The sequence below is a fragment of the Arthrobacter sp. LAPM80 genome (assembly GCF_046736435.1).
Taxonomy (GTDB): domain Bacteria; phylum Actinomycetota; class Actinomycetes; order Actinomycetales; family Micrococcaceae; genus Specibacter.
Genome location: NZ_JBCHVD010000011.1, coordinates 1 through 57671 on the forward strand (window position 1 = coordinate 1; position 57671 = coordinate 57671).

47 protein-coding genes and 1 pseudogene (1 of these 48 running past the window's edge) are annotated in these 57671 nt (G+C 63.0%); 16 read left to right on the top strand and 32 right to left on the bottom strand.

Going from position 1 to position 57671, the window contains the following annotated elements; genetic code table 11:
• Positions 1 to 140 precede the first annotated feature (140 nt).
• From AAGW05_RS12235 to AAGW05_RS12245, 3 genes are all read right to left on the bottom strand, one after another.
• Positions 141 to 698, bottom strand: a complete 558-nt coding sequence (locus AAGW05_RS12235; protein ID WP_411804810.1) for a hypothetical protein — start codon at positions 696 to 698, stop codon at positions 141 to 143.
• Positions 699 to 764: 66 nt separating this feature from the next.
• Complete coding sequence (locus AAGW05_RS12240) at positions 765 to 980, bottom strand: hypothetical protein (RefSeq protein WP_411804811.1); 216 nt, start codon at positions 978 to 980, stop codon at positions 765 to 767.
• Positions 981 to 1166: 186 nt separating this feature from the next.
• Positions 1167 to 4355: a type I restriction endonuclease subunit R gene (locus tag AAGW05_RS12245; RefSeq protein WP_411804812.1), complete on the bottom strand. Its 3189-nt coding sequence runs from the start codon at positions 4353 to 4355 to the stop codon at positions 1167 to 1169.
• Positions 4356 to 4567: 212 nt separating this feature from the next.
• Here AAGW05_RS12245 and AAGW05_RS12250 point away from each other — a divergent pair, with 212 nt between their 5' ends.
• The gene (locus AAGW05_RS12250) at positions 4568 to 6403 is read left to right on the top strand and encodes a plasmid pRiA4b ORF-3 family protein (protein WP_411804814.1); all 1836 of its coding nucleotides are present in this window, start codon (positions 4568 to 4570) and stop codon (positions 6401 to 6403) included.
• 74 nt (positions 6404 to 6477) lie between these two features.
• Here AAGW05_RS12250 and AAGW05_RS12255 read toward each other — a convergent pair whose 3' ends face one another.
• Positions 6478 to 7011, bottom strand: a complete 534-nt coding sequence (locus AAGW05_RS12255) for a hypothetical protein (protein WP_411804815.1) — start codon at positions 7009 to 7011, stop codon at positions 6478 to 6480.
• A gap of 238 nt (positions 7012 to 7249) precedes the next feature.
• Here AAGW05_RS12255 and AAGW05_RS12260 point away from each other — a divergent pair, with 238 nt between their 5' ends.
• Positions 7250 to 9298: a PhoX family protein gene (locus AAGW05_RS12260; protein WP_411804816.1), complete on the top strand. Its 2049-nt coding sequence runs from the start codon at positions 7250 to 7252 to the stop codon at positions 9296 to 9298.
• A gap of 63 nt (positions 9299 to 9361) precedes the next feature.
• On the opposite strand, the gene AAGW05_RS12265 is transcribed toward AAGW05_RS12260, so the two are convergent.
• From AAGW05_RS12265 to AAGW05_RS12290, 6 genes are all read right to left on the bottom strand, one after another.
• Entirely contained in the window at positions 9362 to 10651 is a 1290-nt protein-coding gene (locus AAGW05_RS12265) for a HipA domain-containing protein (protein ID WP_411804817.1), read from the bottom strand.
• Positions 10644 to 10943, bottom strand: a complete 300-nt coding sequence (locus AAGW05_RS12270; protein ID WP_411804818.1) for a helix-turn-helix transcriptional regulator — start codon at positions 10941 to 10943, stop codon at positions 10644 to 10646. The genes AAGW05_RS12265 and AAGW05_RS12270 overlap by 8 nt, the downstream gene beginning before the upstream one ends.
• 289 nt (positions 10944 to 11232) lie before the next feature.
• On the bottom strand, positions 11233 to 11505 hold the full coding sequence (locus tag AAGW05_RS12275) for a DUF4230 domain-containing protein (protein ID WP_411804819.1): 273 nt from the start codon (positions 11503 to 11505) through the stop codon (positions 11233 to 11235).
• A gap of 255 nt (positions 11506 to 11760) precedes the next feature.
• Positions 11761 to 12960: a restriction endonuclease subunit S gene (locus AAGW05_RS12280; protein ID WP_411804820.1), complete on the bottom strand. Its 1200-nt coding sequence runs from the start codon at positions 12958 to 12960 to the stop codon at positions 11761 to 11763.
• Positions 12957 to 14573: a type I restriction-modification system subunit M gene (locus tag AAGW05_RS12285; RefSeq protein WP_411804821.1), complete on the bottom strand. Its 1617-nt coding sequence runs from the start codon at positions 14571 to 14573 to the stop codon at positions 12957 to 12959. The genes AAGW05_RS12280 and AAGW05_RS12285 overlap by 4 nt, the downstream gene beginning before the upstream one ends.
• A 13-nt stretch (positions 14574 to 14586) precedes the next feature.
• On the bottom strand, positions 14587 to 16629 hold the full coding sequence (locus AAGW05_RS12290; protein WP_411804822.1) for a helix-turn-helix transcriptional regulator: 2043 nt from the start codon (positions 16627 to 16629) through the stop codon (positions 14587 to 14589).
• A 370-nt stretch (positions 16630 to 16999) separates the two neighbouring features.
• On the opposite strand from AAGW05_RS12290, the gene AAGW05_RS12295 reads away from it, so the two are divergent.
• Both AAGW05_RS12295 and AAGW05_RS12300 read left to right on the top strand, forming a co-directional pair.
• On the top strand, positions 17000 to 17722 hold the full coding sequence (locus tag AAGW05_RS12295; protein ID WP_411804823.1) for a hypothetical protein: 723 nt from the start codon (positions 17000 to 17002) through the stop codon (positions 17720 to 17722).
• 79 nt (positions 17723 to 17801) lie between these two features.
• Positions 17802 to 18674 carry a TM2 domain-containing protein gene (locus AAGW05_RS12300; RefSeq protein ID WP_411804824.1) on the top strand — a complete coding sequence of 291 codons (873 nt, stop codon included), beginning with the start codon at positions 17802 to 17804 and terminating at the stop codon, positions 18672 to 18674.
• 124 nt (positions 18675 to 18798) lie between these two features.
• Here the strand turns inward: AAGW05_RS12300 and AAGW05_RS12305 are convergent, their stop codons facing one another.
• The gene (locus AAGW05_RS12305) at positions 18799 to 19263 is read right to left on the bottom strand and encodes a LuxR C-terminal-related transcriptional regulator (RefSeq protein WP_411804825.1); all 465 of its coding nucleotides are present in this window, start codon (positions 19261 to 19263) and stop codon (positions 18799 to 18801) included.
• Positions 19254 to 19691 carry a sensor histidine kinase gene (locus tag AAGW05_RS12310; RefSeq protein ID WP_411804826.1) on the bottom strand — a complete coding sequence of 146 codons (438 nt, stop codon included), beginning with the start codon at positions 19689 to 19691 and terminating at the stop codon, positions 19254 to 19256. Before AAGW05_RS12310 ends, AAGW05_RS12305 begins: the two co-directional genes overlap by 10 nt.
• 574 nt (positions 19692 to 20265) lie before the next feature.
• Between AAGW05_RS12310 and AAGW05_RS12315 the strand changes: the two genes are divergently transcribed.
• Positions 20266 to 20550, top strand: coding sequence for a hypothetical protein (locus AAGW05_RS12315; RefSeq protein ID WP_411804828.1), 285 nt, complete (start codon positions 20266 to 20268; stop codon positions 20548 to 20550).
• A 74-nt stretch (positions 20551 to 20624) separates the two neighbouring features.
• Here the strand turns inward: AAGW05_RS12315 and AAGW05_RS12320 are convergent, their stop codons facing one another.
• Complete coding sequence (locus AAGW05_RS12320; protein WP_411804829.1) at positions 20625 to 21005, bottom strand: RNA-binding S4 domain-containing protein; 381 nt, start codon at positions 21003 to 21005, stop codon at positions 20625 to 20627.
• Between the two features lie 404 nt (positions 21006 to 21409).
• On the opposite strand from AAGW05_RS12320, the pseudogene AAGW05_RS12325 reads away from it, so the two are divergent.
• A pseudogene (locus AAGW05_RS12325) lies at positions 21410 to 21832 on the top strand (extracellular solute-binding protein); the annotation flags it as partial.
• Between the two features lie 105 nt (positions 21833 to 21937).
• On the opposite strand, the gene AAGW05_RS12330 reads toward AAGW05_RS12325, so the two are convergent.
• The 3 genes from AAGW05_RS12330 to aceA all read right to left on the bottom strand — a co-directional run bounded on the left by AAGW05_RS12330 (position 21938) and on the right by aceA (position 25765).
• Positions 21938 to 22645 (bottom strand): DsbA family protein, encoded by a 708-nt coding sequence (locus tag AAGW05_RS12330; protein ID WP_411804831.1) that lies wholly within the window; start codon positions 22643 to 22645, stop codon positions 21938 to 21940.
• Between the two features lie 125 nt (positions 22646 to 22770).
• Positions 22771 to 24408 (bottom strand): malate synthase A, encoded by a 1638-nt coding sequence (gene aceB, locus AAGW05_RS12335; RefSeq protein ID WP_411804832.1) that lies wholly within the window; start codon positions 24406 to 24408, stop codon positions 22771 to 22773.
• Between the two features lie 34 nt (positions 24409 to 24442).
• Positions 24443 to 25765, bottom strand: coding sequence for an isocitrate lyase (gene aceA, locus AAGW05_RS12340; protein WP_411804833.1), 1323 nt, complete (start codon positions 25763 to 25765; stop codon positions 24443 to 24445).
• Positions 25766 to 25896: 131 nt separating this feature from the next.
• Between aceA and AAGW05_RS12345 the strand changes: the two genes are divergently transcribed.
• From AAGW05_RS12345 to AAGW05_RS12375, 7 genes are all read left to right on the top strand, one after another.
• The gene (locus AAGW05_RS12345) at positions 25897 to 27420 is read left to right on the top strand and encodes a helix-turn-helix domain-containing protein (RefSeq protein ID WP_411804908.1); all 1524 of its coding nucleotides are present in this window, start codon (positions 25897 to 25899) and stop codon (positions 27418 to 27420) included.
• Between the two features lie 153 nt (positions 27421 to 27573).
• On the top strand, positions 27574 to 28401 hold the full coding sequence (locus AAGW05_RS12350) for a hypothetical protein (RefSeq protein ID WP_411804834.1): 828 nt from the start codon (positions 27574 to 27576) through the stop codon (positions 28399 to 28401).
• Between the two features lie 92 nt (positions 28402 to 28493).
• Complete coding sequence (locus AAGW05_RS12355) at positions 28494 to 29027, top strand: GIY-YIG nuclease family protein (protein ID WP_411804835.1); 534 nt, start codon at positions 28494 to 28496, stop codon at positions 29025 to 29027.
• Between the two features lie 111 nt (positions 29028 to 29138).
• Positions 29139 to 29933 (top strand): SDR family oxidoreductase, encoded by a 795-nt coding sequence (locus AAGW05_RS12360; RefSeq protein WP_411804836.1) that lies wholly within the window; start codon positions 29139 to 29141, stop codon positions 29931 to 29933.
• 2 nt (positions 29934 to 29935) lie between these two features.
• A complete protein-coding gene (locus AAGW05_RS12365) occupies positions 29936 to 31204 on the top strand; it encodes an acyl-CoA dehydrogenase family protein (protein ID WP_411804837.1) in 1269 nt (422 codons plus the stop codon).
• Entirely contained in the window at positions 31204 to 32283 is a 1080-nt protein-coding gene (locus tag AAGW05_RS12370; RefSeq protein WP_411804838.1) for a phosphotransferase family protein, read from the top strand. The genes AAGW05_RS12365 and AAGW05_RS12370 overlap by 1 nt, the downstream gene beginning before the upstream one ends.
• Before the next feature lie 172 nt (positions 32284 to 32455).
• On the top strand, positions 32456 to 34345 hold the full coding sequence (locus tag AAGW05_RS12375; protein ID WP_411804839.1) for an FAD-binding monooxygenase: 1890 nt from the start codon (positions 32456 to 32458) through the stop codon (positions 34343 to 34345).
• A 28-nt stretch (positions 34346 to 34373) separates the two neighbouring features.
• Here AAGW05_RS12375 and AAGW05_RS12380 read toward each other — a convergent pair whose 3' ends face one another.
• Genes AAGW05_RS12380 through AAGW05_RS12405 form a run of 6 tightly spaced genes read right to left on the bottom strand, consistent with a single transcriptional unit; the run spans position 34374 to position 42800 of the window.
• Positions 34374 to 37142, bottom strand: coding sequence for an AAA domain-containing protein (locus tag AAGW05_RS12380; protein ID WP_411804840.1), 2769 nt, complete (start codon positions 37140 to 37142; stop codon positions 34374 to 34376).
• Positions 37143 to 37184: 42 nt separating this feature from the next.
• The gene (locus AAGW05_RS12385; RefSeq protein ID WP_411804841.1) at positions 37185 to 37964 is read right to left on the bottom strand and encodes an HpcH/HpaI aldolase family protein; all 780 of its coding nucleotides are present in this window, start codon (positions 37962 to 37964) and stop codon (positions 37185 to 37187) included.
• Positions 37949 to 38734, bottom strand: a complete 786-nt coding sequence (gene hpaH / locus AAGW05_RS12390) for a 2-oxo-hept-4-ene-1,7-dioate hydratase (protein WP_411804842.1) — start codon at positions 38732 to 38734, stop codon at positions 37949 to 37951. Before hpaH ends, AAGW05_RS12385 begins: the two co-directional genes overlap by 16 nt.
• A 12-nt stretch (positions 38735 to 38746) precedes the next feature.
• Positions 38747 to 39817 (bottom strand): 3,4-dihydroxyphenylacetate 2,3-dioxygenase, encoded by a 1071-nt coding sequence (gene hpaD, locus AAGW05_RS12395; protein WP_411804909.1) that lies wholly within the window; start codon positions 39815 to 39817, stop codon positions 38747 to 38749.
• An 8-nt stretch (positions 39818 to 39825) separates the two neighbouring features.
• The gene (hpaE, locus tag AAGW05_RS12400) at positions 39826 to 41325 is read right to left on the bottom strand and encodes a 5-carboxymethyl-2-hydroxymuconate semialdehyde dehydrogenase (protein WP_411804843.1); all 1500 of its coding nucleotides are present in this window, start codon (positions 41323 to 41325) and stop codon (positions 39826 to 39828) included.
• Positions 41322 to 42800 carry a fumarylacetoacetate hydrolase family protein gene (locus AAGW05_RS12405; protein WP_411804844.1) on the bottom strand — a complete coding sequence of 493 codons (1479 nt, stop codon included), beginning with the start codon at positions 42798 to 42800 and terminating at the stop codon, positions 41322 to 41324. The genes hpaE and AAGW05_RS12405 overlap by 4 nt, the downstream gene beginning before the upstream one ends.
• Positions 42801 to 43119: 319 nt before the next feature.
• Here AAGW05_RS12405 and AAGW05_RS12410 point away from each other — a divergent pair, with 319 nt between their 5' ends.
• Positions 43120 to 43617, top strand: coding sequence for a DUF2127 domain-containing protein (locus AAGW05_RS12410; protein ID WP_411804845.1), 498 nt, complete (start codon positions 43120 to 43122; stop codon positions 43615 to 43617).
• Between the two features lie 179 nt (positions 43618 to 43796).
• Here AAGW05_RS12410 and AAGW05_RS12415 read toward each other — a convergent pair whose 3' ends face one another.
• The 7 genes from AAGW05_RS12415 to AAGW05_RS12445 all read right to left on the bottom strand — a co-directional run bounded on the left by AAGW05_RS12415 (position 43797) and on the right by AAGW05_RS12445 (position 53256).
• Positions 43797 to 44990 (bottom strand): hypothetical protein, encoded by a 1194-nt coding sequence (locus tag AAGW05_RS12415; protein WP_411804846.1) that lies wholly within the window; start codon positions 44988 to 44990, stop codon positions 43797 to 43799.
• Between the two features lie 167 nt (positions 44991 to 45157).
• Entirely contained in the window at positions 45158 to 46084 is a 927-nt protein-coding gene (locus AAGW05_RS12420) for an NADP-dependent oxidoreductase (RefSeq protein WP_411804910.1), read from the bottom strand.
• A gap of 87 nt (positions 46085 to 46171) precedes the next feature.
• Positions 46172 to 47335: a Wadjet anti-phage system protein JetD domain-containing protein gene (locus AAGW05_RS12425; RefSeq protein WP_411804847.1), complete on the bottom strand. Its 1164-nt coding sequence runs from the start codon at positions 47333 to 47335 to the stop codon at positions 46172 to 46174.
• Positions 47332 to 50751, bottom strand: coding sequence for an ATP-binding protein (locus AAGW05_RS12430; RefSeq protein ID WP_411804848.1), 3420 nt, complete (start codon positions 50749 to 50751; stop codon positions 47332 to 47334). The genes AAGW05_RS12425 and AAGW05_RS12430 overlap by 4 nt, the downstream gene beginning before the upstream one ends.
• The gene (locus AAGW05_RS12435) at positions 50748 to 51458 is read right to left on the bottom strand and encodes a DUF4194 domain-containing protein (protein ID WP_411804849.1); all 711 of its coding nucleotides are present in this window, start codon (positions 51456 to 51458) and stop codon (positions 50748 to 50750) included. The genes AAGW05_RS12430 and AAGW05_RS12435 overlap by 4 nt, the downstream gene beginning before the upstream one ends.
• On the bottom strand, positions 51455 to 52909 hold the full coding sequence (locus AAGW05_RS12440) for a DUF3375 domain-containing protein (RefSeq protein WP_411804850.1): 1455 nt from the start codon (positions 52907 to 52909) through the stop codon (positions 51455 to 51457). The genes AAGW05_RS12435 and AAGW05_RS12440 overlap by 4 nt, the downstream gene beginning before the upstream one ends.
• On the bottom strand, positions 52906 to 53256 hold the full coding sequence (locus AAGW05_RS12445; RefSeq protein WP_411804851.1) for a hypothetical protein: 351 nt from the start codon (positions 53254 to 53256) through the stop codon (positions 52906 to 52908). Before AAGW05_RS12445 ends, AAGW05_RS12440 begins: the two co-directional genes overlap by 4 nt.
• A 229-nt stretch (positions 53257 to 53485) precedes the next feature.
• Here AAGW05_RS12445 and AAGW05_RS12450 point away from each other — a divergent pair, with 229 nt between their 5' ends.
• Positions 53486 to 54088: a hypothetical protein gene (locus AAGW05_RS12450; RefSeq protein ID WP_411804852.1), complete on the top strand. Its 603-nt coding sequence runs from the start codon at positions 53486 to 53488 to the stop codon at positions 54086 to 54088.
• 319 nt (positions 54089 to 54407) lie between these two features.
• Positions 54408 to 55139, top strand: a complete 732-nt coding sequence (locus AAGW05_RS12455) for a queuosine precursor transporter (RefSeq protein WP_411804853.1) — start codon at positions 54408 to 54410, stop codon at positions 55137 to 55139.
• 92 nt (positions 55140 to 55231) lie between these two features.
• Here the strand turns inward: AAGW05_RS12455 and tgt are convergent, their stop codons facing one another.
• The 3 genes in view from tgt to AAGW05_RS12470 are tightly spaced (at most 45 nt apart) and all read right to left on the bottom strand, a layout consistent with a single transcriptional unit that may run on beyond the window.
• The gene (tgt, locus tag AAGW05_RS12460) at positions 55232 to 56605 is read right to left on the bottom strand and encodes a tRNA guanosine(34) transglycosylase Tgt (RefSeq protein WP_411804854.1); all 1374 of its coding nucleotides are present in this window, start codon (positions 56603 to 56605) and stop codon (positions 55232 to 55234) included.
• A 45-nt stretch (positions 56606 to 56650) separates the two neighbouring features.
• Positions 56651 to 57367: an SRPBCC family protein gene (locus AAGW05_RS12465; RefSeq protein WP_411804855.1), complete on the bottom strand. Its 717-nt coding sequence runs from the start codon at positions 57365 to 57367 to the stop codon at positions 56651 to 56653.
• Between the two features lie 33 nt (positions 57368 to 57400).
• Positions 57401 to 57671 carry the 3' portion of an NUDIX hydrolase family protein gene (locus tag AAGW05_RS12470; RefSeq protein WP_411804856.1) on the bottom strand. The gene runs 269 nt beyond the window's last position, so 271 of the gene's 540 nt are visible here — the last part of the coding sequence; its start codon lies beyond the right edge, outside the window; it ends in the stop codon at positions 57401 to 57403.

Below are 57671 nucleotides of genomic sequence, written 5' to 3' on the forward strand. Positions count from 1 at the left end.
GGATTTCTCTGTCGCCGAGCAAGCGGTTCAGGTCCTGGCTACTGATGTCACCAATATCCCTTTCGATGGATCGTTCCGAGATGGCTCGAGCCACAAGAACCTTAGATGGGACCAATGCCTGTCCGTGCTTTACCGCTTGTTTAACTTCCGGTGTCCTGGTTTTGTCGGCTGGAAGCCGTTTGGCATTGACTGCCGGAGTCGGGGGATCTGGGAAGAGCGGGCAAAGACGTCGGCATCTCGTGGGATGGAAAGCGAGAATCCTCGACCCATTCGCGGACAAGATCCTGCTCAAATCCATCCAGCCAAAGATCTTCTTTGGCGATGCGAGCGGAGAATCCAACCTGAACACAAACTTCCAGCAGGTCATCCAACTCGACCCCTAGTTGAAGTGACAATTCTGTCACCGGCTCAAATGCATCCCGCCGGAATTTTGCAAGTTGAGGATCCTGCAGCTCGTGGTACTTACGCAGCACTCCGCCAGCGGCGCCGGCATCGAGGGGTGTCAGCAGGGAAAGATCGTCAATTTTGCGTTGACCACTCGCCTGAAAAGCGGTGACCATATTATGAACCGAAACGCTGTTCGTCGCGGCAACTTCCGCTATCGGGATTGTGCCGGCCATGTAGTTGGGGTCTTGCTGGGCGAGCGCAGTTTCACGTAGTTGTTGCAACTCCGCGAAGTTGTCAATCTCTAGCGGCACGTTTGTTCGTCGACTTTCTCATGGCGGGACCTTCGGTATGGAGGAGTTGTTTTAAACAGTGAGCACTCAAAGTCTGAGGTTGGCGTACGGCAACTGGCCAAGTTCTTTCTTGAACGCCAAAAGAAGGCACTTCTCCACGTGTTCAGGATCGGCGTCCTCGATGATCTTCCAGCCGATTCGAAGCCGTGAAGGGTCTTGGATTTGCCAAATGAGGCGGCCGCCCCAGTGACCCGCCGGTTTTCCCTGCCCGAAGTCGAGATATTCCGCGATTCGTTTGCGCAAGCACCCTTGTTCCTCTGGCGCCGCCGGAAGCCTTTCCCAGATACAGGAGCTGGACACCGGGCACCAGCCGAGCCGTCGCCTCAGAACGCACAACGCTGGGGTCCTTGCCCTTGAACCATCCGCCGATGCTGGCCTCGGCAACCGGTGGGAGTCCGTAAAGGCGGGCCATTGCCTGGGCAATCGCGGTCATCCGCGGGCCTCCGCGAACCGCGGTGCCATGGACTCCATCTGTTCCATGACCAGTTTAATGGCCTCGGGCTGAGTGTCCGGCGGATATCCGTTGCGGACCAGGAGCCGTTTGATGGACGAACGCAGTTTAGCCCTAACATCATCGCGGACGGTCCAATCGGTGCGGATATCCCGGCGCATCACCTCCACCAGCTGGCGGGCGATTTCCGCCAGGACACCCGTGCCCATGACGTCCACGGCAGATTTGTTCTCTGAGATGGCATCGTAATACGCCAGCTCATCGGAGGTCAGTGCCGGGGTGAAGGCTTGCCCGCGGTTGCCCTCGGCGGCAATCTCCTTGGCCATCTCCACGAGTTCTGCAATGACTTCCGCGCTGGTGAGCTGCTGGTTGGTGTACTTTTTCATCAGCTCCGTGATCCGCTCGGAAAAGGCACGCTGGCGAACAATATTGTTGCGTGTGGTCGCCACGGACTCCTCGGCCACCAGCTTCCGCAGGGCCTCAATGGCCAATTGCGGGTTCCTGGCCGCCTTGGTCCTGGCGATGAACTCCGGGGTGAGGTCATCCAGTGAGGGTTTGGGCATGCCAGCGGCCGCATAAATATCCAGCACCTCCCCGGATGCCGTGGCACCGGCGATCAGCTCACCCAGCAGACGCTGGATCTCCTCCGGGATGGGCTCCCCGGACGCCTGCCGGTCGGCGGCGTCGAACTTGGCCATCCAAACCCGGATTTCCTCATACATCTGCACCTCGGGCCGCAGCTCCACCAGCGTTACGGCACCGGAACACAAGGCCCACGCCCGGGACAGCTGGCCACTGTAGCGCCGGTACTTGGAGGCGAGAGTTTCCGGATCCGACGGCGCGTTCCCCGGTGTTGTTGGATCTCGCAGGTAGGAAACGGCGCCGGTGGTGGCATTGATCCACGCCTTGGGCCCACCCTTGTTCAGCACGGCCCTCCAGTTGAAACCGGCCAACAGCTGGCGAAGGGTCCCCAGCACGGACACGGTCATGGCCACAGCCTCATCCACGTCCTTGCCCACGGGCTTGTTGGCCTGGTCGGACTTCGTATACTCGCCCAGGGCCTTGGCCAGATTCTCCGCCAGCGGGGCATACGCCACCAGCAGACCGTCCTCCTTGCCCTTGAACGTGCGGTTCACCCGGGCCAGAGTCTGCATGAGCAGGGCTCCCTTCAGGGGCCGGTCCAGGTAGAGGGTGTGCAGCGGCGGGGCGTCAAAGCCGGTGAGCATCATGTCCTTGACGATCACCAGCTCCAGTTCGTCGTCGGCGTCCTTGAGGCGGGCCTTAACCACGGCATTCTGGGAGTCGCGGCGCACGTGGTCGGAGACGGGCGGAGCGTCGGTGGCATCCCCTGAATAGACCACCTTGATCTTGCCCTTGTCCAACTCGTCGGAGTGCCAGCCCGGTCGCAGCTCCACGATGGCTGCGTACAACTTGGCGCAGATTTCCCGCGTGCCACCCACAATCAAGGCCTTGCCCGGCCCCTCAATGAACTTGTGCATGGCGGCCCGGCGGCCCTCCCAATGCTCCACCAGGTCCGCGGCCAGCGCGGCAATGCGCTCCGGAGCACCATAAACTGCATTGACGACGGCGACGCTCGCCTCGATGCGCGCCCGCTCTGTGACGTCTAGGCCCACCGTGGCATCATCGGCAGCCGTGTCCAGCTGTTCCTCGGTTACGGAGCCGGCCAGGCCCACCTTGATCAGCCGCGGCTCGAAGTAGACGGGAACTGTAGCGCCGTCCTCCACCGCACGCGTGAGGTCATAGATGTCGATGTAGTCGCCAAAGACGTCGCGGGTATTGCGGTCCGCAAAAGAAATGGGTGTGCCGGTGAACGCGATTAAAGTGGCGTGGGGGAGGGCGTCACGCAGGTGGCGGGCGTAGCCGTCAAGATCGTCGTAGTGGCTGCGGTGCGCCTCATCCACCACCACAATTATGTTGCGCCGGTTGCTGAGCAGCGGATGGTCCGTGCCGGCTTCCTTCTCGGCCTGGCTACGGCCAAACTTTTGCAAGGTGGTGAAATAGATGCCGCCGGTGGTGCGGTTGCCCAGCTCGTCGCGCAGCTCGGCCCGGCGCCGGATCTGGCGGGGGGTCTCGGGAAGCAGCTGGCTTTGGCGGAAAGTCTCGAACAGTTGGCCGTCGAGTTCGTTGCGGTCGGTGATGACCACCACCGTGGGGTTTTTCAGCCGCGGGTGGCGGATCACGCGGTTGGTGTAAAGCTCCATTTCCATGGACTTGCCCGAACCCTGCGTGTGCCAGACAACGCCAGCCTTGCCGTTGGATTCCACCGCCTGGACGGTGCTGCCCACAGCCTTGGTGACGGCAAAGTACTGGTGTGGCTTGGCAATGCGTTTGCTGAGCCCGTCAGCATTTTCGTCAAAGGCGGTGAAATCGGTCAGTAGCTGCAGGAACCGTTCCTGGTTGTACAGGCCCATCAGGGCCGTTTCCATCTCGGTGACGGCCTCCCCGTCCACGGTGAAGCCAGGCGGGACAGGCACGCCGTCGTCGTCCACATTCCACGGGGAAAAGTGGTTGAACGGCGTGAAGGGTGTTCCGTATTTAGCCTGGATGCCGTCGCTGGCCAAGGTGAACACGCAAAAGCGGAAGGCCATGGGGAATTCGCGCAGGTACGTTCGCAGCTGGGCGTGCGCGCCGGTGAGGTTGGCGTGTGCGCTGCCGGCTTTCTTCAGCTCAATGACGCTCACCGGCATGCCGTTGCAATAAAGGACGACGTCGAAGCGGCGTTTGTAGTCGCCAGCCACCAAAGTGACTTGGTTGACGGCCAGCCAGTCGTTCCGGTCCGGGTCCGCGCTGAGCAGGTGGATGGTGGCGTTGACGTCCGTGCCGTCGGTGTCGATGTAACCCAGCTTGTAGCCGTTGACCAGATAGCCGTGGATGCGCTGATTTTCGGTGATGGCGTCGTTGGATGTGGGGGACGTGATTTCCGCCAAGGCCTGCTTCACATACTGCAGTGGGACCGTGGGGTTGAGCTTTTGGAGCGCAGCCAGCATGCGCGGACGAATCAGCAGTTCGGCCCACGACTCGCGCTCTCCCTTACCTGGAGCGATCTCTTCGCCGTGGGTGGGGCGCCAGCCCAGTGGCTCGGCAAGCTGTTCAAGGGCCAAGCCCTCCCAGTCGGCCTCGGAAAAGCCTGTTACCGCCAGTGTCATGATCAATCTCCCCAACGTGCATTCGGATTCACTGTTGACCGTACCAGTCGGTGGCGTTTGTGGGGTGTTGTGAACTGGTACCAGGGGTTATCAGCGAGTTCGTGCCTCCTGCGCAGACCTCCAGGGTTTGTCATCCTTCAGGTCCGGCCGGTAGGAATCGCTAGGATTGAAAGTCGAGACGAGTGACAAGCCCGCAAGCTGGAGGAAACCCCATGGCCAAGAAAACCAAACGCCCCAAAGAGGTACGCCGCAACGTGACCTCCGTCAGCGAGCTGCGGGCAACCCGCGCAGTAGAGGCCATCACCCCGGGGTTCATGGCCTGGTGCGGGCGCGAGCGCGGCATTGAAGCGGCTCTGGCACTGGAAATACTGGGCCCTGTCATAGCCCTTGTTACCACTTATTTCCAGGAGTCGCCGGCCTCGGTGGCCACGAATTTTGAACCGGTGGCGTTTGCCACCGCCCTCGGCCAGCTGCTGGGTCCAGAGGATGCGGAAAATCAGCACGAAACGGTTTTCGTCATCGACGCGATCAACCTCTACCTTGAATTCCTGCTGGACACGGACTCCTGGACCGGCACCAAGGAAGCATTCAACACCATCGGCGAGCTGTTCCAGGAGGACGGCGGGGGCCTGCCGGAATTCATCGTCCCGAATCTGGACCCGGCCAAGGAACTGGCAACCCTGGAAGGCACCGAGTTGGCAGGCAAGGCTGCGGCATTGCTGCGCTGGTTGGATGTGGGAAAGGAGGTGACTGCCACGGGTGCATTGCGGCTGAAGGATATTGAGCCCGCCGCGGCCGCCATCGGGCTTGCCGTCCGTGGGTCCACACCGGCCAAGGCGCATCAGGATTCCCTATTCGGTGATCCTGGTACGGACGCAGTTCCGGTCAGGACTGTCAAAACCATGTTTGACGAGCCCCGCCTGGCGCTGCTGTGGATTGTTCTGGAGCAGACCGGACTCCTGCAGATCGGTCAGGGCAGGGCCAGGCCAACCGTGGATGCGCAGAATTTCCTCACCCCGGGGTCCTTGGGCCGTTTGAACCTGCTGCGGGACTTCACCACCATGTACATCCGCCTCTCCGTGCTGGGGCCCGAAACGAACCCGTGGCTGTCCCAAATATCCATTGCACAAACGGCAGTCCTGCTGGCAGCCACCACAGCGAACCCTCCTGAAACTATTCACCTTCGCCAGCTCGCGGAGAACGGTCTGGAAACCGGACTGATCATTGACCCCATCACCGCCGCATTTCTCGTGGAGAGGCTCGAAGCCATGGTGGAGCTGGGTCTGCTCACCATGGACCAGCACGTGGTGTTGCCTGAAGGCCTCATCGGCTGTTTTGCTGGCGCGCTGGCCGATTCCCTCAAGTTCCAGGACGAGGGCTTGGAAATTGAGCTCCCGGACTTCCCACCACCGGCGTCCTTCCAGCACACTCGCCAGCACACTCGCCCGGCGCAGCGAAAGCCGAAGAAAAATGCCAAGGTACAGATCCTGCAGCTTAAAATCATGCTGAAGGGCTCCAAACCGCCCATTTGGCGCCGACTGCTGGTTCGCTCCGACCTGACGCTGGCTTCGCTGCACCGCATTATCCAGATGTCCTTCGGATGGATGGATGGCCATCTCCATGAATTCCGTGTGGGTGGCTACAACGGAACCGTATACGGACCGGCCGGGAACGACTTCGGCTTCGGCGATCCGCCCATCGATGAGGCAGGGGTGGCCATCGGAGAGTTGCTGGCCGCGGAAAAGGACTCCGTTGCCTACGTCTATGACTTCGGTGACGATTGGGACCATGCCGTTACTGTGGAGAAGGTTCTCCCGTTCGACGACGGCGCCCCCGCCGTGCGCTGCACCGGCGGCCGGGGTGCCGGGCCGGCCGAGGACAGCGGCGGGGTGTGGGGCTGGGCTTCGATGGTGGAAGCCGTCAACGATCCCTCCCACCCCGAACACGACGAATACCGCGACTGGTTGGGGCTGGTGCCCGGGGAGACGCTGGATCCGAAGTACTTCGACAAGGACGAGCTGAACGAGGAACTCATCGACATGTACTGAGCCGAGCCGGGCTGTGAACCGTTCAAAGAACCACGACGGAGTTGGAAAGTGCGACGGGAGATGGCCAACAACACCTACAGCTCGAAGAGCGCCTCCTGAAGAGGTGTTGAGGCGGCCGAGACTGGCATGATGTCCGTCAGGATCCATTCCTGCCACGGAGTGATGAATGCGGTGACCACGCGCCAGCGCCGGCTGATGGTGGCACTGGCCATCAGATCCGGATCGGGCAGGTACAACAGCGTGAGGTGGAGGTCATCGCCGTCGGCCGCTGCATTGGCAATCAACCACTCGTCCAACTCCCGGCCCCAAATCGGCAGTTCCGCCGGGAAAAACAGCTTCAGCGCCTCCGGTTTCCAGCCCTCACGATTGCCCGATGCCGGGATCGTCACGACTTCGTTGCTCAGAGTCCAGCCAGCCTGGGGACTGTGCGACCAAGTACACGTTTCGTCCTGAAAACGCCACTCATCCGTCTCATAATTTACTGCTGCCGAACCTATTACCCACTGCCCGAATTTGTCAAGGGTTTCAACAGTGGCACTCAAGGCCGGGGTGGGGCTGTCCATCCCTACGGTTTGGACCACATAGTCCCACGTCAGTTTCGTCGTCACTCTGGCAGACTAACACCGGCCGCGGCTCAAGGGCTTTTGATGCGGTCACCGCCCACCAAGAAGGCACCTCGCAATCTCCAGGTCTCATCCAGTGAGATCCCTAGGGAGCTGAACCCTCCACGGCACTCCTCGACGGATAGTTCGCATCTCCTTAACCTGCCGTTCAGCTGATCTCCGCCAACGCGCTTCCCTGCCTTGCCACAGTGGCTGCATTGCATCCACGTTAGGAAGGTTCGCCATGAACGATCTAAAGAAGCTTTTGCCCATGCTCGGCCATACCCGCGGCAAGCGCAGCGCCGTCACCTGCATGCTCAAGTGTGACAACGCCTGTTCCAAGGCCGTCTGCAACACCTCCACCAACAGCTATTTCCGCGACATTGTCTCCACGGAGTTCTCACGCCGCTCGGCGATGGGCATTGGTCTGGCCGGCATCCTCAGTGCTGCCGTCATGGTCCAGGGCAGCGGTCACGGCGGCAAGTTCGACGGCGGCAACAACGGTCACGGCGGCAAGCTTGCGTTCGCGCCGATCAAGCCCGTGGACGCGGCCGTGGACGCCTTCAACGTCCCCGCCGGATACAACTGGCAGCCCATCATTCGCTGGGGCGATCCGCTCTTCGCGAACTCGCCGGACTTCGACTTCGCGAACCAGAGCCCCGCGGCGCAGGCCGGCCAGTTTGGCTACAATAACGACTACTTGGAGATCCTGCGCCAGCCCAACGGCAAGAAGGGCCTGCTGGTTTGCAATCACGAGTACGTCAACGCCAAGATCATGTTCCCCGCCGCCCCGGCCAACGAGGCGGAGCAAGCACAGCGGCGCAACATATTCCGCAACGCCGTGGGCATGAGCGTGGTGGAACTGGAGCGTGAAAAGAAGGGGCGGCCCTGGAGTTATGTCCGTGGCGGCACGCTGAACCGCCGCATCACCGTGGACACCACCTTTGAGTTGACGGGCCCACTGGCTGGTTCCGACTTCGTCAAAACTGCTGCGGACCGCGAGGGCCGTTTCGTCCTGGGCACCCTGGGTAACTGCTCGGGTGGCTCCACCCCCTGGGGCACCATCCTCTCTGGCGAGGAGAACTTCAACGCCTTCTTCCGCACCAACGGCACCAGCGCCGAGGACCGCCGCTACGGTCTGGGCAACGCAGCCACGGGCATGGGCTGGGAGATGGATGATCCCCGTTTTGACGCCCGCGGCGAGGACTACCGCAACGAGCCCAACCGCTTTGGCTACATTGTGGAGATAGATCCGGAGAACCCCCACTCCAACCCGAAAAAGCACACTAGCCTGGGCCGCTTCAAGCATGAGGGCGCCAACGTCATCATCGCGGACAACGGCAAGGTGGTGGCGTATTCGGGCGATGATGAGCGCTTCGACTACCTGTACAAGTTTGTTTCGAAGAACAAGTACAAGAAGAATGACAAGGCGCACAATATGACACTGCTCAGTGAGGGTGATCTGTACGTAGCCCAATTCGCGGGCAACTCCGCAGCGGAAATTGACGGCTCCGGCACGGTGCCGGCAGATGGCAGCTTTGATGGTTCCGGCGCGTGGCTTCCGTTGGTGGTCGACGGCAAGAGCGCCATCTCCGGTATGAGTGTCCAGGAAGTCCTGGTTTACACGCGGCTGGCCGCCGACAAGGCCGGCGCCACCAAGATGGACCGGTGCGAGGACGTGCAGCCGAGCCTGACTACGGGCAAGGTGTATGTGGCCTGCACCAACAACAGCAAGCGCGGCGTGGGCAGTAGTGCAGTTGCCGACGAGGTGAATCCGCGCACCGAAAACCGCGACGGTCACGTGGTGGAAATTACCGAGCGCCGCGGAGATGCCACCGCCACAACGTTCAACTGGAACCTGCTGATGCTCTGCGGTGACCCGGCGAAGAACACGGAAACCTACTTCAGCGGCTTCCCTGCATCGCAGGTCAGCCCCATTTCCTGCCCGGACAACGTGGCGTTCGACACCGAAGGCAACCTGTGGATCTCGACGGACGGGGCGCCGTCCACCATTGGCTACAACGACGGCCTGTTCAAGGTGGGACTGGAGGGCCGCAACAGGGGCAACGTGGAGCAGTTCGCCTCCATGCCGCGAGATGCCGAGACGTGTGGACCCATCATCCACGACGACGAATCCATGGTCTTCGTGGCAGTGCAGCACCCGGGTGAGGACGGGACGTACGGGGCGCACACCTCATTCTTCCCCGACTACGTTGCCCAGGGTGCCACGCCGAAGCGTGGCCAGGTGCGCGCGCCCCGCCCGTCGGTGGTGCAGATCTTCCCGAAAGACTGATTTCACAGCTTCCATGCTGGTGGACCCAAATGTTTCGGAGATGCTGGGACTCTCCGAAGATTTCTAGGTTGTTCGCAGGGTATTGATGCGGGCGCTGCTTTCCGTTACCACGGAGTCCAAGAGGGGGTGGTCCCAGCCTTCTTCAATTGCTTGTTGCCGGACGGAAGGCAGCGCTTTTTCCAGAGCCACGAGCGTGCGACTAATGACTCTGTTCGCCGAGGGGCGCCTCATCCCCCAAGAAATTGCCTCGATAAGTAGATGCTGACCTCGGAGGTCGTTGAGGAACGCCTCGCCGCCGACGCGCAGGGACAGCTCACGTTCATGGTCCGGCCAGACGGACGTGGGTACAACATCATAGGCGGGCGTTAGACCGATCTCCCCGCCGTTGAGAAGTAGGGCCAAGTTTCTGGCATGCATATCGCAGTTTCCAAGGACTGCGTTGAGAACCACCATTTCCAATAGTTGTATGAGTGCTTTGGCGGGTGCTGTTGCGTGAAGGCTCAGGAGATTGGCCATGTCCAGCAGACGAGGAGGGGTCAACCCGTCTTGTTGGTACTTTTCCTTGATTCCGAGGGCCTGGGCAAAATCCTCCTGATGGATACGATGAACCGTGCCTAATTCGTCTTGTTCACGATCAAACCGTGTGGCCAATAGGCCAGGGCGTCCGGAGATATCTATGACGCGGGCATCGGAAGCGCTCACCGACACTCCAAATTTAGTGGTCTCCTTGATGAGTCGAAGACCCATGGCCTCCAGTTGGGCTATGCCGGGCCAGCGCTCCGAACCCTTCTCAGTAAGGCGGGCTGGCTTGAGGATGTGGGTTGAAGGGTGTCCGTTCAGAGGGATTCCTATCTGGTCACCGTCTACGACAACTACAAGTTTTCCTTGAAGTCCACCCAGACTGGAACGAACACCAGGTCCGACTGAGACGCCCAGGGGTGCTGATGTAAGATCTGAAACCACTTCTGCGAGTTCATCATTGCTGAGCCAATGAACGCCTGGTAAGCGGGCAGCCGCGGGCGAATCCGGGTCGACCACTTGAATAGCTCCGGCACAGTCGAGGCCGTATGCGCGCAACAGCCCGAAAGTGTCGTCGTTGGCTACCCGTGCGCGATCAGCCAGGAGAGCTCGGACCTGATCTTCAGGCAAGAGACCGTCAATAAATGTTCGTGTTTGCGTGGCCGGATACATGGTCGGCCTGACCGGGAGGCGAACAGAAAGTAGTGGGAACCCTAGGCCGAAAGTTTCCAATGCCAGTGGAGTATAGGTCAGGGAGGCGCCGCCGCCGGGGCCGTCAGAAGTCAACACCCCAACGCGAGTATCTTTGAATAGCACGTCGAGAGTGTCACCCATCGGCTGAGCGCCTAACTCTGATGCCTTTGGTGGCGGCTTGCAGATTCTCCTGCTCGAGTCGAATCTCTCGAGCTATCCGATTTTCTCGAGGGAGCATGAAGACATCGAGACCTATGGCTTCGGCGACCTCAAGTAACAGTTTCGTGCTGCCGAACCGTCCGTTTTCCATTGCGCTGATCTTTGGTCGAGAAATCCCCAGTTGCTCGGATAGTTCCTCCTGGGTCATTCCAAGGGAGATGCGGCGCCTGCGAATGGAGTTGCCTAGGCGCTTGGTAACCAGTGTTGCTGTCATCTGTATCCCTCGTTATAAGGGCCGACTTATGTATCCATTTTTGGGTACGTAGCCACTCTATCACGCTAATGTACCCAAAATCGGGAACATTGACCAATTTTTGGTCTAATGATCGGTCTTTGGGGACATTAGGGCAATGGGGAGCCGAGGATAGTGGTATGGGCTCAAAAAAGTTCCCGGCCGACAAATGCGGGTACTAGTGGCGGAAGGTAGCCTGGATTTCCATCGAGCTGAACATGCCGGTCAGCATGGCCTTGGTGTTCTCAGTTGCCTGCTTCTTCAGCTGCGCCTACGGCAGTCGGATCTTCACTGACTTTCCGCCAGCAGATAGTGACAGGTCATCCTCGGCGAGGCCGGATATATCCACATATGCGTTGACTGTGCCTGCTCCGCCAAATATCGTTCGACGCCCGGAGATGATGTTGGGCAATATGAGGTTGTCATCCTTGTCATCGACCACAACTTCAAAGTCGCCGACCGCGGCGACGTACTTGCTGGTGTCTTGGATGGAATTCAGCAGAGCTGTTTCACTCTTGCCGGACTGGAACGGGTTGAACCCCAAGAGACTTGCACCATAGAGCCCGGACAGCACGGCGACTAAAAAACAGCTACCCGGAGAGCGACAGAATTGCCTGGGCGCATGGCTGCCATCGGATTCCTTTAAGAGTTGAAAAATGCGGGGGTTGTTCCCACCGGTTGGCCTGTGCGGCGGGCATGGCCGATGCAGCCCATGCAATATTACTTGGAGGCCAAACGATCGCGAACTTGTGCCAGCGTGTGACGGTCTTGGCGGTGTCGCGACACCGCCAAGACCGCGTTAGACCGCCGCCGAGACGAGTGCTTCGGCGTCCTTGACGCACAGCTTCCCTGACATTAGCTGGGGGAGCAGTGCATCGCGGGTTGCGGCGAGCGTAGAGTTCTCCTTGAGCGCGTTTTGGGCGACAGAATGGAGAGGGATTGCCTTGGCTTCGAAGGACTGCATAGTCTCTGAACCAGCTAGGCGCACTTTGAATTTCTTGAAGTTGCCTCGGCTCAGCTCCAAGAACGTTGCGCCATTGGCCAGGGAGATGAACTCGTCTACTCGACTGAGCATTTCATGGAACAACCAATAGCGCATGCTCGGTTCGTTTGGCTCCACCACAATGAATCCTTGGTTCACCGCAGTTGGAACCTGTGCGATGGCAAACGCACCGATTGTGGCTCGAGAAGTCATGAGAATCGCGCCCGACTGGAACAAGTCCGACGAACATGCTGCCAGGCCTTCGGTCGTAATGGGTCGCGAAGTAGCCTCCAGATACGGGCCACGCAGCGCGGTCACGTCTGTTGGCGTTGCCCAGTTGGTGTCACCACCCCAGTATTCGGGCACCTTGGTGCTTGGCGTTCCACCACCGCTGACCTTAGCTACGTCCGCGAATGACTTGTCTGAAAACTCGACATCGAGGATGGATTTATGGAACAGGGTCTTCGTAAGCTCAAGCGAGGTTTCAGCGAGTTTGGTGTTGGCGGCGATCTTGTCGTCGAGGGCGCCCAGGACTTCGGCGATGGCTCGCTGCTCCTGGATCGGGGGCAAAGGAATATCGATGTTTAAAATCAGTGAGGGACTGATGTTTGGTTGTGCAGATCCGTATGCAGAAGACGTGAAGTAATCGACTGTGTCCGGCAACTGGAGAAATTGGTAGAGGTAGTTACTGTCCAAGTGAGTTGGAAACGTCACACGGAAGGCGCCAACTCGCTGGTTGACGAGGGCTCGCTGGTCAAAACGCACCCTGCCAATTTCTCCAACAGTGGCGCCAGACATTGAAATGAGGGAATCACCAAATTGCGCCTCGAATGCAACAGCGCTGGCCGCCACATCCTCACTAACAAATCCACAATTCTCCAAGACCACGTTCCCCGGCGTGACATTTCTAATCTTGATAACCGGGACACCGGCTGCCCTCCAATCGGCGCTCTTAAACGCGAACCCGGATCGGACTGTCGCTACCTGTGAAAGTTTGACACTTGGAAATCGGCTCATGAAACCCTCCGCAACTGCTCGCGCACTACGGCTGCCAAGCGCTCGGACTCGTCAAACTGGGCAAACAGTTCAGCGGAGAGTCGGGCGATCTTTTCTTCGATCGGCTCGCCGTCGTCCTTAACTTCGGCGGCGCCAACGTAGCGGCCCGGGGTGAGGGCGTAGTCGGCGGCCTTGATCTCCGCGAGGGTGACGGACTTGCAGAAGCCGGGTTCGTCGTCGTACGCCAAGCCGGAAGCAACAGCGGAAGTAGAGCCGCGCCAGGCGTGGAACGTCCCGGCGATCTTGGCAATGTCCTCATCAGAAAGAGCGCGCTCCGCCCTATCCACCATGTGCCCCAGGTTTCGGGCGTCGATGAACAAGACCTGCCCGGTCCTATCAACAGACCCGCCAGCTCCCAAGGTCTTGTCCTTGGCGAAGAACCACGTGCACACGGGAATGCCGGTGGAGCGGAACAGCTGGGTGGGCAGCGCCACCATGCAGGAGACCAGGTCCGCCTCAACCAGCTGAGCACGGATCTCGCCCTCACCTCCTGAGTTGGAGGACATGGAGCCATTGGCCATGACCACGCCCGCGGAACCGCCCGGTGCCAGCTTGGAAATGATGTGCTGAATCCACGCATAGTTCGCATTGCCCGCCGGCGGGACGCCGTACTTCCAGCGCGGATCGGACTCCGAACGGGCCCAGTCCTTAATATTGAACGGGGGATTGGCCATGATGAAATCGGCCTGCATGTCCGGGTGCTGGTCGCGGGCAAAGGTATCACCCCAGCGCGAGGCCAAATTGCCGTTGAGCCCGTGGATGGCCAGGTTCATCTTCGCCATACGCCAGGTGCGCTCATTAAGCTCCTGCCCATAGACCGAAATCTCCGAGCCCTCCTTGTTGTGCGACTCCAGGAACTTCTCGGCCTGCACAAACATGCCACCGGACCCGCAGGCGGGGTCGTACACGCGGCCGTGCGTGGGCTCCAAAACCTCCACCAGCACGCGCACCACCCCGGCCGGGGTGTAGAACTCGCCGCCGCGCTTGCCCTCGGCGCGGGCAAACTTCTCCAGGAAGTACTCGTACACCTCACCAAGCAAGTCGCGGGCCTTGGTGGCCCCCTCACCGGTGAACTTGGCCGAGTTGAACAAGTCCAGCAGCTCGCCCAGGCGGCGCTGATCAATGTTGTCGCGGTTGAAAATCATGGGCAGCGTGGCGGCCAGTGACGGGTTGGCGCCCATCACGTACGCCATGGCGTCATCAATGAGCTCGCCAATGCTCTTGGCATGCTCGTCCATCGACGCAACTGTGCCCTTGGCGTTCTGCGCCAAGTACGTCCAGCGGGCGCGGGCCGGAACCCAGAACACGCCGCGGCCGGTGTACTCGTCCACATCGTCAATGAGCTGGGCAATTTGGTCCTCATTTAGCCCGTCCGCCACCAGCTCCGTGCGGATCTGTTCGCGGCGCTCATCGAAGGCATCGGAAACGTACTTCAAAAATACGAGCCCCAGGATCACGTCCTTGTACTGTGAGGCGTCCATGGAGCCGCGCAGCTTGTCGGCAGCCTTCCACAGGGTGTCCTTTAATTCCTTCATGGTGGACGGGGCGGCGTCCACTTGCTTCTTCGGGGGCATGATCCAGCTTTCTTTACGTTAAATCGATCGTAGCGTCCACAACGAGCCCGCCGGCGCTGACGCCGTCGCGGATGATCGTGGTGAGTTCGGTGAGCCGTTCCAACCGGAGCCGGGCTGCAGCTTCTTCACGTTCCAGCTGGGCCAGAACGGGGCGCAATTGTTGGGCCGTGGCATGCGGCACCAGGCGCAACGCCCAGTTCCGCCAATCCTTGGTGGCCGCGGAATTGATGTCAGCGGCCAGCATTTCCGGCATAAGCCCGCCGGGATCCTTCTCACTAATCCGCAACACCCGTGCCGGATATTCGATGACGGACCCGCCCTCCGCATCCACCATCGCCGAGGGAGTGGGAACAGTGGCAAAAACGACGTCGCCGGGCTCGCTCAGGCGGGCCTGTGGATGGTTGGCGGCCAGTACCAGCCGGTTGATGCGACGCTCCGCAGAGTCGCCGCGTCCGGGAGTCCCCCCAAGTCCAAGTTCCGTCAGTCCCAAAACTCGGGCTCCGCCGTCGTCCGCTAGGGGAAGGCCCGCAATCAGGCGCACACCCCTTACATAGCGCAGGTGCTCTTGGGACAGCAGTTCATCCACCGTGGCGGTGGCTGAGGACCCATGGCCCAGCGACAGTGCAAAGGGAAGCGGGCCGGGTGCGGCGGCGGGGGAGTTGAGCTGGGCCAGGAGCCGGTCAGCCCGGACGGCTTGCTCGGAAGCGTCCGCGTCCGGGCCAAGGCCGGAGACCTGCCGGACCAGCGCACCTCTACGAGCTAAAAGCCGGGATGTGGGTACGATGCGGGCAAACCGCATGGCGTGGGCGCGGATGGTGGATGCCGATCCCATCGAGACAGCAAGATCGCCCACCAGGTCCTGGACGGTGTCGTGGCTCAAGGCTGTGTCAGAGAGGTCGGCGACCATGGTCCAGCGCTCGGCAATAGGCACCGACGCGTGGGCCGGGCCCAGCACCCACAGTGCCAAGGCCTGCCGGGTCTTCGCCGGAACGAGCCCCGCAGGAAGCCGGATGATGGCGCGCACCCTGCCCGACCGCAACAGAGCCGCACGCACAGCACCGGACCCCGGCTCCTCGAGCGCATCCGTCAACGCCACGGCCGGGGCCACGATCACCCCGCGCTGCGAATCGTCCATCTGCAGCACAGTGTTTTCAATGTCCGCAAGAATCCTCATGGCCCGCATCTCCGGGGCCCCGGGCGGCGGGTAGGAGGCCACATGCACGGCCGGTTCCGCCACAGAGAACTCGCCCGAATTGGTGAAGTGCAGGCGCTCTCGATGAACGCCGTGGACCAGCAGGCGGCGCAGCGCCGTGCGAGACGCCGCGTCCCGGCCGCTGCGAGTGAGCAGCCGCGGATCGGCGTCCTCGGGCAGCCTGTGGAGCACGGCTACGAGCAGATCGCTGCCGCCGCTTGTGGGGTCCACAAACACCGGTTCCCTAGTGTTGGAGTGGTTGGAAAGTTCGACGGCGGTCATCGCGGCAAGGTCGATGGCCGGGCCCGCCAATGCCGTGTCCGCGTGGTCCCGCAGGCCCGACCGGAAGCGCTCACGCATGAGCGTTTCGAAGGCGGCTTCGGGTGAATAGGCGGCCTCAATGAGCAGGTCTGCGCGGGCGGCGAAGTCCATGGCGTCCCCGCCCAAGGCCTCGATCTCCGAGTAAAGGAAGTCGTTGTCCGGGTCGATGTCGTCGGCGGCGTCGAGCAGGTCATCCGCGGCCATGCCGGCAAGGGGCTCGCCCACCAGCCGGCGCAGCGTGATAAGTGCCGTCAGAGCGACGAATGCCGCTTTAGGATCTGTCCGTGAGGAGTCGTGGCGGGCGAAGGCAGCCATGTCGTCGGGTGCTTGCGGGTTGTTGCCGTGCTGGGTTGTGACAAGCCACTCCCGCACCTGACCGGCGTCGAACAAATACTGACCGCGGTTCAGCTTGATTGGCTCCGGGAACGGCGTTGCCGTGCCCTGGCTGCGGCGCCGCCACATGGACACAACTGGGCGCTTCACCCGGGTCAGGGTAGCGATTTCAGCCAGGGAGATGCACAGAGTGGTCGACTGCCCGTTCATGTGCCCCCCGATTAATTGGTGTCAGAACAGCTTATGCGGTTATGCACACCATGTGCACAAAATGTTGATAAGTCCCCTTATCAATGAATTTCTTATCAAACATCGGCGCAAGCCATAGCGTGTTCCTGACAGCAACGGACACCATTCATCATTTGGGGGAAGCACATCATGGGCGGGAACAACGCAGCTACAGGTACGCCCGGACGGCGGTTGATTTACAGCAGCACGGGCGACGTCCTGGGACTGGCGTTTGGGCGGTTGTTTGGCTGCCCACCGTTGCCGGGCGGCCTCCGCCGACCACCGGAGGCCGGCACTGCCCCTGATGTGCCTGATGAACAAGGAACGCCGACACGGAACGAGGAAGAGGGCCATGACGGCTGAGGAGCACAAAGACGAAGAAGTGCCGCTACGATCTGGCGCGGCGGCAAAGCTGGCACGTGAGCTTGGCGGAAGCACTGCAGGAGCGGTGCCGGCGCCCAAGACTCCACCTGCCGCAAAGTCCGGTGCCGCCGCGAAACGGACATGGAAGTCCAAGGCGCTGGTGGGCGCGTTGGCCGCCGTCGTACTTCTTGGCGCGGGTACATTCTTTGGCACCACGTTGCCTGACCCGAGCAAGAGCGACGCCTATGCACAGTTGGCGGCAGAGAAGTCTTCCGTCGAGAAGGACCTTGAAAATTCCAGGACCTCGTTCCGGACGTTGGATGAAAAGCTCGCGGCACTGAGCGGAACCATCAAAGGCCGCGAAGACAAGGTGACTGATCGTGAAAGCGCGCTGGCGGCGGCTGAACGAAAGGTTGCCGAGCAGGAGACCGCGGTCAAGAAGCGAGAGGAAGCTGTGACCGGTGCTGAAGCGCAGAAGACCAAGAACACCTTTGGCGACGGCACCCGGACCGTGGGTCGAGACATTGAACCTGGCACCTATGTAACTGCAGCCGACGTCGGCTCCTCCTGCTACTGGGCCATCCTGGCCAGCGGGACGAACGGCTCGGACATTGTGGATAACGACCTGCCCAAAGGGGGCCGCCCGTCGGTGACCATCATTGAGGGGCAGGACTTCAAGTCGAGCCGCTGCGGCAGCTGGACCAAGCAGTAATTCGCCGGACTTTCCGGTTGATCATCACATTCACTCGAGGCCAACAAGGGCCGGAGTGCCATAGACAAGGACACTTGAATTGACCAACAACGTTTATACGAAGGCGCCATCCGCACCGTTTGCCACCGATCCGCAAGATGCGGGCGTCGGAACCAAATCCTTCCTCACCACCTGGCTGCTGTCCTTGTTCCTGGGGTTCTTTGGCATTGATCGTTTCTACCTGGGCAAAGTGGGGACGGGTATTCTCAAGCTCGTCACCCTGGGTGGTGCAGGCGTGTGGGTACTGGTGGACTTGGTCATCACGTTGGCCGGCAAGCAGAGGGACAAGAAGGGCCAGCTGCTCGCCGGCTACGCCAAGCACAAGGTTGTGGCCTGGATTGTCACAGCAGTGTTGCTGGTCATCGGCTCCGTGTCCGGGGGTGGAGCGGCGGGCGGAACATCAGAAGCATTGGCCGAGAAGCCTGCAGCAGTTGCGCCGGTGCAAGCACCCTTGGAAGCTCCGGTTAAGAAAAAGGTTGACACCGCTAATGAGAAGAAAGCCGAAGAGCCTGCCAAGAACGACGCACCCGTTGTGGGTGTGCCGTTCACGGTGGACCTGAAGAAGGGAAACGTTGCCAGAATCACCATCATCTCCGCTAAGCGGACAAATGTTGTGAGCACGAACCTCCTTGCCACTGAGCCGAAGAACGGTGAATACCTGCTGCTGGACGTGCTGTGGGAGACCGAATCCGGAACCACCTCCTCCAACCCGCTGTACTTCACCGCCAAGAATGAAGACGGCCGCAAGGGAGACTTCGCATTCTTTGCCGACGATCTGCTGCCTGCCGGTGAGGTGGCTGCCGGCGACAAGTCCCGCGGCTTTGTTGCCTTCGACATTGCGCCGGGTGCCGCAACCGTTGGCGTTACGGATCAGTTGCTGCAGCAGAAGGCCCGGATCCAGATTCCCGGATAGCGGGCGGCCTGTTGTTTCCGGCCGCTGGCCAAACCCACGCGAGAGCGGCGCCTGCCTGGAAAAGGTGGGTGCCGCCGTCGTATTAGAAGAAAGACGCCGGCAGGCCCGTCCGAATACGTACGGTTCAATCGCTGCGATGATCCTCCCGGGTGTTGGCCACGTGCGTTTCGACGGTGCGGGCAGTCAGCCATAGTCGCTGGGTGATCCCAATCTTGGTTCGCCCCTCGGCCATGAGCGCCAGCACCTCGCGTTCCCTTGAGGTGAGGGACTCCAAGGCCTGGTTTTGGCGGGCGGCACCCATGATTTCAAGCACTAATTCAGGATCGAAGGCGCTTCCTCCGTCCCTGACCCGGCACAGGATGTCCAGAAACTCGCCACGCAGCGTGACAGCCGCCCGGGCGCCGTCGTCCGTATTCTCAGGAGGCATTCGCACGTCGAAGATGACCAGTTCCGGGCGCAGCGCCCTGGTTTGTTCCACAGCTTGCGTGGCATCCGCGACGGCGGCCAGCACCTCGTGGCCGGCGGCTTCCAACAACCCGGACAGGCCCTCGCGGAACAAGGCGGAGTCTTCGGCAATGATCAGCCGCATGGCAGGACCGCCTCAAGCGTGGTTCCACGGCCCTCGGCGCTGGTCAGCCGCAGCTCGCCGCCGAGTGCGTTGACCCTGTCGGTTAGCCCGGCCAGGCCGCCGCCTTCGGCACACCGGGCCCCGCCGCGGCCGTCGTCGCTGATCCGCAGGGAAATCGATACACCCTGCTGCTTCAAGACGATACTGATGCGTTGTGCCTGCGCATGTCTGGTCGCGTTGTGAACTGCCTCGGACGCGACAAAATACGCTGTGGCACCAACAATTTCCGGCACCTCCGGCAATGGCTCCACAATATGCAGGGTGAGCGGGGTGGGTGAGCGTCCACTAAGCTGACGCAACGCCGCGGGCAGGCCGTCATCCAAGGCGCTGGGGCGAACCCCATGGGCGAGCTGACGCAATTCGGCCACCGCCGTGCCAAGCTCCGTCACCGACGCGTCGAGCTGGTCGTGGAGTTCCTTGCTGGGCAGCGGCAGATGCTGCTGGCGTCCACATCTGCCAGCGACGCGGCAAGTTCGAGCTGCTGGCGGCCCATCTCCACAATCGGGGACAGCGCCTTGAGAATGGTTGCGTTGAAGGTTTGGTCACCCTGCCGGCTCTCCGCCCGACCGGGGACGATCACACCCGCAGGGCCGTGTCACCGGTGGCTGTACGCAGCACCGATTCCAGGTCTGCGGGCCCCGCGGCATTGGCAAAAACCCTCTCCTGAAGGTCGGCAACAGCATGCCAAGTCGTTGGAGAACTCCGGAACCATGACCATCATTGTGTGGTTGGGGCTGCTGGCCATGCCTGTCTTGCTGGGAGGCGTTTTGGGGGGCAGGCTATGTTGCCCGCCGGGGAGCACCGGTGCTTGCGGCAGTGGGGACGATCATGTGCTTTGTGGGGTGGTGCTAGGGAGGTGCCACCGTCAACGCCGACTACCTTGTCAATCAGCTGGGGCACAGCGGTTTCGCCCAAGCCGAGATCGTCACGATCGGTGACGCACTCCAAGCCGGCGCGGTTGCCATGGTCGCCGGGCTCATCTGGCTTGCCGGGCACATCGTGGGATTGATCCTGATCGGCGTGGCCCTGGGATGTGCCGGCATAGTGAAGTGGTGGGTGGCCATCGCCTTGATGGTCTCGCAGCCGCTCCATTTCATCGCGGCCGTAGTCATCCCGAGCCGCCTACTTGATGTGACCTTGGGATGGGGGTTGACGACCCTGGCAAGTTTGATGGTCAGCATGGCGATCCTGCGCACGAGCAACGACGACTGGGACCTGCCCCCGGTTGCCCGGGCGGGGGCGCGCTGAGCCGGCCTTGTACCCCAAACCCACGTGCCGCCGTCGTTCTTCAAGGAACGACGGCGGCACGTTCGGCTAAGCGCTCAGCCCCCGCGCAGCTTGTCCATGTCGCGGCGGTCCTTCTTGGTGGGCCGGCCCGTCCCGCGGTCGCGTTGCGGCAGGCCCAGTGCCGGAAGTGTTGGGCGCGGGGGAGTGTGGTCGGTGAAGCAATGCGAGGCGGCTTCCGCGCCCACGCGCTTGTTGATGAGCTGGCGTACTTCCAGGATCCTGTCATAGCCGGGCTGGCGGACACGGACCGTGTCACCGGGGACAACCGTGTGGGCCGCCTTGGCGTTGGCGTCATTGAGTTTCACGTGGCCCGCCCGGCACGCGGCGGTGGCCATGGACCGGGTCTTGTAAGCACGGATGGCCCAGAGCCATGCGTCGATGCGGACCGAGGCGGGGGCTGACTTTGGAATGCTCATGATGGATCCACTCTAGCGGTGTCGCTGAACGCGGCGTCGAAGGTCAGTGCTGACGGGGCCAGGTCTCCTTCAAAGGGGACTGCGAACGGTGTACAGCTGTAGCGAGTACGTCATAGGGATCTCCTGCTGGGACACGGGTTAAGTGTTCCACTTCAACCGAGTACTCGGCAGCCTTTGAGGCGATTGGTGGCAAGCACGGGTGTGCGCTGACAGCCAGCAGCTACACGGAGAATGCCCACTTCGCCTTAATCAACGCCGCACAGAACGGGGCCGAACTCTTCGACGCAGACGGCAAACCAACCTTCACCTCCGACGGTGTGGTTGACGGAAGCAGGCGTTTCGTCGACTTGATGCAGGTGGACATGGTCGTGGGCGTCGCCAACGCATAATACGGCCAGGACACCAAGGCAGTCGACGATTTTGCAACGGGCAAGGTTGCCATGATCATCAACGAGAGCAATGCTGAGAACAGCATCATTGCAAACGGCATGAAAGCCGATCAGTACGGCGTTGTGGCGTTCCCCGCGCCGGCAAACGCCAAGTCAAACGTCGCCAGCCATGTAGCGGGAATCAACCTTCCAATCTTCAAGAACACGAAGAACAAGGACGGCGCCCTGAAGTTTGTGAAGTTCATGACGAGTCCTGATGCGCAGACCGAATTTGGCACGCCAATCGCTTCCCGCCCGTCGGCATCTACGCCACACGGTCCAAGCTCCTGCCGTTGGCAACGGCCCGGCAGGCCGTTGAAGCAGCCAGCTAGTTCCCACGCCATCCCCGGCCAGGCCCATGTGATGGTTGTTGTGCCCCTTTTACCGTCCCTGACATAGGTGACGGCCACGGTGTCGCAGGCCGTTTGTCCAGAAGCGTCACGACGTCACTTTGCTAGTACCTGCATGGGTACTCCGAACCGGCCGGCCCACCTCGGGTGCATCCTAGATGGCGCAGCCGTCGGGGCCGCACACCTCGGCGCCTTCTCCTCCGGTTGCCGAGACCATGGTCAGCGGGTTGGCTTCCTGCCACGCCTGCTCCAACGCCTGGCCGAACACTTCAGCGGGCTGGGCACCGGAGATGCCGTACTTCCTGTCAATGACGAAGAACGGGACGCCCTGGACGCCAAGGGCGCGGCCCTCGGCGATGTCGTTGCGGACATTATCGGCGTACTTTGCGCTGTCAAGGGCCTCGTTGATTTCGACGGCGGACAGGCCTGCCTCGGTGCCGACGGCTACCAGTGCCTCGCGGTTGCCGATGTCGACCCCGTGCTCAAAGTGGGCCGAAAGCAGGGCTTCCTTCACGGCGTCGCCCCGTCCGTGGGACTTGGCCAGGTGGAGCAGTTCGTGGGCGCGGAAGCTGTTGGCGACCACCACGTTCTCGAACTTGAAGTTCAGGCCCTCGGCGGTGGCGGCGCCGGTGACGTGGGTGAGCATGCCCTTGAGCTGTTCGGGGTCCATGCCCTTGCGCTCAACCAGGTAGCTCAGCTCGGTGCCGTCATAGTGCTCGGGGAGGGTGGGGTCCAGCTGGAAACTCTTCCACTGCACATCCACGGAGTCCCTGTGCGGGAACGCGTTAAGGGCAGTTTCGAAACGGCGCTTGCCAATGTAGCACCAGGGGCAGGCCACGTCGGACCAGATTTCAATCTTCATACTGGCGGCAACGGCGGCGAGCCGGCGCTTATTCCGCCCCTTTCGACGGGAAACTAATGGCTGCCCCACCGGGACCCGGATCTCGGGCCTGCAGTGGCGTCGCGTCCGGTGGGAGCAGCCAAATCTTAGGCGTCCACCAGTTCGCGTTCGTGCAGGTAGTTCGCGTAGGCGGCGGTGGTCAAAAAGGCGGGAAATTCCTCGCTCATTGCGACGTTGGTGAAGATTTCCAGGGCGTCCTCGAAACGGTCCCCGTCGAAGCGGGGGAGCCTGGCAAACTCCTCCTCGAGCATCTGGCAGACCCAGTCGTAGGTGATGAGCTCGCCCTGGTCGGTGATGGCCTGGCTGTGGATCCACTGCCAGATCTGGGAGCGGGCGATTTCCGCTGTGGCGGCGTCCTCCATCAGGTTGTTCAGGGCGACGGCGCCGTGCCCGCGCAGCCACGACTCGATGTACTGGATGCCGACCCAGATGTTCTCGCGGATGCCGTGTTCGGTGATGGTGCCCTGGGTGCCGGCGACGTTCAGCAGGGCACGGTCGTCGAGTTCGACGTCCTCGCGGGTGCGGCTGATCTGGTTCGGGTTCCGGCCAAGGATCTCGTCGAAGACCTCCATGGCAACGGGAACAAGGTCGGGGTGGGCGACCCATGAACCGTCAAAGCCGTCGTTGGCCTCGCGTGTTTTGTCGGCACGGACCTTTGCCATGGCGTTGGCGTTAGCTTCAGGGTCGCGGCGGTTGGGCACAAACGCGGCCATCCCGCCGATCGCCATGGCGCCGCGCGTGTGGCAGGCACGGACAAGCTGTTCGGTGTAGGCGCGCATGAACGGGGCTGTCATGGTGATCTGGTTGCGGTCGGGCAGGACGAACCGGGGGCCGCGGGTGCGGAAGTTCTTGATGACGGAGAACAAGTAGTCCCAGCGGCCGGCGTTCAGGCCGGCCGCGTGGTCGCGCAGTTCGTAGAGGATTTCCTCCATCTCGAAGGCTGCCGTGATGGTCTCGATCAAAACCGTGGCGCGGATGGTTCCCTGCGGGATGCCCAACAGGTCCTGTGCCTGGATGAAGATGTCATTCCACAGGCGGGCTTCCTGGTGGTTTTCAATCTTCGGCAGGTAGAAGTACGGTCCCTTGCCCGCAGCGATCAGGCGGCGGGCATTGTGGAAGAAGTACAGGCCGAAGTCCACGACTCCGCCGGCCATCGGCTTGCCGTTGATCAGCAGGTGCTTCTCCGGCAGGTGCCAGCCGCGGGGACGGACCACGATGGTGGGCAGTTCATCGGCCGGGGCCAGCTTGTACTCCTTGCCCTCGGGGCTCGTGAAGTCGATGCGTCGTTCAAGGGCGTCAATGAGGTTCAGCTGTCCGCGGATGACATTGCCCCAGGTGGGTGTTGAGGAGTCCTCCATATCGGCCAGCCAGACCTTGGCCCCTGAGTTCAGGGCGTTGATCGTCATCTTGCGGTCAACAGGCCCGGTGATTTCAACGCGGCGGTCCTCCAAACCGGGAGCCGGGGGAGCAACGCGCCAGCGGGGGTCTTCGCGAATGGCGGATGTTTCACGCAGGTAGCGGGGGTCGCTGCCGCTGAGGATCTGGCTGCGGCGGGTTTTGCGGGCGTCGAGCAATTCCTGGCGCCGCGCCGTCGTAGTCCTGTTCAGTGCGGCGATGAAATCCAAGGCCTCGGGGGTCAGGATTTCATCCTGGCGGTGGAGGGGCGGTGCCGTCAAGGTGATGCCGTTGAACGTGATTCCGTTCAGGCTGTTCGTTGAGTTCATGGGGGTTCTCCAAGGCTGAGGTGAGGGGTGGGGGTTAGTGGAACTGCTCGGCTTCGGTAGAGCCTGCCAATGCGAGGGTGCCGCTGTTAGGGTTCAATGCGCTCGCCACCGCATCGAAGTAGCCTGTGCCTACTTCACGCTGGTGTTTGGTTGCGGTGTAGCCGCGTTCTTCTGCGCCAAATTCGCGCTCCTGCAGTTCGACGTAGGCGCTCATCCCATCCCGGGCGTAACCGTGGGCAAGATCAAACATCGAGTAGTTCAGGGCGTGGAAACCAGCCAGGGTGATGAACTGGAACTTGAAGCCCATGGCGCCGAGTTCACGTTGGAACGCAGCGATCGTGGCGTCGTCCAGATGCTTTTTCCAGTTGAACGACGGTGAACAGTTGTAGGCGAGCATCTGGTCGGGAAACTCGGCGTGGACGGCGTCGGCAAACTTCTTCGCCAGGGCCAGGTCCGGGGTGCCGGTTTCCATCCAGATGAGATCCGCGTGCGGTGCGTAGGCCAGTGCCCTGGCAATGCACGGTTCAATGCCGTTGCGCACAGTGTAGAAACCTTCGGGGGTGCGCTCGCCGGTGATGAAGGGCTTGTCGCGGTCATCGACGTCGGAGGTGATCAGGGTGGCGGCCTCGGCGTCTGTGCGGGCAATGATGACGGTGGGGACGCCGGCGACGTCGGCCGCGAGCCTTGCGGCGTTCAGCGTGCGGATATGCTGGACCGTGGGGATCAGGACCTTCCCGCCGAGGTGGCCGCACTTCTTTTCACTGGCGAGCTGATCTTCGAAGTGCACGCCTGCTGCGCCGGCGGCAATCATGGATTTCATGAGTTCGTAGGCGTTTAGCGGGCCGCCGAAGCCGGCCTCGGCGTCGGCCACGATCGGCACCATCCAATCTTCAACGCTCAGCTTGCCTTCGGAGAATTCAATCTGGTCGGCACGCAACAAGGCGTTGTTGATGCGGCGGACCACCGTGGGGACCGAGTTCACGGGGTACAGGGACTGGTCCGGGTACGTGTTTCCCGAGGTGTTGGCGTCGGCGGCAACCTGCCAGCCGGAGAGGTAGATGGCCTTCAAACCTGCCTTGACCTGCTGCACGGCCTGGTTGCCTGTCAGGGCCCCGAGTGCGTGGGTGTAGTCCTCGGTTCCTGCGTTGCGAAGCTGGTCCCAGAGCTTTTCCGCGCCGCGGCGGGCCAGGGTCTGCTCTTCCGTGACGCGGCCACGCAATTTGATGACGTCTGCGGCAGTGTAGCTGCGTTCAATACCTTCCCAGCGGGGGTTGGCGGCCCATTCAAGTTCGAGAGCGGCGGCTGCCTGTGCATTGTGCTGTTCCGGCGTCATTGCGGGTTCAAATGCTGCAGTCATGATGGAAAGCTCCTTGTGGTCTGCGATCCCGATGGCTCTTCGGTGAGCCGGCGGAGATCTTGGTTCCTTCTTCGTGATTTGAACTATTCAGGTGATTTCAAGCCGTTCATAGAGGGAATTGCTGGAAAGATCTGCAGTTCTTCACGTATTCTCAAGAAATGACTAATGTGGGCTGGAACATAGGCGAAGCGCTGGCGCCGCGCGGCAAGGGAGCCGCGGCAGAGGACGAATTGGACATCATTTCCCTGGGGCGCAGGGTGCGGCACCTGCGCAAGGGGCTGGGCATGACACTTGATGACCTGGGCGAAAAAGTTGGGGCAGCGCCGTCGCAGCTTTCCTTGCTCGAAAATGGCAAACGGGAACCCAAACTGACCCTGCTGCAACACCTGGCCGGGGCACTTGGCGTAGGCCTTGACCAGTTGCTCGGCGCCGAGCCGCCGAGCCGGCGTGCGGCACTTGAAATCGAGCTGGAAAGGGCCCAGCGCGGGCCGCTGTACCAGTCGCTGGGACTGCCCACTGTCCGCGTCAGCTCGCGGCTTTCCACCGAAGTGCTTGAGTCCCTTGTGGGGTTGCAGCATGAACTTGAGCGGCGACTCGAGGAACAGTCGGCCACCCCTGAGGAGGCCCGCCGGGCCAACAGCGAACTGCGGCTGGAAATGCGCGGACGCAACAACTACTACCCCGAGATTGAACGCCAGGCGCAGGACCTCCTAAAAGCCGTGGGCCATGACAGGGGGCCGCTGTCCCACCACGTGGCCGCCGACGTCGCCGAGCACCTCGGTTTTGATCTGCATTATGTGGGGGATCTGCCGCATTCAACCCGTTCGGTGACGGATTTGAAGAATCGCCGAATTTATCTCACGCACGGCCAGCGTTCGGACCATGACCCCCGGTCGGTGCTGTTGCAGGCCCTTGGACACTATGTTTTGGGGCACGAGACGCCGCGGAACTACGCAGACTTTTTGCGCCAGCGGGTCTACACAAATTACTTTGCGGCATCCTTGCTCATGCCTGAACGGGCCACGGTTGATTTCCTGAAGGAGGCCAAGGCAGCCAAGGAACTGGCCATCGAGGATATCCGGGACGCATTTGCCGTCTCCTATGAGACAGCGGCCCACAGGTTCACGAACCTGGCCACCGAGCATCTGGGCATCACCACACATTTCCAGAAGGTGCATGAGTCCGGGATCATCCACAAGGCCTACGAGAACGACGGCGTGAACTTCCCTGCCGACCACACAGGCGCCATCGAGGGCCAGGCGGTGTGCAGGTTCTGGACCTCCCGTGCTGTCTTTGATGTTCCCGACAAGTTCCGTGCGTTCAACCAGTACACGGACACCGGGGCCGGCACCTACTGGTGCACGGCACGGACGGAGCGGCACTCATCGGGGGAGTACTCGCTGAGCATCGGCGTGCCGTATGAGCACGTGAAGTGGTTCCGCGGACGGGAAACCACCGAACGCTCGAAGTCAAAGTGTCCGGATCCAGGCTGTTGCCGCCGTCCCCCTGCCGAGTTGTCCGCCGAGTGGGCGGGGAACGCCTGGCCGTCAACGCGCGCCAACTCGCACCTGCTGGCCGCCATGCCGCAGGGTGCGTTCCCCGGCGTGGATGAAACCGAGGTGTACAGGTTCCTTGCCGCCCACGAGGGACGCTAGGGGGTCAGGGGCTGGGTCCGTGGGGCGGTCGTGTCGCGGAAGCAACGTTTTCTTGGTCTTCGCCTGACGTTCACCTGGCCTTGTGCCTGCCGTCCGCCGGCGGGACATAGCGTGAACGTGTCAGTAGAACGCTCCCAAGAGTGAGGATCCATCATGACCACGCACCAATTCCCGGTAGTTTTGACCACGACCGGCGCCAGCAACGAAGACGTTGTGAGCGACAATGTCTCGGTTGTCAACGAGATGTACCTGGCCCACCTGAACGAAGATGAGATCGCCCCGAACGCGTTGCGCAGCTACTTTGTCGACTTCTACCTCACCTCGGCGCTCGACGGCGGATTCGCCCAGTATGCCTTCATGACCCCCGACAGGGACGAGCTTGACGGCTACATTCGGGAAGGGCTTTCGGCCATGGGTGCCATTAAGCACCTCGACCTCTTCAACCGCACGGCGGCACTTTATGATCTATTGTCCGAGCAGGAACTGGAAGCCTACCTCGACGACGAGGCGGCACCCGAGCGTTCCGAGAGCGTCGCCGCCATGGAATCCCTCGACAGTGAATTTGAGGAATTGTTCGAGGACGAAGATGTCACCGGGCTCAATGCGGCATGGCTGATCGGCCAGGCAGGCCTGCTGGTGCTGGACCCGGCAGCGCTGGCCGCGCACATTGCCCACCGCGTTGCACTCATCCCTGACCTGGCCGAACGCCAGGCCGAGGCGGCACGTGAGAATGCACCCGAGTTCGAGCTCATCATCCGCGAACTTTGCTCTGTCTCCGGCCATGAACTGGCAAAAATCACGTTGGGCGACCCCAACCACGAACACAACGGCGAAACCGTCCTGGCGTGGCACTTTATGACCGACAAGGGCGAATTCATCATGATCGAGGACGACCTCGAGGCCGCCATGATCGACGCCCGGACGCAGGAAGTCGTTGCCAGGGTTGAATTTGATCCGGCAGACGACTTCGCCGGAGCATAAAGCGCGGCTGCCTGCGCCGATCTCACCGTGCATATCTGTCAGCGGGCCAGGGAACGTGGCCTGGGTGCGTGGCCATGTCGTAAGGTCAACGCATGAAAGATCTCAAATGGACTACAACTACCCCCGCCAAAACTGCATGGCAGGCGATGCCTTTCGCCCCTGGCATTTACAAGTGTTTCCTGACGGGCGGACTGCCCAAGGATGTTCAATGGCCCGCCGAATTGAAGCCCCTCAAGCGCGGTGATCTGCTCTACGTGGGCAAAGCCACGAACTTGCGCAGCCGTGCCCGCCACCATGACGTGCAAACATCAAAATCCACCTTCCGCCGTTCCCTGGCCGCACTGCTCGGGCTTCAGGCACAGTGGCACGGACGGTCCGCACACCCGCGGCTGACCGACACGGACGAGGAACTCCTGAGTGCCTGGATGGTCAGCAACCTTGGCACATCCTTTGCCCTGGTTTCGGAGCCGGAACAGCTCGCGGAGCTCGAGGACGCGATGCGCGCCGAACTCCTCCCTCCCTTTAACCGCGACGGCCTGACGCCGGAGCAGATACACGTATCGGCGCTGGCCGCGGCCGCACAACGCAACGCACTTCGCGACAAAGGCAAGCCCACCGGCGACTGATCCCTGTGGTGCCCGGACCCTAAGTGCCTGAACCCTTGACCGTTGCCGAATTGCACAGCATGCTGGCAATAGCTACCGCCGAGTAGGCGGGTTCACGACTGAGAGGACCCCATGGCCCAGGACGCCCCGCACACCAGCACGCCCCCTGCCCGGCGCTTCATCGGCAAGGCGGCGCTCATCACGGGCGCCAGCCGGGGGATCGGATTGGCCATAGCGCAGCGTCTCGCCGCAGAAGGTGCCAGCGTTCTCATCACCGCCCGGCACAAGGAGGCCTTGGATGAGGCGCTGGCAACCCTTGGCGGCAACGCCGTCGCCATTGCCGGGCACACGGATGACCCCGAGCACCGCGCCCAGGTGCTGGCCGCCGTCGACCATCACTTCGGCGGGCTCGACGTCCTTGTCAACAACGCAGGCATCAACCCCGTGTACGGGCCGCTGGAAACCGTTGACCTTGACGCGGCGCGCAAGATCTTCGAGGTCAACGTCCTTGGCACGCTCGCCTGGACGCAGGCAGTGCTGGCGCATCCCGGGCTGGGGTTCAGGGAGCGGCGGGCCAATGTGGTCAATGTGTCCTCCATCAGCGGCGATCTCCCCGCGCCCGGCCTTGGCCTGTACGGCATCAGCAAGGCCGCGGTGTCCCACCTGACGCGCACGCTGTCGGTGGAACTGGCCCCGCAAATCCGGGTGAACGCCGTGGCGCCGGCCGTGGTGAAGACCCGCTTTGCCAGTGCGCTCTACGAGGGCCGGGAGCGCGAAGTTGCCGCGGCCTACCCGCTGGGGCGTTTGGGGGAGCCCGACGACGTGGCCTCCGCCGTCGCCTACCTCGCCTCCGCCGATGCCTCCTGGGTGACGGGGCAGGTCCTGACTCTCGACGGCGGCCTGCGCAACACGGGTGGGTTGGGCTGAGCATGAACGGCGCAACACCGTTCCTTGGTGTCTACCCGGCGTCCGTTGAAGACCTCCGCCGGCGCACCCGCGAGTTCATCCGCAGCACGGTGATCCCCGCCGAACCGCGGCCTGGCCAGACCCTGAACGTTTCAGTCAGGCGGGAACTGGCGGTGGCCGCGCGGGAGGCGGGGGTGTTCGCGCCCCACGTTCCCGTGGCTTACGGCGGGCAGGGACTGGCGGTGGAACACTGGCCGCCCGTGTTCCAGGAGGCCGGCTACTCGCCGATCGGCCCTGCGGTGCTTAACTGCATGGCGCCGGATGAGGGAAACATGCACATGCTGAACCTGATCGGCACCGAGGCACAAAAACGGCGTTTTCTCCTCCCGCTTGCCGCCGGTGACATCAGCTCCTGTTTTGCCATGACCGAGCCGCACCCCGGCGCCGGGTCCGACCCCGAAGCGCTGACCACAACGGCGGTGCGCGACGGCAATGGATGGAGCATCAACGGGCACAAGCGGTTCACCAGCGGTGCAACCCTTGCCGATTTCGCCATTGTCATGGCCCGCACCGAGGCCGACGCGGCCGGCAGTGATGGGGCTGGGGCCCCGGCGGGCGCCTCCATGTTCCTCGTGCCCATGGACACCCCGGGCGTGCAGCTTGGCGCGCCCATCCACACCATGGACAAGTACATCGCCGGCGGGCATTCCCACGTCCACTTCGAGAACGTCCATGTTCCCGGCTCCGCCGTCCTCGGGGAAGCCGGCCTGGGCTTCACGTACGCGCAGGTGAGGCTTGGCCCTGCCCGGCTGACGCACTGCATGCGCTGGCTGGGGCTGGCCCGCCGGGCCATGGACATCATGCTTGACCGCGCCAACACGCGGGAGATGTTTGGTGCTCACCTCTCACAGCTGGGCATTGCGCAGGAGATGATCGCCCAGTCCGTCCTTGACATCGAGACGTCCGACGCCATCATTGCCAGGTGTGCGGCGCTGCTGGCGGTGGATTCGAAGGCGGGTTCGGCGTTGTCGTCGGTGGCCAAGGTGCACTGCTCCGAGGCGGTGTACAGGGTGATTGACAGGGCCGTGCAGCTGTGCGGCGGCGACGGGGTCTCCGACGGGATGCCGCTGATCCAATACCTGAATGAGGTGCGCGCGTTCCGCATCTACGACGGCTCCACCGAAACCCACAAATGGGCCATCGCACGCAGGGCCGCATCCGGGCGGCGACGAGCAGTTGCCGCCGGGGAGGCATTCCAGGGCGCGGCAACCATCCACGAAGGGGAACTTTGATGGGCGCCAAGGCCGACATTGTCCGGACCACCGAAGAGGCCGCCCGGCAGGACGCGCCGCCGCTGCTGGTCCTTGAACGGGTGGAGGAGTTCCTCGACGCATCGGGCCTTGGCACAGGTCCCGTGCACGCCCAACGCATCGGCGGGGGACAGTCCAACGTGACGTTCAGGATCAAAAGGCACGGGGCCGACGTCGTGCTTCGCCGGGGACCGCGCCCGCCCCTGCCTCCGTCCACCCATGACATGCTCAGGGAGGCGCACATCCAGTCGCTGTTGGCGCCACTGGGCATTCCTGTCCCGAAAATCCTGGCCGTGTGCGCGGATCCCAACGTGCTGGGCGTGCCGTTTTACATCATGAAATTCGTGGACGGGGACGTCGTGACGGACACCGTACCCGCACATGTGGATGCGCCCCAGCAGCGCCGCGCCACGAGCGAGGCTGCGGCCGACATGCTCGTGAAACTGCATTCGGTGGATGCCGGCAGCGGCCCGATTGCCGGGATCGGGCGCCCCGACGGATACCTGAAACGGCAGGTGGCGCGGTTTGCCGGGCTGTGGGAGATGGGTGCAAGCCGCGACCTTCCTCAAGTGGCGGCGCTGGCGCAGTGGCTTGAGGCGAACCGGCCGGACACGCAGCGCACGGCAGTGATCCACGGCGACTACCGGCTGGGGAACCTGATGTTCAACCGGACGGGTCCGGCCCGGGTGAGGGCGGTCCTTGACTGGGAAATGGCCACGCTGGGCGACCCCCTTGCCGATCTGGGCTACCTGACTGCGACGTACGCGCAGGCGGGGACGCGGCCGACCCTGCTGGAGCTCACGCCAGTGACGGCACTGCCCGGCTACCTGGACCGCGCCGAAATGGCTGCCAGATACAACGCACGCTTTGGTCTGGACCTCACTGCCCTTCCCTGGTACCAGGTGCTCGCGTTGTGGAAGGCCGCCATTTTCAGCGAGGCGATCTACACGAGATGGAAGCAGGGGGAACGCGCCGACAACGAGTCGTTCGGCGCCGCGCTTGAGGCGGGTGTGCCGCAGCTTCTGGAAACCGCTGCAGCCCACGCTGCACGGCTGCCCTAAGCCAGGCACCTGCACCGATTAGTCCGACGCCGGACACCCGCCCCGGCCACCCCTTGATTGGGGTGCCCAAGAGGCACATGATGATGGAGGAGTGCCGGTTCTGCATGCGGTAGGACGCCATCCGCGACTGGCAGCAAGGGCAGTTTGCAGCGCGGCAACGGGGAGGAAGTAGATGCAATTCCACCAGCACGGGTATGTGTCCGGCGATCCGCGCATCAAGCCCGCGGAAGGGACGGGGATCAATCGGCCCGTGGAACTGCCCGCCGAGATGGACGTGCTGATTGTGGGCGCGGGACCTGCGGGCATGATCACAGCCGCCCAGTTGTCCGCGTTCCCGAACCTCAGCACCAGGATTGTGGAGCGCCGCCCCGGGCGGCTGGAAATTGGCCAGGCCGACGGCATCCAGGCCCGCAGCGTGGAAACCTTCCAGGCGTTTGGCTTCGCCGAGCGCATCATCACCGAGGCCTACAGGATCACAGCCACTGTCTTTTGGAAACCCGACCCGGTGGATCACACAAGGATTGCCAGGGCGGCCAGGGCTCCGGATGACACGACAGGCATCAGCGAATTTCCGCACCTGATAGTGAACCAGGCCCGCGTGCTCGACTACTTTGCCGAAGTCATGGCGTACTCCCCGGCGCGCATTACGCCCGACTACGGCTGGGCGTTCCAAAGCCTGGAAATAGCCGCCACCGGTGAATACCCGGTCGCGGTGACACTGCTCCGGACAGGGGAGAACGCCGGCGCAGTGCGGGTGGTCCATGCCAAGTACGTGGTGGGTGCCGACGGGGCGCACAGTGCCGTCCGCGAATCGATCGGAGCGAAACACAGCAGCATCCACGCCAACCACGCGTGGGGCGTCATGGATGTCCTGGCCGTCACCGACTTCCCCGACATCCGGGCCAAGTGCGCCATCCAGTCGGGCGACGGCGGGAACATCCTGCTGATCCCGCGCGAGGGAGGATCCTTGTTCCGCATGTATGTAGACCTCGGCGACGTGGTTGAGGACGGGCAGCACGCGGTCCGCAACACCACGATCGAAACAATCATCGCCAAGGCCAACAGGATCTTGCACCCCTACACCCTTGATGTGCGCAGCGTTGCCTGGACCAGCGTCTACGAGGTGGGGCACCGGCTCACCGACAGGTTCGACGACGTCCCCCTAGACCAGCTCGGCGCCCGCCTGCCGCGGGTCTTCATTACGGGCGACGCCTGCCACACCCACAGCGCCAAGGCCGGGCAGGGCATGAACGTCTCCATGCAGGACGGCTTCAACGTGGCCTGGAAGATCGCCCACGTGCTTGAGGGCCGCAGCCCAGCGTCGCTGCTGGCAACGTATTCGGCCGAGCGCCAGGTCATCGCGAAGGATCTCATCGACTTTGACCTTGAATGGTCAACCCTGATGGCCATGCGGCCCGAGGACATGGAGGACCCCACAGAGCTTGAGGACTACTACGTGCGCACCTTCGAATTCCCTGCGGGCTTCATGACCCAGTACCAGCCGTCAATGCTCATCGGTCAACCCGTGCACCAGGACCTGGCCATGGGATTCCCGATCGGCAAGCGCTTCAAATCAGCCCCCGTGGTCAGGGTGGCCGACGCCAACCCTGTGCAGTTGGGCCACCACCACCGGGCCGACGGGCGCTGGCGCCTCTACGCCTTCGCCGACGCTCCTGCCATCGGGGAACCGTCGGCGCTGTCGGACTGGGCCCGCTGGCTGTCAACCTCCCCCGAATCCCCGCTGGTCAAATACACGCCGAAGGACGGTGACATCGACGCCGTATTTGACGTCAAGCTCATCGCCCAGCAGGACTTTGAGGGCGTCGACCTGGGCCGGGTGCCAGCAACGTTCATGCCGCGTACAGGCCCGTTCGGGCTCATTGACTACGAGCTGGTCTACGCCGCCGACCCCGTCCGCGACATCTTCGAGGCTCGCGGAATCGACCGTGGCGGTGCCGTCGTGGTGGTGCGGCCCGACCAGTACGTTGCCAACGTCTTGCCGCTGACCGACACCGCCGGGCTGGCCGGGTTCTTCGGGCAGCTCATGCTGGCGGCGGGGTAGAGATGCCGCATCCCATACCGGCCGGGCATCACACGCAGGCGTCAAGCCACTGGCGAATCCGCCGTTCCTCCCCGCTGCCAGTGGTGGGCAGCCGCAGCAGGGGGATCTTGTGGATGGCGCAGATCGCATCCTTGTGCGCATCGCGAACCTGCTGCCGGGGGTCGTTTTCATGAAATGCGAAGCCGTCGACCTCGATGGCGAAGGCGGGCCTGTTGCTGATTCGGTTGTAGACCACAAAGTCCAGGGTCGTGGCCCTGTGCCTGGCGTAGGCTGCCTGCTCGGCGCTGAGGCTGGCGAGGTCGGGGAGTAGGTTGCGCAGGACAACCTGGTCCGCAACGGCGAAATCGCCGTATGGACCTTCCTTGAGGACGTCGTTGAGGACAGTCCATACAATGTTTTCCGAAGCGAATCCTGTCCGCTGCCTCAACCGCCCTGCCAGCGGCCTCAAACGAGGTGAGTAGTCCTTGTACAGCAGGTCGAAAACTGACACGACGGCGCTGTCAATGATCTCCTGGTCGGGGTCGTTGTACTGGATGTACTCGATCAGGTCACGAAGATTGCGGCTCTGGGGCAACAGGCCGTGATTGGTGACAAGCACGAATTGTTTCTTGGCGCGCGAGAGCGCCACATTGACCAGGTGGGGGTCATCCACAAAGTCCAGGCCGTTCTTCCCCCTGATGTTCTCATTCAGGACAGTGCTCATGATGACCACGTCCTTTTCGCGGCCCTGGAACTTGTGGACTGTACTGGCGTGAATGCCTGGCAGCTGTTGGGTGAACTTTCCCGCCTGAATCCGGTAGGGGGTTGCAATGCCTATCGTGTCCCTGTCGGTGCCGGGGAAATATTGCTCGATGACGTCCTGGACGACGACGTCGATCTCCCGTTGGTTTGAGCGGCCGCCGTCCTGGTGGTCTCGCATGTGGTTTCCCTCGGCGGTGCGCACCACCCGCAGCGGGCGTGCCCCGGGCTCACTGACCGTGAACGGAACAAGCTGTCCGTCGTAGAACTTCTTGTTGCAGAAGCCGATGATGGCCGGATCGCAACGATAGTGCTCCCGCAGCATCGTTCGTGGGAGGGCGTCCCCATAAAGCGCGATCAGGGAGGACAGGATGTTGTGCCGCTGATAGTCGTAAGGTGCCGCGGGGGCCTGGGGCGCGTTGTTGGCTGCGGTTTGCGCGGCAATGTGCTGGAGCTGGCGAAGATCACCGACAACTATCACATTGCGTGCACTGTTCAGCGCCAGGCCGGCCGCGAGCAGATTGACCTGGGACGCCTCATCAATGATGAGGTAGTCGAGCAGGTGTCCTTCGGGAAGGCTCCCTCCCAGTGAGTGGCAGGTGCTGAGAACAACCGGGTAGTCGCGGGTGAACCTCGCGAACTTCCCCCTATACGTCTCAGGACTGTATATCTGTGCCGACGTGTGGGAGTAGCGCTGTTGCAGGCCGGAGCGCAGCGCCTGTCCGGAAAGCTGACTGTGTCGCTTGGCCAGTGCTGCAATCCCGCCGTGCGCCAGGAGCAGCTCGGCCTGGTCAATGTCCTGCTGCAGTTCATTGATCTTGTTGTCGTAGTAGGCACGCTGCAGGCGAAGCACCGCGTCCGTGTCATAGGGATTGACTGCCTTGGCGGATCCGTACCGAAAATATCCCCTGACTTTCCTGATCAGTCGCTTGAACAGGCCATCGTCGGCACGCCACAGGGACGTCTCCGCCAGGTAGTCAAGGATGGTTCCCGAGGACTGCGCCAGGAGCGGGAATCCCTCGAGTTCGGCCGGCTCATGGCGCTCAAGATACCGGGTGAAGTGGCGCCGTTCCAAGCTGTAGGCGTCTTTCTCCTGTCGCAGTTGGGCCAAGTGCCTCTCGGTCTCCTGCAATTTCTGCAGGCGTTGGTCGACGTCGGCAATCTCGGTATCCGGCGGCATTGGCACCATTCCGCCGTCGAACAGGCCGGCCACTTCGATGTTTCTGGCAGGCTGACTCGCGAAAAACTCCGCCTTTTTGTCTTTGCGGCCCAACCCCGCAACCACACACGCGATGCCCTCCTCCGCGAGTTTCTCACGGACATTGTCCACGGCCGAATTGGTGAAGGAGACGACGCCGACAGTGGCACCGGGCGTGGCGATGATGTTGGCGATCAAGTTCAGGATCGTCTGTGTCTTCCCCGTACCTGGTGGCCCGTCGATCACCGAGATGGGGTTGCGCAGGCACGTTTCAACGGCTTCGCGCTGACTGAGGTTTGCCGAGAACGGGAAGATCAACGTGCCGGTGCTGTCCGTGGCTTCAAAGGGGCCGCCGTTGAGGTACCTGGCCAGCGCACTCTTGGCATTGACGGAGGCCAGTCGTTTGTATGGAAACTGGAGGGGGTCGTCTGCGGGCAGCCGGGCCACGATGCCCCGCCAATAGTTGAGAACATCTGATGCCCGGGGTGACCCATCGGCGCTGTGACGGAACTCGATCTCGTGATCCGCGTGCGTGCGATAGCTGTTTCCGCCCTGTGCGGGGTAGAAAATCCGCCACCAGGGGCCCGTTGGTCCGTCGAAACGCAATACCTCGATGGCATCACTCTGCAGCTCGCCCCTGACCGCTACCCGGGTGCCATCCTTAAGCGGGATGGCCAGTGGATCCCGCAGAATGACAACTTTTTCTGCGCTGTACCGATACCCTTTTTCTTGACTCTTGCCAATGAACGTGATGTAAACGTAGGACGGATCCGCCCGGTATCCATGAACATCCCCGGTCCTGTCCTCGAAGACACCTCTGCTGGAAGGGAGAAGGATGGCCTGGCGGCGCGGATCAATCACGGCAGGTTCTCCCCATCAGCTGTTGCGGTACGTTCCCGAAGTCTACTCAACCAACCCGGCGGCAAGGGCCTCGCTCCCGCGGGCCAGCAGGGTGACGTCGGCGCCAACCAAGATAAAATCCACCCCGGCGTCCATATAGTGCCGGGCCGTCGCTGGCGCGAACGCATTCACGCCGACGGGCTTGCCCGCAGCTTTGGCGGCCTTGATGCAATGCTCGACGGCGGCCATCACCTGGGGATGTTCCTGCGCTCCCAGCAGGCCCATGGAGGCGGCGAGGTCCGAGGGGCCGATGAAGATGGCGTCGACCCCTTCCACAGCGGCGATCTGTGCGACGTTTTCCACGGCCTGGACCGATTCAATCTGGACCATGACCGTCACCGTGTCCCCGGCCCGCCCGAGGTAGTCGGGGATGCGATTCCAGCGGGAGGAGCGGGCCAGGGCGGCACCCACCCCGCGCACGCCGCGCGGAGGGTAGTGGGCGGCGGACACTGCGGCCTCGGCATCGGCGACCGTGTTGACCATGGGGATCAATAGCGACTGCACGCCCAGGTCCAAATACTGCTTGATCAGCACCGGATCGTTGGCCGGCGGGCGGACCACGGCCGTGACGGGGTAACTGCGCACCGCCTGAAGCTGGGCCAGGATGGACTCGAGCCCGTTGGGGCCATGTTCGCCGTCGATTACCAGAGCATCCAGGCCAGCCCCGGCGCAGATCTCGGCCACAAGCGCGCTGCCGGAGCACACCCACATGCCCACCAGCGGCCGGTCCGCGGCGGCAAGTGCGTCCTTAAGCGAGGCGTCAGCGTTCACTCGAAACGGCATGTGATCGTCCCCAGCTTTCCGTAGTCGGCAAATACCGTGTCCCCGGCGGCGACCCACAGGGGGCGGGTGAAGGAACCTGCGAGGATCAGTTCCCCCGCCTTGAGCACTGCCCCGTGCGCTGCGATCCTGTTGGCCAGCCACGCCACGCCCGACGCAGGGTGTCCCAGCACGCCAGCAGCCACACCCGTCTCCTCCACCACTTGGTTTTTGTACAGGATGGCGGCCACCCAGCGCAGATTGACGGCGTCGGGCTTCACGGGGGTTCCGCCCAGCACCATGGCTCCGAGGGCTGCGTTGTCGCTGATGGTGTCGACAATGGTCCGGCCCTCCATTTCGATCCGGGAATCGAGAATTTCAAGGGCGGGGGTGACGTATTCGGTGGCGCGCAGGACGTCGAAGATGGTCGCGTCGGGGCCCGCGACGTCCTCTTTGAGCAGGAACGCGAGCTCCACTTCCACGCGCGGGTGGGTGAACTGCCGCCATGGCACGGAGCAGCCTGTGTCAAGGATGGCGTCCTTGAAGATGATGCCGTAGTCGGGTTCGGTGATGCCTGTGGCCCGCTGCATGGCCTGGGACGTCAGGCCGATCTTGTGCCCGCCAAGAACCCTGCCGGCGGCCTCGCCGCGCGAGCGCCACAGGCTTTGCACACGGTAGGCGTCCTCCACCGTCATCCCGGGGTACCTGGCCGTCAACAGGGGGACAGGCACCCGGGTTCTGGCGGCGTCGAGCAGTTCGTCGGCGATGCGTGCGATGCTCTGCGCATCAAGCATGGTGGTCCTCCCTCACAACTGGTCGCCAAGCTTGAAGCCGAGTTCGGTGCCCTCGCCACCCGGGCTGCGGGTGTAGGAAAAGCCATCGGCGCCGACTGTGACCGCCTGCTCGGAAGCCCCCGCCGGTTTGCTCAGGGGCCGCGGGTTGGCGTCAAGGTCAAGGACAGGGGAAGCCTCGGTGTACCAGGACGGGACCACGGGGTTGCCCCACCAGTCGCGGCGCTGGTTGTCGTGCACATCCCAGGTGAGCACCGGGTTGTCGGGATCCCCCGTGTAATAGTCCTGCGTGTAGATCTCCACGCGGTGGCCGTCGGGATCAAGGACGTACAGGTAGAACGCGTTGGATACACCGTGGCGGCCGGGGCCGCGCTCGATCCGATCGGATATGCGCAGGGCACCCATCTTGTCGCAAATATGGAGGATGTTGTGTTTCTCGTGCGTGGCGAAGGCCAGGTGGTGCATGCGTGGGCCGGCGCCGCCCGTCAGTGCGATGTCGTGGACTGTTTGCGTGCGGTGCATCCAGACCGCATACGTGGTGCCGTCCGAGTCCTGGATGTCCTCGGAAACCCTGAATCCGAGGCCTTCAAGGTAATTTTGGCCGCGGGGGACGTCTGGGGTGACAAGGTTGACGTGGTCAAGGCGGACTAGTTCGCCCGCCCCCGTGAGGTCGTAGCGCCGGGTCAGCCGTTCCACATGTGCGGCCTCGTAAAAGAACTCGAGCGGGAACCCCAGCGGGTCCTCCACCCTGACGGCGTCGCCGATCCCGGCAACGAAGCCGTCCCGCCGCCGCTCCGTGCGGCAGCCCAGCCCCTGGTAATACGCTTGCGCCGCATCGACGTCTGCAGGTGTCCGCACCCTGAACGCCGCCACGGCCGCGCCCGCCACCGGGCCCTCCCTCAGCACAAGGTTGTGGTGGATGAACTCCTCCAAGGTGCGCAGGTAAATGGCGCCCGGTTCCTCCAGCGTGACATGCAGGCCCAGCAGTCCGACATAAAACTCGCGCGAAGCGGCCAGATCCGTGACCACCAGCTCCATGTAGGCGCAGCGCACAATGTCAGGTGGCGGGACGCCCGGGGCGGCCATTTGCCCCGTCACGGTGCCGCCCCGAACTTCGGCGTGTCCACGTCGCCGAGCGTGATATGAATGGCCTGCTGGTTTGTATAGAAGTCGAGGGAGCGGAAGCCGCCCTCGTGCCCCAGCCCCGAGGCCTTAACCCCGCCGAACGGGCTGCGCAGGTCCCGCACATTGTGCGAATTCAGCCACACCATGCCCGCCTCAAGGTCCTGGGCAAAAGTGTGGGCGCGCTTGAGGTCAGTCGTCCACACATAGGCGGCCAGGCCGTACTTGACGCCATTCGCCAAAGCCAGCGCCTCGGCGTCGTCCTCGAAAGGGGTGATGGAAACGACAGGACCGAAGATCTCCTCCTGGAAGATCCGCGCGCCGGGCAGGACGTCGGCAAACACCGTCGGGGCCACGTAATTGCCGGTGTCCAGGCCATCGGGTCGGCCGCCTCCGGCGAGCAGGCGCCCCTCCGACTTGCCGATCTCCACATAGGACATGACCTTGGCATAGTGTTCGGGATGCACCAGCGCACCCACCTCGGTCCTGGGATCGTGGGGGTCGCCCACCACGATATTCCTGGCCCGGGCGGCATACTTTTCGCAAAATTCGGCATACAGGGGGCGCTCGATAAGGATGCGTGACCCTGCCGTGCAGCGCTCGCCGTTGAGTGAGAACACGCCGAACAGGGCGGAGTCGATCGCGGCGTCCACATCGGCATCGGCGAAGACGACACACGGGCTCTTGCCGCCGAGTTCCATGGACAGCCCCTTCAGGTTCACTGCTGCGTTGCCGAAGATCGTTTGCCCGGTGGTTGTCTCGCCGGTAAAGGAGATCAGCGGAACGCCCGCGTGCTTCACCAGCGCGTCCCCGGCGTCCTCACCCAGGCCGTTGACGAGGTTGAACACCCCTCGAGGCAGGCCCGCCTCCTGGAAGATGCCCGCCCACAGGGATGCGGAGAGCGGGGTGAACTCGGCAGGTTTCAGCACCACTGTGCAGCCCGATGCGAGCGCGGGAGCCAGCTTCCAGGACTCCAGCATGAACGGGGTGTTCCACGGCGTGATGAGGCCGGCTACGCCGACGGGTTTCCTGTTCACGTAGTTGATCTGGGCGCCGGGGACCTTCATGGCGTCGTCGAACTGGGCCACGATGAGGTCGGCGAAGAACCTGAAGTTTTCCGCCGCGCGCCGGGCCTGGCCGCGGGCCTGGGTGATGGGCAGGCCCGTATCGAATGTTTCGAGTTCGGCCAGCCGCGGCTCCCTTTCCTCGATGGCGTCGGCAATTTTGTTCAGGACTCTGGCACGCTCGCGCGGTTTCAGCTGTGGCCACGGCCCGTCGGTGAAGGCGCGGGAGGCGGCGGCCACGGCCAGGTCGATGTCGGCCTGCTGCCCCGCGGCGGCGGTGGCGTAATTGGTGTTGGACACAGGGTCAAGCACGTGGAAGGTTTCCCCGCCCGCCGAGTCCACGAAGCTGCCATCAATATAGTGCTGGATGTGGGTGGGGAGTCCCTCCGGGATAAAATGGCCGGTCATGGCGTGGTGCCCTTCCTGCCGTCGCTGTTTCCATCCGCCCAGGCGGCGTACCTGGCCCGCCACTGCGCATTCAAGGGGAAGAGTCCCTCGATGTTGTGGCCTTGGGCGACCATGTCCGCAATGAACGATTCCTCGTGTTCCTGGGCGATGGCATCGTCCACCACCTCCTCAACCAACGACGGCGGGATTACCAGCAGGCCGTCAGCGTCGCCAACAATGATGTCCCCCGGCTGGACCGTGGCCCCTCCACAGGCGATTGTCAGGTCCGTGTCCCACGGAATATGCCGGCGGCCAAGGACCGCGGGATGGGCGCCGTTGTGGAAAACGGGCATCTCCAGGGTGGCCAGTTCGGCGATGTCCCTGACCGCGCCGTCGGTCACGATCGCGCACGCGCCCCTTACTTGGGCGCGCAGGGCCAGGATGTCACCTAAGGTGCCTGCCCCGGGGTCGCCGCGGGCCTCCATGACCAGAACCTCACCGTTGTTGAGTGTGTCCACGGCACGTTTTTGGGCGTTGTAGCCGCCGCCGTGCGTTGCGAACAGGTCCTCCCGGTGGGGCACGAAACGCAGTGTGCGGGCCGTTCCTGCGATCCGCAGCCCCGGCCGGGTGGAGGCCAGCCCGTCGATACTAATGTTGTTCAGTCCCCTTTTGCGCAACTGTGAGCTGAGGGTGGCGGTACCGACACTTGTCAGCTTGCGCCGCAGTTCCGGGCTGAGCCCTGCGGGGGCGAGCCCGGCAGTTTCGGCGGAACCCCAGGCGTCAATGCGGTCGGTATCGGTGGTGTGCGGGCCGCTGCCGTAGTCGGCCCAAGCCTCGTGCCCCTGTGTGACGGTGGTGCGCAGCCTCCCGGTCGACAGTGCGGTGCCGGGGGAGTCGACCTCTACCTCGATCACCTCGCCCGGTACGGCAACGGAGGATCCCGCCGGGGTTCCGGTGAGGATAATGTCGCCAGGCTCCAGTGTCATGAGCTGGGACAGATCCGCCACGAGCTGGGTGAACGGGAAAAGCAGGCCGGCTGTGGTGTCGTCCTGGACGGGTGTGCCGTTGAGCCAGGTCCTGATGCGCAGCCCCGCCGGGTCAAGCCCGGCCGCCGGAATAAGCCCGGGCCCGAGCGGGGTGAAGCCGTCGCCTGATTTGGAACGCACGTTGGAGCCCTTGTCGGCATACTTTAGATCATAGACGCCGAAGTCATTGGCTGCCGTGACGAAAGAAACGTGGGACCAGGCATCCCGGGGGAGCACACGGCGTGCGGCGGTGCCAATCACAAGGGCGATCTCACCTTCGTAGGCGAGAAGTTCGCAGCCTGTGGGCCGCTCAATGTCTGAGCCCGTCAGACTCAGCGACGACGGCGCCTTGAGGAAGTAGGACGGCAGTGCCGGGATGCGTCCGCGCTGGTTGGCCCGGGACCTGTAGGCAACGTGCACGGCGATGACCTTGCGGGCCGCCTTGAGCGTGCCTGCTGAGACCTGTTCCACGAATCACCCCGTTGAAGGTTGCCGTCCAATGGCGCCGAAACACGGCAGGCCGTGGCCCGCGTGGATCGTCTAGGACCAAGCTTCCGCCCCAACGTGGTCCGCGTCAACCACAGCAGCTTTGGCCAAATGGAACGACATCACCCAAGCGATGGGCCCCGCCTGCGGTTTCCGCAGGGGATCGCGCCGGCAAAATTCATCCGGAAGGCTGGTTTGCGGGAGAGATCTGAACAGTCGTGAGCGTTCCACTGTAGGCAGGACGCACGGGCACCCCGTAAGCCTCCGATGCTAGGCTCCAATCAGAAATACGGCTGGAGGTCCCATGCGGATGCTGAAAATGACCGATTGGTGGGGCAGGCTCTTTACCATCGGCATTGTGGTTAAGGGCGTTGACGGCGTCCTTGAACTGCTCGGCGGTACCCTTCTGCTGTTCATTGCCCCGGCCAGAATCCACGAGATCGCGGTCCTACTCACCCAGCCGGAGCTGACCGAGGACCCGAACGACTTCATTGCCAGCCACATTCTGCGAGGAGCCACCGGGCTGAGTAACCATGTGGTCTTGTTCAGCGCGCTCTACCTGCTGGCCCATGGCATAGTGAAGGTGGTCCTGGTGACCGCCCTGCTGATGGACAAGTTGTGGGCGTATCCCTGGATGATCGCCGTCCTTGGCATCTTCATTCTCTATCAGCTGTACCAATTGGCCGTGGCGCCGTCGGCTGGGCTCGTGGCATTGACAGTGTTTGACGCCGTGATAGTGGTGTTGACCTGGCATGAATACCAGAGGCACAGGCGCAGGGGCAAAGTGCCGGAACAGGCATGAAGATTCTCATTGTGGGGGCAGGGGCAACCGGCGGTACTTTGGTGCTCTATTGGCCCTGACAAGGTGCTCATCAGGCTGGCGGCCATGTGGGACAAATGGGTTTTCCTCGTGGCGGCCGGTGTCATCACGTGCGTGCCGGCGGGTTCGGACGGCGTTGGCTCCGGCAGGGCCAGTTCCGGTTACTCGGCTCCTGGCCCGGCGGCGTGGACAGGGAAAGCGTCCTTGAGGATGTCAAAGACATCGGGGCGCCAAGCCGGTAAGACCTCGATGAATTCACCGACCGTGACGAGGCCTTCTTCAGCCCAGTGCGCGATGTTCTGGGCAATGGCCAACAGGTCAGGGTGCACAGAGTCCGGCTCCTCCAAGGCTTGGATGAGCTGGGCCGCTTCGGGCGGGGCGGCGGATGCGGACTGGGTCAGCCAATCGGCCATCGCCACATGCCAGTCCTCAAAAATGCCCTCTTCGGAGCCTTCAAGGGTGAGCGTGAAAATGAAGTGGCCCATCAAATCCCGCATGAGCAGAACCTTCTCGGGGTCATCGCTGCGCAGCGGCTGCTTTGAGCTGGGGCGCACGTGAGTATCGCTGACGGTCACGAGCTCCGCCTCCTCCAGCAGTTCCCAATACAGCGCCAGCCGTGCGGCGCTGTGGTCTGCCGGCGTGGTGAAACGGGCGGCCGCGGCAAGTGCGCCTACGCCTGTGTTGATCAGGGTGGCGGCGGCGCCTTCCTGATCCGGCAGGATGCCGTCCTCCGTGAACTCCTTGCCGTCGCCAATCCATTCAAGCAGCGCCAGGATGTTCTTCCAGAGCGGGGAGTTCTCAGCTGTTTCGGCGGCCGTCTCCTCACTCACCGTGGGGAGGTAGATTTCGGCGAACTCGTAGTCCTCATTGGGCAGGTCTTCATAGTCCGGCTCGTCGTCGGAGCCCACCCCGGGAACTGCCGTCTGCGCCAGCTCGTCGAGAATGGCCATCAGGTCCTCGTGCGTTCCGCTCCAGAGGCCGGCCTCGGCCAGATAGGCGACGTAGTCGTGGACGCCATTGCGCAGTGTCATCACACCCAGAGGGTTCGCGTGGGCGGTGACTTCCACGACCTCCCGCAGGGCTGCGGGCACCAGGTTGGTGGGATCCGGATACGGCTCAAGGATGCGGTACATGTCAAAGAAGTCATCAAGGATGGCAAGGCTGACATCGATTGACTTATCGGGGCGGCTCTCGGTTTCCAGCCAGTCAACATAGCCCGACGACAGTGCGCCCATGGCGCGATCCAGCCGGGCTTCGGCCGATGACCGTTCGGTTGTCCGGGCAGCTGCGTCGGCCGAAGCCTTGGCCGGATTGCCGAAACGGGACTTCTTGGTGTTCTTGGGCTTCTTGGCCACAGGTTTTCCTTGCGGTCAGCGGGGTGGGACCCCTTAACCGTAGTGGCATCGGCCGTTCCGTGCGCGGCTGGGCAGATGGCGACAGCCTCGGGTGGTTTCAAACTGCAGCTGATGCGGTTTTTTGGCCGGAAAATCGCATCTGCTGCTGTTTCGAAGTTGGGGCCGGGTCAGTCGCTGAATTCGGTGAGTACGATCTTGCCGCTGCCGTGGCCTGACATGCTCGCCTCAAAGGCGCTTGCGGCTTCCTGCAGGGGGAACGTTTGGGCCACGTCCACGCTCAGCGTCCCATCCTCGACCAGCAGGCTCAGCCGTTCAAGTTCTCCAGTTCCGGGGCGGACCCAGATGTACTGGCCGCCGTGGGAAAGCACTGTCCTGTCGGCGATGGAGGCATGCCGGCCGCCGTCCTTGAGCGCCGCGAGACTGTCGTCCAGGACACCGCCGATAAAGTCGGCCACGGCGTCGACGCCGTCGGGGGCCAGGGCGCGGACGCGGTCAACCAGGCCGGTACCGTAGTCAACGGGTTCGGCCCCGAGCTCGCGCAGCCGTGCGTGGTTTTTCGCCGAGGCTGTGGCGATGACGCGCACGCCGTCGGTCACTGCCAGTTGGATGCAGCTGCGACCCACGCTGCCTGAGCCGTTGTGGATCAAAAGGGTGCTGCCCGCCAGCAGACCCAGGGCGTCGAGGGTGCGCTGGGCTGTCAACCCGGTCAAGGGGAGCGCTGCAGCCTGGACCCAGGACAGGTTGCTTGGCTTGTGTGTGACGATCGATGCCGGCAGGGCCACGAGTTCGGCGAAGGTTCCGCCCTTCACTGTGTCACGGCGGCCGTAGGAGAACACCTCGTCGCCGACCTTGAACTCCGGGGTGTCAAAGCCGACGGCCTCCACCACCCCGGCCACGTCCCAGCCCGGAATCACAGGGAAATTCACATCCATGATCCCGTCCAGACCGCCCCCCATGATCTTCCAGTCCACGGGGTTGACACCTGCAGCCTTGACCCTGATCAGCACCGACCCGGGCGCAACCTTGGGAATTGGCGTCACTGCCTGCTTGAGGACCTCGGTGCCGCCATACTTGTTGTACGTCATGGCTTTCATCGTCGAATCCATGGTGTTGGTTCCTTTCGTTGCCCGCGACCGACGCCTATTTTGGACCAGATTGACATGCCGGTCAATGTGCCACAACTAGTGCTGAGTATAAACATTCTGTGCGGCGAAAAGCTGTGCAAGTGCGTAATCCCAAGAAATGCGTTCCTGTTCCAGCCGCACATTTCCGCGGGCAGCCAGTTCCGCCATGACAGCCAGTTCCACAGGGCGCAGATAGCTGAATTGCCCTGACGCCGGTTTCGGTTCCGGCACGCACAGGTCCTTGTGTGCCGCCAAAGTGCCCACATCCATGAGAACTGTCTCCACCGCCAGCCCGGATGCGCGGAAGCGGTTCAGGATGGCAAAACCGTGGCTGTCCAGGTCACCCCAGTAGATTACGTGGGACTGGCCCAGCCACGGGATGCTGGCGAGCCTGTCCACGGCATATCCAGAACCGTGGACGACGACGGCCCCGGCCATGGGTGGCATCGCCAGCACCGATTCCAGATTCTCAAAGACGAAGACAATGCGCGGGGAGATCGCCAACGCCGCGAGCTCGGCCACCGGTGCGGATACATCGCCCAGTCCGCCAGGTGCCAGTCCGCGGTCCAGAAACCGCAGCCGGACAGTTCCCGGCGCCGTCGTCAAACCGAGTGATGCGGCGCCGGTGGCCGCCGCATGGAGCCGTTCCACCAGCCCGCGGTGAGCCCCGACCCACTTGGAATCCACCCCGCGAATGGGGAGTTGGCGCACATACATGCCCGAATTCCGGTTGCGGCCCAGCCAAGTCAGGACGCCGAGCAGCCGTCCGAAATCCACGTCTGACAGTGCCTCGAGGGCCACAGCCGACCGCGACAAGGCCTGAGCGAGCCCGTCCGTGGCATCCGGCAGGGCCAAAAGTTCCACGATCCGCCCGCTGGCTCGGCGCCAGTGCGCGTCTTTCCCGCAAAAATGTGCGACGTCGCCTGGAGAGTCAAGTAACAACCGTTCCGGCACGTTCTGCCTGCCCAGGCTGGCCCACTGTCGTCCACCCCAGATGGTGCCGGGCACGTCCTGCCAGGAGGCAACCCACTCGATGGCGTTCCGACCTTGTGTGAGGGCCTGCGCTTCGGTGGGCGGGTGGAGCGGCAGATCAAGCGCAGGGGCACTGCCGGGGATGTCGGGATGTTGTGCTGCTGCCACCGCCCACACCCCAAAGTGGCGCAGGTACTTCTTGGCGGCCTGCTCCCGCGCCGCTGATGGGGTGACGGGGGAGGGGCTCAAAACAATTGCCCGTGGCCGGAGGCAAGCACGGCGGCAGCCACCGCCACGGGCGCGAGGCGCTCATCCGGCGTCGTGCTTGATGCAGGGGAGGTGCCTTCGATGGAGACCGATCCTATGCGGGAGTCCTGGAAGTCGCGGCAGGTCACCACGGCCATGCCGCCAATGTATTCCTCCAGGGTTTGGAGTAGTTTCAGCGGTGTTGCCAGGACCATGTGGAAGCCGAATTCGGTGAAGATGTCCATGGCCATGCGGGTGAAATTGCTGTCAGCCTTGTCGAACGCCTCATCCATGATGACGGTTCCGTAGCTGGGGATGTCGGTGTCCTCGTCGGCGAGTTGGTAGCGCAGTGCGGCGGCGAGGCAGAACGTGACGAGTTTCTGCCGCTGCCCGCCGGAGAGGCCCGCGCTTGAATCGTGGACGTTGACGATCTGGCCCTCGGGATCGATCTCGGTGGCCGTGAACCGCACATGCAGGCGGGTGTCAAGGCACTGGTTGCGCCAGGAGGTGTCGGCAACTTCGCTGGAGGCCAGGCGTTCCATCATGCGGCGCATGACCTCGAACTTGGCCTCCGCGGCACCGTGCTCCTGCTCCACCCAAGACCCGGCACTGATGGTTTGCAGATCGGCCAGGAACTTCCGCCCGGCCTCCGTCCGGTTCTCCTTGACGGCAATTTTCAGGAAGCGGCCCTCGTCAAACACCGACCTGCCCAGGGAGGTGTTGACGGGGCTGATCCGCTCACGCACCTCCGCAGGAGCCCGCCGGATTTCATTGGCAAGCTGGGCCACGTTTTGCTGCGACTGGCGTTCGAGCAGTTCAAAGAAGCGGTTCTCAAAATCGGGCAGCCTGTCACTGCGCAGCTCTGCGAGGACCCTCAAATAGCCTTCCCTGTCCTCGATCATTGGCTGCAGGTCAGCGGCCTTGGCCTTCCACTGGCGGGAGAACTCCCCTGCAATTGCTGCGAACGCTGTCCGGGCCTTGTCCGCGGTGGCTGTGGCCCGCTTTTCCTCCGCCGAGAGGTGGCCGGCGACAGTCATGGCAATGCCGTCAATCCGGTCATGGGTGATGTTGCGGCGGACGGCATAGAACCGATGTTCCAGGGCTTGGGCAATGTGTGCCGGGGTGGGGTGGGAGAAATCCACGCTGGAGGTGAGCTCGTCGATGACAGTACTTATGCCAAGCAACACGGCCGACGCCGCTGCGGCCTCGTTGCGGCAAACATCCTCGGCCTTCTTCGCCGCGCCCACCCGCAGCAGCGCCTCGGCAGCGGCCGATTCGGCCAGCCGCAGATCACCGCTTGACGCCAGCAGCTGCGCCAGACTTTCCTCCCGGGATTGCCGTAGTTCTGCGGCGGCCGTGGTGTCGACGTCGGCCCAATCGGAATCGTGCAGTGCCGTCAGCGCCTGGATCCTGTTTTTGGCCGCTTCCAGCTCACCCTGGCGGGCGTCGAGTTCGCGCCGCAGCCGCGCCTCTTCGGCACGGGCGGTCTGGGCCAGGGCCGTGAGGTGTTCGATCTTCTCTTGGTTGTCGAAGCCCAGCACCCAGCGGCTGCGGTCATCCACCCTGGAGCGGTCATCCTTTTCATGCCGGGTGGCCGAGCGCTTGACCTGTCCGGCGCGGGTGACGGCCGCCGAACTATTGCCAAGTTCGGCGGGGGAATCCACACATTCGTAGTCATAGCTGCGCGACAGCATGGAATTGAGCCAGGGCGCCATGAGGCCCGGCGCCACTTCGACCCTGCGGATCAGGGAGCGTTCGGAGCCGGCAGTGCGCGGGGCTTCGGAGCGCAGTGGGATCGCCTCAAACACCAAGCGGGTGCCCAGATTCATCCCGTCTACGGCCTCGCGCACCTTGGCCAGGTGGGCCTGCGGCACCAGCATGACGGTGGCCAGCGGCCGCAGCACTCGTTCGATGGCACCGCTCCAGTCCGCAAATTCCTTGCGGACCTCCATCAATTCGCCGGCGAAGGGGAAGGCCGACGCCGGCAACCCGGCACTTTTCGCCACGAGATCACGGGCGCGGATGAGCCTGTCCTCCAGGTTCGAGCGGCGCAGGTGCAGCGACTTCAGCTCGGCCTCGAGCGAACGCACTCGACCCTTGGACGTGGCCAGCTTTTCATGGATGGCCAGGATGTTCTGGTCGCTGGCCTCCTTGGTTGCTGTGTAACCGGATTGTTCCTGGCTAAGTGTTGCCCGGAGCTCGGAGAAGTCCTCGAAGGTGCCGGGGAAGTCGATCCCCACATCGGTTAGCCTGGCCTCGATTTCGGCACGGCGCAGTCGAATGACCCGTTCCTGGTCCTTCGCCACATCAATCCACGCCCGTTGGGTCTTGAGTGCGTCACCGCCCTGCTTGTCCACCTGTCGCTGTGCAAGGGCGTGGGCTTCGGCCAATTCGGCAACTTTGGCCGCCGCCAATTCCGAGCTGTGCTTGCTGGAGCGCACCAGGGCGTCAGCAGCGGCACATGCCTCGCGGGCAAGCTGCAGCCGCCAGGCGTCCTTGAAAGTGGGCAGGGCTGTGCCATAAATATCTGCCTCTGCCGCCAGGGCAGTGTTCTCCTCGAAGACCGCCACGGGGGATTCCAGCTTTTCCAGCAGTGAAACCTGGTTGCGGGCCTCGACCACCAGGCGGTGCGCCTCGGAGAGTTCGGAAAATTGTGTGACAGCGTTGTCGGCCAGATCAAAGGTCTTGGGCCTGTCGAGCATGAAGGAGCGGAACAAGTCATCCAAGCTGCCCAGCGACTTGGCGGATTGGGTTTTGTGCAGGAGGAGAACGCCGTTTTCACCCGAGATGCCCAGAACCCGGCAGAACTTGCTGGCAAAGGCCGAGTGCTTGTCAGTAACGGTCAAGGCCTGCGGCCACGCGGCCTTGATGCGGCGGGTTTCAATGCCGCTGCGCAGGTGCTCAACAAAGTCCGGCAGTGCCGCTTCCTCGTTGAGCAGCAGGCTCAACTCGCTGACGTCCGCCGTGGTGTTGGAGCCTCGACGCAGGTGGTACAGCTTGATGAGCAGTATCGGCTTGTCCCCGGCAATGCCGTTGCCATAGCGCAGCAAGATGGCGCTGAAGGTGGCGCCGGGCCGCAGGTAGTCGCTGCTGACCTCGCCTGTTTCATCATGTGCGCTGCGCCGCCACGCACCCCGCACATAGCTGGCAAGGCTTCTGTCCTCACCGCGGGCGGAGGTGTCTTGGGCTGCGGCGTTGAACCGCAACTTCCCGCGCGGGGTCAGCACGGCGGAGATGGCATCAACGAGAGATGACTTTCCGGAGCCGGAATGGCCCGTCAGCAGGAATCCCTTGCGGGCCACCTCCACGGCATGGTGGCCCTGGAAAGTGCCCCAATTGAGCACCTCAACACGTTGCAGCCGCCACTGGCCCGGCTGAAGCTTGCCGCCGCGCTGCAGCGCACCTTTCTGGGCGCTCATGCGTCCTCCTCCTCAAGTGATGTAGTGGCGGAGTTGCCCACCGGGGATAGTTCGGCGTCGTCCGTCTCCAGCGGGAGGGCACCCTCCACGAGACGCGTATATTCGTGGCGCACGGCGGCTATCTCCTCGGGGCCAAAGACCAGGCGCAGCACGGGGGAGACAACAAAACGCCCCTCGGTGGTGGTGGTCGAGAGTAGGCCGTATTTGACCATTTTCTGCCAGGACGTGGCGATCCGCTTGGCGAAGCCGGCAGGGTCCGCGCCGTCCCTGCCGCGGTAGACCTGGAGCTGGTCGGCCACCTCATCGGCGCCCACTATTGCCTTGTTGCCGGTGGACTCATGCAGCAGCTGCTGGCGCAGGTGGAGGAGCAGGGCCGTGTCCAGGAACGTCAGGGTGGCCGTGCGCATGACCTTGGGCGCGTCAATGTCCGCGCCGGCGTTGCGCACAAAGGCGAGCTGGGCGGCGTCGTCGGTGATGAGCTCAAGGAACATGTCAGAGAGCCGGGAGCGGATGGCGTCCTCGTCGGCCAGCAGCGCCGTCCAGAGCCGCCCGTGGTTCGCGGCGGAGAGGTACGGGCCGCGCAAAAGCTGCACCAGGGCGCGCCGGGACGTTTCCTTTAAAGTGCCGGAATCGCCGTCCCATAGTGCGTCAGTTTCCCTGGTGTCCGGCTCCTCGCTCAGGGCGTGCTGCTCCGGTGCTGGGCTCATGGTTCGATCCTGTCGGTGAAGAGGTAGCGGCCAACTGTGCCGTGCATGGGTGAGCCTTGGGACGAGGTCCAGTGCAGTTCCTCGTGGCCCTCGAGTTTTCCGCCGTGTTGTTCGGCCAGCACCAGTAGGCCCACCACGCTGGCCACGCCCTGACTTGCCGGGAACAACTGAAGGACGGCTGCGATTGTGGCGCCTTGGAGCTGGTCAAGGGCGGCATTGACATTGCTGCTGAGCTCGGCCATATCAATCTCCGAGGCCCGGGCTAGGGCTCGCAGCGCCTCAATATCAACGGGTTCGCTTTCATGCCGCACGATGTCCTGGGCGGATTCGAAATCGGCCGGGTTGTGCGGTTTCAGAGCGGAGACCGAGTTCAACGGCACACTCGTCAACTCCAGCGTCAGGGAGGTCTTTGCGTACGGTTTGACCGTTTGGGCGGTCTCCATGGCGTGCTTGAGTGCGGCACGGAGGGTTTTGTTGATGATCCTGTCGTGGGCAAATTCCTGGCTCTGGACGAAGCGGCGCAGGCTACGGCTGAAAGCTGTCATAACGCCGTGGATTTCGGAGCTGCGGTCCTGCAAGGTCGGCAGGGTGCGGCGCAACGTACGTGACTGGGCCGGGCTGAGCCGCTCCACGAAGTCTCGCTCCATGAGTTGATCGATGCTGTCCTGGAATTCCAAGCCGCGCTCAGGGTCCAAGAGCAGCGAGTAGAAACCTGCGAAGCTGCGTCCGGCTTCGGATTGCTGGAGCAGGTCGACGCCACGGAAAATATCGTCCAGGACCGTACCGCGGGAGCCCTCCTGCTCGATAAGTTGTTCACGCAGGCCGCGATTCAGCTTTTCCAGTTCGGCACGGACGCGGGCAAAATCGGCGGGCACCTCATCAACGAGCGCCAAAATATCGCGGATGCGCTCCAGCGCCTGCTCCGGGAGAAGAACATCAACCTCGCCCGCGTCCACGCGTTCAATGTGGGCGTCGAGGCGGGCACGTTCTTCATAAAGCGCGGCAAGTCGGCTGGTTTTATCGGGGTCCGTGTCTCGGGCCAGAACCCGAAGCCGATCCAAAATGGTGGCCAGCCGGGACTCGGTGACGGACGCCGACGGTTCGGCCAACTGCCCGACAAAGCGAATTGCTGTCAGCGCGCCTTGAGAAAGTTCAAAAGTTTCCTCACGGGCGTCCTCTGCCGTGCGGCGGATCAGGATTCCGTCATTGCGCCACGCGGCGCAATACGCCTGGGCGGTTTGCGGCAGGTCAAAGCCCTGGCCACGAAGCTCCTCGAGGTCTTCCGCAAGCCGCTCAAACAGCACCGGGGCCACCAGGCGGCGTTCATCCCGACCGAGGTGTTCGCCCAGCAGAGCCACCGCGATGGCGGAGTTGGACCCGCGCAGCATCCGCCAGGCCGGTTCGTCTGCAAGGAGCCGTTGGGCCGCCAAGACGGGCCGAATGATAGTCACGCTACAAGCCTAGCAATTCCCGCCCACAAAGCTGTCAGCACAGCGTCATGGTGCGGCGCAGTTGTTGATTTGATCTTCGCCGTCCCCAGCGCCGTTGTGCGGCAGCATCCAGCGCGGTAGCGTCCAGCGCGGCGTCGGCCCAAGCCGTGCGCAACCTGCGCCTGCCCCTGGAACACCGCATTCAAAAACGACGGCGTGAGCGGGAAGCCGCGGTCCGGGCGCCATTCGGACTCGTACTCCCATTCGCCGTCATACTTTTTTGACACGGCACGCGGGTAGAAACCGGGGTCGATGGGCGGCGCCACCATCGCCCGGCCCACAGGCGCAGGGTCAGCCCGCCTGTTCAATGCCCCAGCAGCACGACGGGCCGTTCGCGGGGCCCACCATGGTGTTCCTGGGCCCGCTCCCGCCTCACCAAGGTGTCAGAGGCGGCGCTTAGGCGGTGCCTGCCCTTCTCGGCGACTCCGCGGGAACGTCGAGGGTGAGCTGTTCGAAGTTCGGGCCCCGGGTTCCCGGCCCTGTGCCTATGCTGGGTGGGTGCACAGTTGATGAGGTATTCAGGGAAAAGGTGGCGACATGGCGATGTGGCAAGATGCTTTTCAGGAATGGGCCGGGGCATGGGCAGCAGTACAGGATCTGGAATCCTCCACTGAGGAGGGGGCCGTCATGATTGGCCCGCGGCGCGTGATGGTTTGGCCGGGGGACACCCGCCCACGGGATGTCTTGGAGAAGGGACTTGTCCTTGTCACCGAGGATCCCGACGGAGCCGCCAATTTTGCTCACTCCCACGGATTCAAGGCCACAACCCGGCAGGTGCTGATGTGCGCCGAGACCGAGGAGCTTGACCTTGTGCCCCGGCTGCCGGCGGATGCGAATCTCGCCGAAGCGCCGATGGAGAAGTATGACCTCGTCGAGGTGGCGCTTTTTGACCGGCCTGTGGCCCGCGGGCGGCTCAGGCTCGGGGAAGGCCTCGCTGTGCTGGCGGCCTTGGGCGTGGATGAGGGAAACGGCGAACTGGTGCCGGTGTTCGAGCAGGCCATGGTCGCAGCACTCGGCGAGGAAGCCTTCACCCATGGCGCCGACGTGCTGTTCCTGGTCGCCGATGAGGAGCAAGCTGCACGCTTCACGGCCGTCGAAGGCTGGGGCAGGGTGGCGGAGATCCTCAACTTCACCAAATAGTGCTTGACCGTGACACCGTCATCGGGCTGCTGTGTCCTGACCGCCGTGATGGTCTTCTGGGCGGGCTCATCCGTTCCCCCGACACTGCAGGGAAGCCCGCGGAGGCTGCCAGCAGAGGATTGCCGGGCCGAAACCTTAGCTTCTGCCAGGAGCTGGAACCCTTTCTCGGCCGTGAGCGGGCAGAAAGAATTCAGCCGTGGCAGAATGGGGGATGGCCCGGGTGCAGACGGGCCCAGTGATAATACAGCCGACCGGCAGAACCTCCCCGCAGGTGCAGGTATGAGCGAACCACTTAGCTAAAGAAATTTGAGACGACATTATGTCCCCGCTGCAAAGCAACGCTTCGGCAACCCCTGTTAGAAACAACGCGGTCAAAACCAGTGCCGCCCCCACCTTCGCATCGGTTGGCAGCCCTTACTTTGGGATCCTGCTTGCGTGCATGGCTGTCATCGTAATCCTGTCCAACATCGGCGCCTCCAAGGGCGTGCTGTTTGGCCCGATCGTGACCGACGGCGGCTTCTTCCTGTTCCCGTTCGCCTACATCCTTGGCGACGTGATCAGCGAAATCTATGGCTTTAAGGTGGCACGCAAGGCCATCTTCACCACGTTTGCGCTCTCCATTTTTGCGTCGCTGTCCTACTGGGTGATCATCGCCCTGCCCGGCTTCACCGATGACTACGGCACAGCGAAGCAGGCAGCCCTGGTGGATGCACTTGGCCCGGTGCCGCAAATTGTGCTGGCCAGCCTGCTGGCGTTTCTCGTCGGCCAGACCATCAACTCCCAGATCATGGTCAGGCTCAAGGCCCGCCACGGAGAGCGGAAGTTATGGGCCCGGCTCATGGGCTCCAGCGGTGTTGGCGAATTCGCCGACACCTTGATCTTTTGCGCCATTGCCGCCCCCGTGATCGGCATCGCCGGCTTCGGCATGTTTGCCAACTACGTGCTTGTCGGGTTCCTGTACAAGGTGGGCGTACAGTACGCGCTGATCCCTGTCACGACCTTTGCCATCGGGTGGTTCAAGCGCCGCGAGCCGTCCTACGTAGCCGCCTGAGCAGGGTCCCCCGCCGAGTCAGACCGAGCGCCGTCGAGTAAGACGTTGCGCTTCGTCTGACTCGGCGGGCCTGCGTCTGACTCGGCGAAGTGCTACCGGTTCGGGTAGTAACGGCGCAGTGTTTCGGCCTTGAACTCGAAGAACGTGCCGTCCTCGATGGCGAGGCGGGCGTCGTCGACCATCTTTACCACGAAGCGTTCGTTGTGGATGGAGACCAGGGTTGAGGACACCATTTCCTTGGCCTTGAACAGGTGGTGGATGTACGCCCGCGTGTAGTGCTCGCAGGTGTAGCAGTCGCACTCCTGCGACAGCGGAGCGAAGTCGCGTTTGTACTTGGCCCCTGAGAGGTTGAAGCGCCCGTCGGGGGTGTAGAACGCCGAGGTGCGGGCCACCCGGGTGGGGGAGACGCAGTCGAAGGTGTCGGCGCCGTTTTCAATGGCCGTGAAAATGTCATCCGGCTCGGATATGCCCAACAGGTGCCGCGGCTTGTCCTCGGGCAGTTCCTCGGCACACCAGCGCACTATGGTGCCAAGGTTTTCCTTCTCCAGTGCCCCGCCGATGCCGAAGCCATCAAAGTTCATGTTGCCCAGGTCGTGGGAGGCCTTGCGGCGCAGGTCCTCGTACTGGGCGCCCTGGATCACGCCGAACAGTGCCTGGTACGGCTTGCCCGTGCGCTCCTCGGTCAGGCGGAAGTGCTCCTCGATGCAGCGCAGTGCCCACAGGCGGGTGCGTTCCAGCGACATTTCCTGGTAGCCGCGGGAGTTCAGCAGAGTTGTCAGCTCGTCGAAGGCGAACATGATGTCGGCGCCGATCTGGTGCTGGACCTGCATCGACACCTCGGGGCTGAAGCGGTGCATGTCACCGTTCAGGTGCGACTTGAACCAGACGCCGTCGTCGTCAATGTGGGCGAGACGTTCCTTGCCCACAGCCACGGAATCGTCCGAGCCTGCGTGCGGGGAGGACGCCGCGGCATCCATGTTGATGACCTTTTTGAAGCCCGAACCCAACGACATGACCTGGAATCCGCCACTGTCGGTGAAGGTGGGCCCCTGCCAGTTCATGAACCTGCCCAGGCCGCCGGCGGCGTCGAGGATGTCCGCGCCGGGCTGCAGGTACAGGTGGTAGGCGTTGGAGAGCAATGCCTGTGCGCCAAGCTCGATCATTGACTCCGGGAGTACGGCCTTCACCGTCGCCTTGGTGCCCACGGCGATGAACGCGGGAGTCTTGATGGTCCCGTGCGGGGTGGTGATGACGCCCGTGCGGCCCTGGAACTTCCCGCCGTTTTGCTCGATGGCTGCTGCGGTTGGCGCACAGGTCTCGTTCAGGCGCGTGGTGACTTCAAAGCCGAATTCAGCTTGCGACGCCGGAGCGCCCGGTGTGGTGGCGGGCGCCCCGGCGGGTGCCGTGCAGGGTTTCGTGGCAGGCGTGGAGGTGAGGAGGCCGGTGGCGTTTTCTGGGGAAGGCATTACCCTATTTTGCCAGTCTTTCGGGGGCGGCCGGCCCAGTACGGCCTATTCGTCGGGGTAGTGGACCTCCATGAAGGAATCCCATTGGGCCCCGATGGTGTCGAACGCGGCAGCGCCCAGGCCGTAGGTTGAGGCGATGATTTGAGCCCCCGGGTGCTCGCGGACGCCTTCGAGCGGCGCCTGTTGGGCCAGCACCAGCAGGCCGTCGCCGTGCTCGGCGTAGTTTTCAACCGTCAGGCCCACCTGGGTGTCGCTGCGGTACCAGACCTTCCCCGCCAGGGTTGCGCCTGTATTGAGGGTGACCTCATAGGGTTCGCCGGGGTCAGGCAGCCAGCCGGTGTCAATACCCAGGGCGTCCCAAAGGTTTGTGTGGGCGGAGCTGGTTCCGTCAACGAAGATGGTGCGGCGTTTTGTTTTGGGGTGGTGTTCAAGGGCGAACTTGAGCTGTTGCATGAAGATGGACCAGCCCTCGGTGATGTCGGGGTCGTACTTGGCCCATTCCCCGCCGGCTTCACCGCGCTGCAGTGTCAGCAGGGTGCCGTCGGGGTGAGGTTCAAGGGTGAAGACGTCACCCATTTCCAACTCAAGGCGCAGGTGGTCCGCGCCCTCCACCACGTTGGAGTGGTAGATCTGCTCGATTTCGTTCTCGAGCCCCTCCATCTGCCACCCGTGCCACTGGGCGATCCTGGCCGGCTCGCGGAGCATCAGCCAGAGCTGTTCGGCGTCGGCATTGACAAGGACGGAGAGCTGGTTGGTGGCCATGAAAGGTAATCTACGCCGGAAGCTGCGGTTCGGCTACCGGCCCAGGCCCGCGTAGGCGATCGCCTGGCGGATTAGTGAACCGCGGCCGCCGACGAATTCAGCCTGGACCACGTCGCTGAGCACCTCCTGCGGGGTCATCCACGTCAGCTCAAGCGCGTCCTGGCGGGGTTCACATTCGCCCGTCACGGGAATGACATAAACCATGGCCACTGCATGCTGGCGCTCGTCGGTGAAACCTGTCTGCGACGGCGAGGGCAGGTACTCGGCCACGGTGAACGGCACGGGGCTGACGGGAAGCTGCGGG

Bases quoted from the DNA above. Each gene is read 5' to 3' on its own strand.
- AAGW05_RS12245 (WP_411804812.1), bottom strand. From the start codon at position 4,355: ATGACACTGGCGGTAACAGGCTTTTCCGAGGCCGACTGGGAGGGCTTG.
- AAGW05_RS12250 (WP_411804814.1), top strand. From the start codon at position 4,568: ATGGCCAAGAAAACCAAACGCCCCAAAGAGGTACGCCGCAACGTGACC.
- AAGW05_RS12260 (WP_411804816.1), top strand. From the start codon at position 7,250: ATGAACGATCTAAAGAAGCTTTTGCCCATGCTCGGCCATACCCGCGGC.
- AAGW05_RS12265 (WP_411804817.1), bottom strand. From the start codon at position 10,651: ATGGGTGACACTCTCGACGTGCTATTCAAAGATACTCGCGTTGGGGTG.
- AAGW05_RS12270 (WP_411804818.1), bottom strand. From the start codon at position 10,943: ATGACAGCAACACTGGTTACCAAGCGCCTAGGCAACTCCATTCGCAGG.
- AAGW05_RS12280 (WP_411804820.1), bottom strand. From the start codon at position 12,960: ATGAGCCGATTTCCAAGTGTCAAACTTTCACAGGTAGCGACAGTCCGA.
- AAGW05_RS12285 (WP_411804821.1), bottom strand. From the start codon at position 14,573: ATGCCCCCGAAGAAGCAAGTGGACGCCGCCCCGTCCACCATGAAGGAA.
- AAGW05_RS12290 (WP_411804822.1), bottom strand. From the start codon at position 16,629: ATGAACGGGCAGTCGACCACTCTGTGCATCTCCCTGGCTGAAATCGCT.
- AAGW05_RS12295 (WP_411804823.1), top strand. From the start codon at position 17,000: ATGACGGCTGAGGAGCACAAAGACGAAGAAGTGCCGCTACGATCTGGC.
- AAGW05_RS12305 (WP_411804825.1), bottom strand. From the start codon at position 19,263: ATGCGGCTGATCATTGCCGAAGACTCCGCCTTGTTCCGCGAGGGCCTG.
- AAGW05_RS12315 (WP_411804828.1), top strand. From the start codon at position 20,266: ATGGTCGCCGGGCTCATCTGGCTTGCCGGGCACATCGTGGGATTGATC.
- AAGW05_RS12320 (WP_411804829.1), bottom strand. From the start codon at position 21,005: ATGAGCATTCCAAAGTCAGCCCCCGCCTCGGTCCGCATCGACGCATGG.
- AAGW05_RS12330 (WP_411804831.1), bottom strand. From the start codon at position 22,645: ATGAAGATTGAAATCTGGTCCGACGTGGCCTGCCCCTGGTGCTACATT.
- aceB (WP_411804832.1), bottom strand. From the start codon at position 24,408: ATGAACTCAACGAACAGCCTGAACGGAATCACGTTCAACGGCATCACC.
- aceA (WP_411804833.1), bottom strand. From the start codon at position 25,765: ATGACTGCAGCATTTGAACCCGCAATGACGCCGGAACAGCACAATGCA.
- AAGW05_RS12350 (WP_411804834.1), top strand. From the start codon at position 27,574: ATGACCACGCACCAATTCCCGGTAGTTTTGACCACGACCGGCGCCAGC.
- AAGW05_RS12355 (WP_411804835.1), top strand. From the start codon at position 28,494: ATGAAAGATCTCAAATGGACTACAACTACCCCCGCCAAAACTGCATGG.
- AAGW05_RS12360 (WP_411804836.1), top strand. From the start codon at position 29,139: ATGGCCCAGGACGCCCCGCACACCAGCACGCCCCCTGCCCGGCGCTTC.
- AAGW05_RS12365 (WP_411804837.1), top strand. From the start codon at position 29,936: ATGAACGGCGCAACACCGTTCCTTGGTGTCTACCCGGCGTCCGTTGAA.
- AAGW05_RS12370 (WP_411804838.1), top strand. From the start codon at position 31,204: ATGGGCGCCAAGGCCGACATTGTCCGGACCACCGAAGAGGCCGCCCGG.
- AAGW05_RS12375 (WP_411804839.1), top strand. From the start codon at position 32,456: ATGCAATTCCACCAGCACGGGTATGTGTCCGGCGATCCGCGCATCAAG.
- AAGW05_RS12385 (WP_411804841.1), bottom strand. From the start codon at position 37,964: ATGCCGTTTCGAGTGAACGCTGACGCCTCGCTTAAGGACGCACTTGCC.
- hpaH (WP_411804842.1), bottom strand. From the start codon at position 38,734: ATGCTTGATGCGCAGAGCATCGCACGCATCGCCGACGAACTGCTCGAC.
- hpaD (WP_411804909.1), bottom strand. From the start codon at position 39,817: ATGGCCGCCCCGGGCGTCCCGCCACCTGACATTGTGCGCTGCGCCTAC.
- hpaE (WP_411804843.1), bottom strand. From the start codon at position 41,325: ATGACCGGCCATTTTATCCCGGAGGGACTCCCCACCCACATCCAGCAC.
- AAGW05_RS12410 (WP_411804845.1), top strand. From the start codon at position 43,120: ATGCGGATGCTGAAAATGACCGATTGGTGGGGCAGGCTCTTTACCATC.
- AAGW05_RS12420 (WP_411804910.1), bottom strand. From the start codon at position 46,084: ATGAAAGCCATGACGTACAACAAGTATGGCGGCACCGAGGTCCTCAAG.
- AAGW05_RS12430 (WP_411804848.1), bottom strand. From the start codon at position 50,751: ATGAGCGCCCAGAAAGGTGCGCTGCAGCGCGGCGGCAAGCTTCAGCCG.
- AAGW05_RS12435 (WP_411804849.1), bottom strand. From the start codon at position 51,458: ATGAGCCCAGCACCGGAGCAGCACGCCCTGAGCGAGGAGCCGGACACC.
- AAGW05_RS12450 (WP_411804852.1), top strand. From the start codon at position 53,486: ATGGCGATGTGGCAAGATGCTTTTCAGGAATGGGCCGGGGCATGGGCA.
- AAGW05_RS12455 (WP_411804853.1), top strand. From the start codon at position 54,408: ATGTCCCCGCTGCAAAGCAACGCTTCGGCAACCCCTGTTAGAAACAAC.
- tgt (WP_411804854.1), bottom strand. From the start codon at position 56,605: ATGCCTTCCCCAGAAAACGCCACCGGCCTCCTCACCTCCACGCCTGCC.
- AAGW05_RS12465 (WP_411804855.1), bottom strand. From the start codon at position 57,367: ATGGCCACCAACCAGCTCTCCGTCCTTGTCAATGCCGACGCCGAACAG.